This window comes from Streptomyces sp. NPDC001502 (assembly GCF_042894785.1).
Classification (GTDB): domain Bacteria; phylum Actinomycetota; class Actinomycetes; order Streptomycetales; family Streptomycetaceae; genus Streptomyces; species Streptomyces kutzneri.
In genome coordinates this window covers 1-55753 of sequence record NZ_JBIAVW010000016.1, presented here as the reverse complement: position 1 = coordinate 55753, position 55753 = coordinate 1, and the positions used below count along the sequence as shown (strand labels likewise).

Genomic DNA, 55753 nt, shown 5'->3' with positions numbered 1-55753 from the left:
CGCCCAAGGGGATGGCGCGCGTCGTTGCTTCCACGCACAGCCGCTCGAAGTCGGCGACGAACAGCGACTCCTGGTGCAACTCGGTGATCTGAACGACCAGCATGTCCAGGCTGGCGGCGCCGGTCCGGATGGCCAGGACGGCCGTGCCCGCGACGGCGAGTTCCATCGCCCCGCCCCACAGCAGCAGCCCCAGCACCCCGTAGGCGAGGAGAGTGGCGATTCCGCCGGCGCCGTCGGCGACGAGGCCGACGCGCGCGGCCCGGCGAGCGAGCCGGGTCTGCTCACGTTCGCCGGTCTCGGCCATGGTCCGGAAGTGGCCCAGCAGGAACGGGCCGACGCCGTGGACGCGGACCTCCGCCGCCGCCTCCTTCTGGGTCAGCAGCTGACCGAGAAGATGCCCGGCACGGGCGTGCTGGACGAAGGTGTGGAAGGAGAGGTACCGCTGCTTGGCGATCGTCAGCGAACTCCAGGCGCTGGGCAGGGTCATCAGCACCAGCAGCGGCAGCAGCACCGGGTGCAGGACGGTCAGCACACCGGCCGCGGCGATGAGCGACACCGCGGAGTTCAGGGTGTTGGTGCAGTAGCGGATCATGCGCCGGGCGGAGTCCGCCCCGTACCGGGCGGCGTCCAGGAGCCGGTGGAACTCGTCGTCCTCGATCGCGGCGAGCTCCACCCGATGCACCAGACCCAGGTACTGCTCGGTCGCCACGCGCTGCACCTTCGGCTCCAGCGCCCCGGTGGCCGCTGTCGATGCCGACCGCAGCAGGGACCCGAGTAACGCCGTGAGAGCCACGGCCACGAGTGCGGGCACCGCCTGTGTGAGGCGCTCGGAGGTACTGCCGGTCCCGAGGATGTGGGCGAGCACGCTGTTGACCGCGACCAGACCCACGGCCTGGGCGATGCCGCGGCCGCCCTCGGAGACCAGGACGATACGCAGGGCGCGGGCGTCGGCCAGGTTCGCGAGTCGTAGGCCGGTCCCTGCCAGGCGCGGCAGTTCCTTCGCCATCGTCCACAACCCGAGCTTCAGCCAGGCGCCCTCGTGCCGGTCCCAGCCGATGTCGTAGGCCAGCTCTCCGCCGAAGAGGAGCCGCTCGGACTCCGACACCCGCGCGGCGCCGGATCCGGCCGTCGAGTCCTTGCTCACGCAGCCCTCCCGGTATCCGGTCGTGAGTCGCGGCGAGCGAAGGAGCGGGCGTCAATACGGCGCCCGTCTGCCGGGCGCGGGTACGGGGCGGACTCGGGACGTTCGAATACGGCGGGGGTTTGGAGGTGATTCGGCAGGGGGTTCACAGGGTCCTCCGGTTGGGCGCATCGCTGGCACTGGTGCTCTAAGAACGGCTCCCGATCGGGTGCGTCACGGCCGAATCGGGGGCGAATGGTGAACGAATGTTCTCCTCTGGCCCGGTGGGCTTGGTATGCCTGTGGTGCTGGCGTTGAAACTCGCTCGAACAGGGTCTTGTCGCCCGGGCGGGGGATTGTGGGCGCCGGCCCAGGGCCGGGCCCTGGCGTCTGCGGGCGTACGGGACGCCGAGGATGCTCCGCAGGGTTGGGCCGGCCTCAGCGCGGTGTGCCTGCGGGGGAACGGACGAAACGGGTCAGTGTGCGGGTTCTGTTGCCGGCGGCGGCTCAAGAACGTGAAAGGCGGTCGCGGATGACGCCGTCGCCCGGCCGCAGCACCGCGTGACGTCGTGGGCGGTGAGGTCGGCGGAGGCCGGTCCGGCGCCACGCTCGACTTGGATGAGCCGGCTGTACGCGTACGGGACGTGTGCTGCCCGTTCGCGTTGCGTCCGCCTCGCCGGATTCCGCTGTTCCCTGATGCGCCTTCCGGTGTGGTCGTCAGCCAATCCCGGCATACCGGTCTCCGTTCCTGACTCGTCATCGGCAACGCTACTTGCGCTGATGCCGCGTGACATGGCTTCGCCCTGACTCACTTGGATCGGGGAGGAAGCCATGTGATCGGATGGAGTCATGCGCACTCGGACCCTGTACCTGTTCAGCAGCGCGGCCCCGCCGGTCTTTGACATCGCCCGGGTCGTCGAGGAGGCGCAGTCCACAGGCTGGGACGTTTGCCTCGGCCTCACCCCGACCGCCGCACGCTGGCTCGCCGAGTCCCTGGACGGCCTGGCCGCGCTCACCGGACACCCGGTGCGCTGGGACTACCGGATGCCGGGTCAGCCGGACGTCTGGCCGAAGCCGGACGCGATCGTGGTCGCCCCGGCCACGTTCAACACCGTGAATGCCTGGGCCCTCGGAATCACGGACAAGTGGCTCGTAGGCGTCGTTGCCGAAGGAATCGGCAAGGGGATCCCGATCGCCATGATGCCCTGCGTGAACAGCGCCTACGTGGTACACCCCCAGTGGGAGCGGTCGGTCGAGGCACTGCGGAGTGCCGGAGTCCGCGTGGTCTACGGCGAGGGCGGGTTCGTGCCGAACGAGCCCGGCCAGGGCAACCCGGCCGCCTATCCCTGGCACGCCGCCCTGGAGGCTGTTGCGGACGTCCTGCCCACGGCATAGCCGACGCCCGGGCCTCAGGGGCGATGTCCTGATCCGGAAGAGACGGCCTAGCGCCCGGCCTTGGCCGTGGCCTCCATCGCCAGGCGACTGGATGACGAGTGTCCCGTCGGGTTGTGCCGTCGCCATGCATGACCACGGTCCACGATGAGATCCACAGGGTCTCCTGCCGCCAGACGGACGACGGTGTGATCCGGGTCCGGGCCCGGCGGGAGCGCAGCAGCCTGTGCTGTCTGCGTTGCGACGATCTCGTCTTGCGCGGTCAGGTACCCGTCGAGATCCGCCGGCTCCGGTGAACGGGGAGCGGTCTGCCGCAACCGCATGTACGCGCTGACGATTTTGCCCTGGCCGCCGGCCCTGGGCGTGGCACCCCAGTAGTCGGCGAGCGCGGTCACGATGAGCAGGCCGCGGCCGGAGGTGTCGAGGGCCTGTGGCGGGCTGACGGTCGCCATCGGTTGGGCGGAGGAGGAATCGGCGACCTGCGCCACGAGGGCTTTACCGGCCACAAAAGTCAGGACCACGAGAAACTCGCCGGCATTCGGGCCCGGAGGAACGTGCTGGACGGCGTTGGTGGCCAGCTCGCTGCAGATCAGCACGGCATCGTGCGCGCGCTCGGGGCAGCCCCACTCGGACAACTGCGACCGGACGAAACGGCGCGACTTCGCGACGGACTCCGGCGCGTTCGGCAGGGTCAGACACACCGTCATGGCGTCCGGGGAGCCGAGGGCTTGGAGCATCTCGCCGCGTGCGGTGCGTCCGGGCTTCATCGCGTTCTCCTCCGCGTTCCGTGGGCGCTCCTCGCGGGCGGCAACTGCAGTCCGCCGGATCAGCCGATGGGTGAACAGGGCCCGCTCGGCGGACCATTGGGACTACGCTCAGCGAATCGTGTTTCACGCCGCACGGGTATCCCGGAAGCGGGACGGGATTGCGTAAAGCGCGTAAAGATCGTTTCGTGGACAGGGGTGCTTCGTGCCACGCGAACGCAACACCAAACTTGAAGGTGTACTACTGCGACTTGGCTGGTCACAGGCCGTCACCGCGCGCCACTTCGTGCGCGTGGCGGCGGAAGTCGGCGCCGACGATGTGAAGACGGTCACGGCCTCGCACATCAATCAATGGGTCCGCGGATCGAGGCCCTCCGAGACAGCGGCCCATATCTTGTGCGAGACGCTGTCGCGAGGACTGCACCGCGCGATCGGACACGCCGCCATCGGGCTCCCCGGCCCGGACGGCGACATCGGTGCGGCGCAGCCCCTGGACGGCCACACGATCGCGCAACTTGTGGAACTCGGGGGAATCGACTTGGACCCAGAACGCCGGCAGACCCTCAAAGGGGCCGCCTTCTCGCTCGCAGGCCTCGTCACACCGCCCGAGCAGTGGTGGGAAGGATCCCTCTCGGCGACGGTCACCCGACCCGCCACCACGGGCCGCCCGGTGGGAGCCGAGGATGTCGCCGGCGTCCGCGAGATGACCCAGCTGCTGTCGCAGCGTGAGCAACGCCGCGGCGGGGCGGACGGCCGCGCCGCGCTCGTGGCCTACCTCCGCACTGATGTCGCCGCCTACCTTGAGGGCCGCTTCTCTCACGCGGACGTACGCAGAGACATGTTCACCGCTGCCGGCGAGCTCGCCTACCTGGCCGGGTGGACCTCCTTCGACGCTTCCGAGCACGTCCTGGCCCAGAAGTGGTTCGACCTGGCCCTGCAGATCTCGGCCGAGGCCGACGACGCTCCGCTCGCAGGCCACATCCTGCGCGCAAAAGCCCACCAGACCCTCGACCTGGGCCACCCCGCCCAGGCACTGCAGCTCGCCGAGGCATCCCTCGCACACCGCCGCTACAGGCAAGCCTGCCACCGCGAGCGCGCCCTCCTCGGCGTCGTCCACGCCCGCGCCCTGGCCTGCGCCGGCCGCAGGCAGCAGGCCCTCACCGCGCTCCTGAGCGCCGAAGACGACCTGCGCAGAGCCGAGCCCGCAGACGGCGAACCCGCGAGGGTCTTCTTCTTCTCCGAAGCGTCCCTCGCTCACGAAACCGCTCGCACCCTTCAAGCTCTCGGCGACCTGCACGGAGCCGAGCGCCAGTTCGTCCGAAGCGTCCGCACCCGCCGGGCCCAGCCCTTCGCCCGCACCCACTCCGTCACCCTCGGACTTCTCGGCGCCGTGCAGATACAGCGCGGCGCGGTAGACGCGGCCTGCGCCACCTGGACCCAGGCCCTCGATGCCATGGAAGGGGTCCAGTCCGGCCGCGCAAGGGACACCGTCGTCCAGATGCGCCGCGCGCTCTCGCCCTACCGCGCCCGCGGTGGAGCCGCCCTGGCACTCCTGGACGACCGGGCCCGCGCAGTGATCAGCCGGGTACGCTGACCGTGGGATCACACCAGCAGGCCACGGGCTGCCGACGCGGCGGGACGGCCGGCGACCACCGGGGAGGAAGCTGTGCAGGACGACCTGATCCAGGTGAAGGTCATCGCCCGTGTCGTCGGAGGCCACACAGCTCCGGCTGACGGCCGCCAGGGAGGCGTGCAGTCAATCATCCGCCTCGACCCCGAGTATCCCGTCGAGACACTGCAAGGCCTGGAGGAGTTCTCCCACCTGCTGGTCGTCTGGCACTTCCACAAGGGCTCCGACGCCGATGTCCACCTGGGCGTGCGCAGCCCCCGCAACAACCCGGCCTGGGAGCCCACCGGCACCTACGTTCACCGCAACCATCGCCGCCCCAACCGGCTTGCGCAGTCCTTCCCGAGGATCCTCGCGATCAAGGGCCGCGACATCCACGTCGAAGACCTCGACGCGGTCGACGGCACTCCCATCGTCGACCTCGCGCCCTACTTCGAGCAGATGGGCCCCCGCGGCTCGGTCCGGACGCCGGCCTGGGTGTCAGACATGCTCGACGACTACTGGACCTCGGCCGACACGCAGGAAGCGTGACCCTTGCGCCGCCCGGCCGGCGGTCGGCCGATGAGGCCATGCGACCTTGTGACGGACGGTGCGGATCAGTGCACTCGCCGGTCCGTCCCTCGGGTTTCGCGAGCCAGCGCCGTCCGGGGCGTGGTGGCCGCCGATGGTGATCGGGCCGCGGTCAGCAGCGTGAGGCGCTGCAGCATGCGCCCAGACTGACGCCGACCTGGGGGAGCACGCTGGGGGTATCGAAGAGGGCGTGCATGGCCGGAATGTTGAGGTCCTCGCCGCCGGGCTGTTCGATCCCGGTGCTCATGACCTGGGCGTCCGCAGGTGTGATTGACGCGCATCGCCCTGGACTTGCCGGGGGCGAGGGTGGGGTGGCAGCGGCACCGGGCCCAGGAGCGGTGCCGCCAGGGCCCCGGCGTGTCCTGGGCCGGCCGGCCCGACGCACGGCCGACGCCGACATGAACGGCGCGATGCCCCGCCGGGCGGCCTCGCGGGCGCATTCCCGGGCACGGCCGGCGTGAGAGCGGCACTTCACTCTCGGCAGGCGGCAGGCGGCAGGCGGCAGCCGGCAGGCCGGCAGCCGGCAGGCCGGCGCCTCGACCTCGGCGGCCTGCAGCGGTGTGAACGAGGCGGGACGGCCACAGCGCCTGCGGTCTTTGAGCCCGGCCAGGCCCGCCCGGGCGAGCCGGCCACGTCGGCGGCGCACGGCGTGCAGCACCACCTGTGCACGCACCCGCACCCGCACCCGCAGCCGGTGCTCGGCCTTGTGACCGTAGGCCATCTTCTTCAAACGCACGCGTTCGGCGGCACTCGGGGCTACCGGACACGGGGTGCGGGCGGGCGCGGCGGACGAACCGATCCGCCGAAGTGGATCACCGGTAGCCCGCAGCCTGCCCCGCCCGTCACCGCCCCAGCCCCCGCAAGGACCGGTGCAAGAGGCCACTTGGACAGGGAAAACGCAACTTCGACATGGGCCGCAGAGGCAGCTACCTTCACCTGGTCTTCGGCGATCGCCCACGGTCGCACAGGAGTTCCTTCGGGCTGAGCCACCCGCGACGGGATGAGTTGGTCACGCCCCACGGACCCTCGCGCCCCTGCGCAAGCCACCGAACCGGAGCCACACCAGGCACCCACCCCGACCAGAGAGAGACGCATGCCCCATCTTGCGCTGTACACATTCGGCGTCCTGAAGTCACCTCTCGCCGATCCCGCACCTCTCACGAACGAGTTCTACGACATCGGCGAGGCCGTCTACCGGAAGATCAGCCAGCACCCCGGATACCTCGCCCGTGCCGAAGCGGCAGACGGCGACCGGGGCACACTCTTCGAGGCGGACTGGGGTGCATGGGGAGAGTTCGCCGTACCGACCTGGTACGGCAAGGGCCGTACAGCGGAAACCGCCGCCCTGGCCGCGACCCTCTCACTCTGGACCGACCTGCGCCCCGCCTTCGACGCCGTCTACACCGGTCTGCACCGCGAGGCGCTGAACAGGCGTTACGACTGGTTCGAGAGGACAGAACACCCGAATTACGTGTGCTGGTGGCTCTCCGACGGCGTGATACCCACCTGGCAGGACGGGGTATCCAGGCTGGAACAGCTCCACGACCACGGCTCCGCGCCGCACGCCTTCACCTTCCACCGCCCGTTCGCCCCGGAGGGAACTCCGGCCAGGATCAAAGGCATCGGGCCGAAGAGCGACCACGCTCGCTGACAAGGAAGCCTGAACGACTCGATGTACGGAGCCGAGCACCAAGCGGTTGATGGAGAGAGCGTCCACGATCTCCCGGACGGCTGGGCGGCCACGGACCTCTGCGGGAGACGGCCGGGCCGCGGCCAGGAGTTTGGTGCGGCGGGTCATTTCCACCTCTTCTTCACCACGGGCTCCGCAGCCCCCGGTCGCCCTGGGACGCTGATCGCGGTCAACGCGCTGCTGCTGGCCCACGCCCTGACACCCGGGCGTGGGCGGTTCCCTGCGGCTGGTCCGGCTACTGTCCGTCCGGGTGGCGAGCAACAGGGGGTCTTATGGCGACGTCAGCAGTGGGCGAGGCGCTTGGCCGGCTGTGTGCCGTGCAAGTGTCGGAACGGGATGACGGCGACTTCCCTGACGAGCTGTTCGACCGTGTGGACGACCTGATTGATGCCTACGGCGCCGACGACATCGCCGAAATTGTTGCTGCGGCAGTGGAAGCCGGCCAGGCGTCGACAGAACAGGCGATCGTGTTCCTGAACGTCGCGGCGTGGTCGGGAACGGACAACGGTGCCTCCATGAAGTCCACTCTGGACGAGTGGGTACGGAAGGCAGACGACGCCGTTCGTCTGGGCATCGCACTGCACCACGAGTGCTACCCCTTGCCCACACGTACGGAGATGATCGCGAGGCTTTCCGAGATCGCTCTGCGCTTCCCCACGTACCGGGCGATCTGCGAGCGTCACATCGCAGACCGTCCCGCGGACTGCCCCCGCAGAAGCAAGGGCGCGCCCTTGCCACCAGGTACGACAAGACCGCCACCAGCTACCTCGCCGGGCTCCACCCTGCTGCCATCCACATCTGGAGCGCGAGGTGATCCGAAAGAGACGGCCTCGTCGCCGAGCTCGGCTCGCGCACCGCGGAGCTGGTGAGCCATCACGCCGCTACCACCGCCGAGGCCGCCCGGAAGGCGCTCGACGCGCAGACTACGGCCACCGCTTCCTCTCGGCCGGCCGGCGACGACCGCTACGAGGTGCGCGCGCCCGGTCAACCTCCCGGTGTGCCCGATGGTTCGTGAGCCGCGGTACGAATCGCACCCCGGGTCGCCGCGCTGACCTGCGGGTCATAGCCCGATGGCCGCCTTGGGCCCCATGTACGTGCCGGCCCCGGGGAAGCCGTCCTGGCACAAGGCCATGAACGTCTCGCTGAACCCCAGGCCGGGCAGCTCGGTGAGCTTCACGAACTCGACCTGCCGGATCGGACGCGTATCCGCGCCCTCCGTGACGGCCCCGATCTGTCCGCCGACCCGGCGGGCCTCGAAGGTGATGTGAACAACGTGAGCCCGTGTCACGTCGCACACGTACAGCAGACGGCCGACCTCGACCTCGACGCCGGTCTCCTCCAGCATCTCCCGCCGCAACGCCTCTTCCAGGGTTTCCCCGGGCTCGACCTTGCCCCCCGGCAGGCTCCACGACCGATCTCCGTCGGTGTCCTGGTCCAGCAGCAGGATCTGGCCGTCCTCGATGACGATGCCCGTCACGCGTGCATGCATCCGCCGACGCTATCGCCTGACGCCTCCGTCCAGGGGGCACACCGGTGAATGCACGACCGGCCACGGCAGTGGTGATCGCCGCCGGTGGGCTGGGCACGCGGGGAGCCGGATGGTCGCCGTTCCTGCCCAAGGAGTTCAGGCCGGTCGGGGGACGACCCGGCCTCCTGCAGGAGCGCCGAAGACCGTGTGGAAACTTCCTGACACCACAGCCGAACCTCCCGGCCGGTGAACCATCCCGCCGCCTCCGGCGTCCGGCGGGCGTCCTCGACGGTCCTGCACGGCCGGGAGACACTCCACAGCGGTCAGGAGACCGTCCCGGTCAGTTGTTCCTGCGCGCAAGGGCCGGCGACGGCTCGGCCGCGTAGCCGGCCGACGGCACCGGTGACCCACCGATTCCGCCCCCGGGCGGGCCCCGGTCCGGCACCCCCGGAAACCGTCGCGCACGGGCTCCCCGGACCCGGGCACTAGATGCGCGAGTTGCGCAGCGACTGCCACACAGCGCCGGCCAGCGCCCGCGTCGCCCGGGGGACCGACAGATGCTCGTGCTCGCGGTACAGGGCCCAGTTGTATTGCACGAGCGACAGCTTGTTGGACGACAGAGATCCCGCCTGGTGGGCCCTGTACACCGCGAGCGGCTCAGCCAGGCCCCGGGCGTCGGCGCCGTCCCGCATGATCGACAGCCAGAGGGCGTAGTCCTGGCGCTTGCGCATCTCCGGCATCAGCCTCGTGCCCAGGGCATTGCGGTCGTACATGGCGGTGAGAGCACCGATGTGGTCTTGGACCAGCATCGCGCGGTAGTCCACGTGCTCCCGCGCACGGAGCACCCGCCCGTTCGGGACCCAGTCGGTGCTCTCGCCGTCGTAGTCGGCGTCCATCTTGAAGTACGAGGTGAACGTCAAAGGCGCATCGCCTTCCGCGGCGAAGGCGAGCTGCTTCTCGGTCTTCTCCGGCAGCCACATGTCGTCGCTGTCGAGAAAGGCGATGTAGTCCCCGCGAGCCCGTTCGATCGCGAGGTTGCGGGCCCGGCCCGCACCACCCTGTTCGGGGGCCGACTCCGGCAGGACACGCTTGTCCTGCGCGGCGAACTCGCGGAGCAGGTCCATGGAGCCATCGGAGGACTGGTCGTCGGTGACGAGCAGCTCCAGGTCGCTGTGGGTCTGTGTGAGCACCGATCGGACGGCTGCGCCGAGGGTGGCTGCCGAGTTGTACACGGGCATCACGACAGACACCAGGGGCACAGTGCTTCTCCTTGCCGGACCAGGAACGACGGTCCATTCAAGCACCGCAAACGGGCAGGAGCTGCCATCCGGATAGTTGTCGCTGGTCAGGGCTACGCAGGGCTTGGAGATGGGACGGGACTTCCACCGGCGCAAGGCCCTGACCAAGGCGGCTCTCGAACGCGCGCCGATACGACATCACTGCCACCGGCCGCCACCTGCCGTTGACGGGGCCGATCAGAAGTGCTCTTCCACGGTCCGTTCCTCGGTCCTGAGGAGGTAGTCGTCCGGATCGAGGTTCATGGCCTTGCGCGCCGGCGACGCCCAGTAGAGGGCGTTGCGCGCGGTGAAGCTCTCGGATCCCTCGTAGGAGATCAGCCACAGGAACTGATTCCGATCCCGGTCCACCCAGGCCCCGCCGATCGTGAACCCCAGCGCGAGTCTTAGCGGAACGACCTCTTCCCGCCAGCGCTGCACCCACTCGTCGAGCAGTCCGTCCCGCACGGTGTACGTACGCAACTGCACGGTCTTCCCCATCACGACCTCCCCGGTCGACGAGCCTGCCGAGCAGGTGTCGCAGGTCTGCTCGGTTGCCCTAACAGGTGGCTACGATCGGCGCAGCGCGGGCGTGCGGCCATCGATCCGCTCTCACAGGGGCTTCCCGAGCGGCCCGGAGGGCCGGCGCTCGGCAGCAGTGCGCCAGGTTCGGGTGTAGCCCTCGCGGAGGGGGCCGCCTGCGAGGGTGAGGATCTCCGCAGCGGCGTCTGAGAGGTCTTCCGGCGTGCCGCTCTCGCAGAGGCGCCGGTAGCCGTCGAGGAGCGCTCCGCCGCGCTCGGGGTCGGCCTGCAGCAGGCGGCGGGGCAGCCATTTGCCGCCGCCCACCCATGCCCGGCGGTGGTCGAAGAGGAGGTCGGCGGCGATGCCGAGGACGACGCCTGCCACGGCGAGGCGCTCGACGGCCTCCGATGCGTCGGCCAGGTCGTCCAGCGCATCGGTGAGCGCATAGCGCCGGCTCTCGACAGTGGCGGGATCCAGGGCGCCTGGGCCCTCGCGGAGCGCGTCCTCGGCGTGCCGCTTGATGCCGGCGGCCGCTCCATCCCGTTCGAAGAGGACCAAGCCCTCGGCGTACATGCGCTGCATGATGCCGCGGCGGGAGGCCGTGTCGGCGGCGAAGAGCTCGTCGAGGCCGGCCCGCGTGTGCACGAACAGCTCGACCAGCCGTCCCTCGAAGCGGAGGGTCTCCCGGCGCGTCTCGCCGCCCTCCTTGATCAGGACCGCAAGGTCCAGGTCGCTGGTGGCAGTGACACGGCCGGAGGCGATGGAGCCCGCGAGGACCACGCTCAGCGCGTCGGGGAAGTAATCGGCGGCGAGGCGCCGTGCCTGGTCGACGGGACCGGTCGGATCATCAGCGTGACTGTGCATGCCCGTAAGGCTGGCACGCCCATCAAGGCCGGCGCGACGGGGTTTCGGCCGGCCGGTGCGAGTCCCGCCCTTCCGGACCGTGCCTGCTCTGCGACGCCGACCTGCGGCGAGCCTTCGGACTCGCGTCAGTCGCCGTCCTCCGCCTCGGTTCTCTCCGGCAACCGCTGGACCGGTACGCGTCGTCGGCCCTGCACGAGACGACACCTGAAGCCCGGCTAAAGCCACCCTCTGAGCGAGACCTGAGGCTGCCCGCTGCCGAGGTAGGCGAGAAGAGCGCTGCGGGTGCTGGGGACGAATTCCGCCGGCAGGTCATCGGTTCCTGCCCACCGGACCTGGGAGTGCTTGCGAGGCTCGCGGTTTTCGGGCCGGCCGCTCCAGTCGTGGGTGGCGAAGACGACGGTGAGGAAGCCGCCTGGGGCTTCGACGCCCCGGGCGCCGTGGATGATGTGGGCGACCTTGAGAGCCTCTGATTTCACGACGAGGCCGGTTTCCTCGTAGAGCTCGCGGACCGCGGTTTCGGTGATCGGCTCACCGGGCTCGCTCTTGCCGGAGGGGAGATCCCACAGGCTCTGCCCGAACTTGGCCTCCTTGCTGCGCTGCAGGAGGACGATGCGACTGGTGGCGGTGTCGTGGACGATGACAGCCGCGACCAACAGGGTCATCGAGTCGCGCGCCGGCCCGGGAGCTTGGGTGCGGTGGTCGGTCGGCTGAGGCACGGGGTTGTTCCCTTCGTCGGGCGAGCCGCTGAGCATGTCGGGCGAGAACGCAGAGGTGCGGTGGGCTGGAACAGGGCGCCTGGCAGGTCGCCGGGCTGCCGGATCCGACATCCTTCCCGCCCTGAAGGCCGGGGGTTCCGGGTTCCGGGGTTCCCCCCAGCTTGTCCGGTCGGTCGCGTGCGGGGCCGGATGATGAGCGCTGGTGGCCCGCTCGACGGCGCCCTTGGCGGCGTGCGGCCCAGCGGTCGAGGGGTTCCTCTTCCACGTCGAACCTCCCTGGAGCACGGGCCGCACCTTGACGAAGCCGGACGGCACGGCGCCCGCTCCTGACCGTGGCAGGGGGAGGGGCGCGCAGGACACCGGTCGTCACTCCTGGGCACGCATGCGGCGGTCGTATGCCGCCGACGGCTCCAGACCCATGGCGGCACGTCGGGCATCGAGACCTTCCGGATCGGCCACCGGGTGGAGCCTCAGGCCTGTGCCGTCCGGGCCGCTGACGTACTGCGTCCCGTACACCTGGGGCTCGCCGGCCCCGACCAGACACCTGTCGGTGAGATAGGCGAGATGGCGGTGGGGCGCCTGTCCGGCTTCGACGGCCGCCGTGAGCAACTCCAGGGCACGCCGCTGGAACTGCGGCTCACGATCCGCGTGCTGGGCAAGCAGCCACGCCTCCTCGGCGCCCTCTTCCCCCACCAGGTCGATACCGGGCCACCCGTGCTCCGCGACGACTCCCGTGAGCCACGCGGTGTTGTCCGCGTCGACGCTCAGGAGATCACCGGCCAGACCGGTCTCCTGAGCCGCACGGCGGGCTTCCTGGTCCCTGGCCGCCCGCTGGTGCAGGGCTTCCGCGAGTTCGGATATCACCACGAGGGCCCGCGAACACCGCGCGGATGGCAGAAGGGGCCGAGCCCGCAGATGGCGGCGGTGACCCGGAGGAAGGGATCGGGCATGAGGTTCGTCCTTTGCGGTCCGGTCGGCGAGGAGGAGTGTGAGAGGTGAGGCGTGAGAGGTGAAGCGCCTTCGGCGGCTGCTTCGATGGCCTCGGGCATCGGCCACCACGTGAGTATTCGAGTTGGCTTTTGAAGGCTCCAACCCCTCTGGGCCGGGGGCCAGTCCCTCCGCGAGACAGAGGTGGACGCGGGCGGTGGTGCCAAGAAAATGATGGCGTATGCGCCGAGCGGGCGGGAGATGCTCGCGTCCGCGACGGCTGTCTTCTCCGAAACCACCACCGTGGTGAGCGCAGACGCTGACGAGCCGGCCGTTCGTGCGGGTGAGGCCGGAGACCAGGCGGCCGAGGTGTTCGTCCGAGTGCATGCCTACGCTCATCGCATCCGGCCAGGCCGAGGAGGAGGTGGGGCGGGGCAACGGTGAGCTCCCGCAGCCCGCCGGTTTCCGGCCTGCATGTCCTTGGCCTCCTGCCCTTCCTGCAGGTCCGGCTGGCGGTCCCCGGACGGCTGGATGTCTGCGAGGGACGGCCGGCCGATCATCTCCCGGCCGGTCCGTTCGCGTGCAGCGGCTTGGGCGTCGTGCCCCGGTTCGGTGGTGGTCTTGTGCCGGATCCCCGCGCGGACGGCCGCAGCACACTCCCGGACGTCGGCGGCGAGGCGGGGCGCCCGTTCAGCGCCGACGGCATCGGGGCAGCAGTCACGGCAGATGCCGTCGGCGGGAGGCACGCCGGCGCCGGGGCGGTCGCACGTCGCGCAGGCCCACGTCACCTCGTAGATCGCGGTGGCCCGGTCCCGGAAGCTCAGCGGGGTTCCGCGCCGGTCCGCGTATCGCTCGCGGCAGATCGGGCAGTTCGCTCCGGCCGGCCAGGTGCGGCCGTCCTCGCACGTCGGCGAGGGACACGGGGAGTTCCGCAGGCCCCGCCTGGTGATCCAGGCGTACGGGTCGGTGACGTGCCGGCCGGCGAGATGCCGGTGGACGCGGTCGGCGATGCGGTCGATGTCGCCTCCGGCTTCGGCCACGGCCTTCTCGACGGCCTTGGAGGCGAGGACGTACTGGCTGGAGGACAGCTGCAGCGGCAGCAGCCGGAGCACGCGGTACGCGGTGGCCGAGATCGTGGCGGCGCACTTGTGCTGCGTTTCCGGCGAAGCCGCTACGGGCCCGGCCACCGCCACCGCCGGCGGATGCGGTGCGGCGTCCGGGTCGTCCGCACGGCCGCGCGCCACTACCTGCAGCGCCCTTCGGGCGGAACCACCGTGTGCCTCGCCTGCCTGATCCAAAGGAGCCGGTTCAAAGGAGCGCCTCTTCCGTGCAGCCGTATCGCGGGGGTTCGCCGCAGCCGGACCGAGGGCCTTTCCTGCAGCCGGACCGAGGGGGTTTCGCGGCCATGCGAAGCCGTCGAAGAGCGTCATCTGATCCGGTCCGGCGCCGGGGTGCGGGGCTTCCTCCGCGGGCTCCGGCGGCGTGCTCTTGACCTGGCGAGGCTGCGGGAACAGGGGGAGCTGTGTCATGCGGAACACGGGGACGTCGTGAGCCTGATAGCGGGTCTCATGGCCCCGTCCGCCGCCTTCCTGGGTCTTGCTGACCCAGCCTTCGGCGAGGAGGTCGAGGAGGGCCTGGCGGACCGTCTCGCGGGTGATCCCCAGCCCTTGTGTGATCTCCTTCGCTGCCGGACAGGTTTCGAAGTCGTTCTCCATGCGCACAAACGCGTAGACCTTGAACCGGTTGGCGGAAAGGACGGTGAGGGCATGGGAGGAGACCGTGGCGCACTTCTCGTCCTTCCCGGTCGGCTTGACCCACCGGGTCTTCGTGGCGCGGTGCGTCCGGGTCGAGCGGACGACCGCGCCCGCGCCGCCGTTCCTGCGGTCCTCCAGCTCTGCGAACGCGGACTGCACGGTGACCGGGTGGAGGCCGAGCTGTTCGGCGATGGTCTTGTCGGCGGCGAAGCAACCGCGCCGGTCCATTTCTCCACGGGCGGCCCGGCCGTAGTCGTCGGCGAGGGTGGCCACGCGGATGGTGTCGCCGGTGAACCGGGTCAGCCACGAGGCGGGGAAGCGCGTCACGAGCGAGCGCACGGTTCCTTCACGCTGCCTGCGCGCGATCCTCTGGTACGGGGCCGGCACGGCCAGGGCTGCGGCGCTCATCAGGACACCGCCGGACGGCGCGCCGTGGGTCCGCCGAACGGAGCACCGGGGATTCCGGGATATCCCGGAGTATCCCCGCAGGTCGCGGTCCTCGACGACGGGGGAGCGGGGCATTCCGGCGAGATTCGCAAGGGCCGAAGTGGCCCGTGGTCTCGCGAGGGATTGGCAGCCTGTGCCAGGATGGGCACCGCACCAAGGCGGGGCCCCATTGATTTCGTCATCGGGGTTCCGGGTTCTTGTCGTGAAGAACCGAAGGCCGTCAAGGAGTTCGCAGCTCCTAGCGGTCACTGGCCTGCGGGTCGCGGAATCTCGGTGCCAGAAGCCCTCCCAGAATCCAAGCTGGTGGGGGCTTCGTCGTTTCCGGGTTCGGCCGGAAGAACCGCTATGGCGGCATCAGATGGAACGGTGCGCCGCTGCGCACCCGCTGAGCACATCCCAGCGGGAAACGCCGGGACGTAGGGGAATGCGCGGGGAGCGAGCGCGAGTGTGAGAGTGAGCGCGAGGCGCGCGGAGCCGCATCGTCCAGGTAGGCGGTGGTGATCGCCTCGACGCCGCAGCCGCAGAATCGGCCCGCAGGGAGGACGAGCAGGGGGAGTTGGAGGATTCTCATCATGATGTCCCGGCCGGCCAGTGCCGCGTCGGCAAGCCGGGCCCTGTACCACTCGCGGTCGGCGGACGCGTATGCCGGGCTGATCACCGGGGAGGCCGGGGAGGCCAGGGAGGGGTGGGCGGGGTGGGCGGAGCGGCGCTGCCGGTTCACTCCGGTACCTCCGGCAGCCCTTCCGGCGGAACGACCAGCACCGCTTCGGTGACGATCGCCGGTGCGGGAGCCATCGTCGGCCATGGGCCGCCGACCGGGTCGTCAGGGCTGCGGGCCAGCCGCTCGGAGGGTGCGGTCATCCCGTCCCCTTCGGGGTGCTCAAGGCTGCCCGGACGGTGCCTGCGACCCTGCGGAGGGGCCTGGGCTCGCCCTCCGCCGTCAGCACGGCGCGGGCTTCCGCGAGACAGCGGGCCAGCGCCGGCGGGCTCGTCAGCAGAGGGCCATCTCCGATCATCTGACCGGGGTCGGGAGGCTCCAGCCATTGCGCGGGCAGGCAGCCTCGCTGCGGAAGCGGCGCAGGGACCTGGAGGGTGTGGCCCTGGCCGAGACACAGCGGCCGGGGTGCCCGTTCGGGCCAGTGGGCTGTGACCTCGCTCCACCGGCTTGCTGTACCGCAAGGAACCAACACGGCGGCGCTGCCCAGGAACGGGTAGGCGATGGCCGGGCCGACGGGCTGCCCGTAGGACCGAAGGATCGAGATGGCCGTTACCACCAGCGTTCTGTCGGCCAGCACGGCGTCGAAGGTGACGCCGGTCCGCAAACGCCGAAGGAGGAGGGGATGCCGGCTCCAGCGTTCGAGGCTCGTGTCCGGCTGTCGTGTGGCTTCGGCGAGCCAGGTCGCGAGGTGGTCGCGCGTGCCCGCACGCGTGCGAGTCATCCGGTCCTCCCCCCCTCCGCAGCCATCGGACGCATCGTGAGCGCCATGACCCAGTGCAACGAAGGCCGAAGACGGTGAACAGGTCCTTTCCCCGGAATTCCGACTGCCCTTCACCCGCCCTTTGCCGGAACTTTCGGCCCACACCCCTCTCTCACCAGGCCGTTTGCCGATGACCCCTCACAAGGCGGCCCGCGACCTATTACGGTGAACACACATCCAGAGGGCAAGGACTTCCATGAGCGAGATGCAGCGGTTACGCGAGGCAGGCAACCGCACGCAGCAGCAGGTGGTCGACGACCTCAACGACCTGGCCAGGCGCCTGTTCGCTCAGGGCCGTGTACGCAGGACGCCTACCTTCACGGTCCGGCAGTACAGCAAATGGGAGGGATCCGCCCCTCCATGGCCGCACCCTGACACCAGGACGGTCCTCGGCGTCTACTGGAAGCAACCCCTGGAAGCGCTCGGACTCCGACCGCGCGGAGGCCCCGTCGCCCAGGTCTCCCTGACCGTCCCGATGCTGACCGCGGGCCCTGGGCCGACCCTGTTGTCCTCCCTGGAAGACCAGATGCCGCCCTGGATGGCGGAGACCGTTTCCGCTGCTGTCAGCGCAACCGAGTGGCGCATCGGCGAGGCCGAGGTCGAACTGCTGCGGGCGGCTGCGCAGGACATGGACGCCATCGACCAGCAATTCGGCGGCGCCAAGCTGTGGCGGCTGACACAGGCGAATCTGCATTGGGCACACCACATGATCGACCGGGGTCTCTACGACGACGCTTTGGGCCGCGAGCTGCACACCGTTACGGGCATGCTCACGACGAGCCTCGGCTGGTACTGCTACGACGCCGGCCTCCAGGTGCAGGCGCGCGCGCACTTCGCCGAGGCCTGGAACGCTGCGAACTTCACAGACGATGACGTGCTGGCGAGCCGCACCCTGAGCAACATGTGCCGGCAGGCCGTCGACCTGAACAAGGGCCGGGAAGCGGTGCGCTTCGCCCAGTTGGCACAGACCCACGCCAAGCAGTGGCGGGCGCCCCACCGGGTCGCTGCCCTGCTGGCGATCCGCGAGGCGCAGGGGCATGCGCGGCTCGGAGACGGGCTCAACTCCGAGAAGGCGATCCGGCAGGCATGGCGGAGCTGGTACCGGGGAGAGAGCGACCGCGACCCGGACTGGACCGGCTTCCTCAACGAGGCCGAGCTCACATGCCTGGAAGGCATGTGCCGCCTCGACCTCGGCCAAGCCGCCCGTGCGCAGAGGCTCCTGGCGCGCTCCGAGACCCTTCAGGATGTCGCTCACTCCCGAAACCGGGGCATCTGCCTGGGATACCTCTCCATCGCGGCGTTGAGCGGTGGCGACATCGACCACAGCGTCGCCGCCACCACCGAGGCCCTCCGCCTCATCGAGAGCGGCATGTCTTCCACCAGGGCGGTCAATCAGTTGAAGATCGTTCACGACAAGCTGGCCCCTCACCACCGCAGCAGCGGAGTGGGGGACCTGCTCGAACAGATCCGCGCGAAGGCTGCGTGAAGAACAAAGGAGTGCACAACGTGGATGTGGTTTTCCAGCGTCACGACGGCCCGGGAGCCAAGGCCATCACGTACGAGCTGGTCGAGGTGTACGGACAGGTGTACGCCGGGCCGCCGTACGCCGGCGACCCGTTCTTCTCGCCAAGCTCCTTCCGCGACCGCCTGGAGGCCGCGTTCGACACCGAAGGATTCGAGACCGTCACCGCACACATGGACGGCAGGATCATCGGCTACGTGCACGGCGCCACCCTGCCGGCCGACAAGCCGTGGTGGGTCTCCCTCGGCGACCGCCGCCCCGCGGACCTCGTCGGCCTCGCCGACGCCGGTCGGATCTTCTGGCTCAGAGAGCTGATGGTCCTTCCCGGGCTGCAGAACCGCGGACTTGGACGCCAGATCCACGACACGGTCATCGCCGGGCGCTCCGAGACGGTCACGGCCCTGACGTGCATCATCGACAACCAGCCCGCACACGACGCCTACTTGCGGTGGGGGTACGAAATCATGGGCCGGATTCGCCACGCCGACGATTCGCCTCTCTACGACGCGATGTTCCTGACCTCAGGCCGCTGATGGAGGCCGCACCGACCATGCAGGGGCTCACCACCCACCGGATTGCCCGCAGGCCGGCACGCTCCGCACGGCTTTCTCCGGGCGACATGCTCTTCTGCTATGGCACGCTCCGGTTCGACGCCGTCCTGCACGCCCTGCTGTCCCGGGTTCCCGAGCGGCAGCCGGATTCGGCACCAGGCTGGCGCACCGCGGCGCTGGCCGGCCGGCAGTACCCCGGTCTGGTCGCGGCTGCCGACGCGGTGGCTCCCGGACTGCTGCTCAACGACCTCACGCTCACGGACTGGGACATTCTCGACGCCTTCGAGGACACGCTCTACGACCTGCGGGAGGTCACGCTGGTATCAGGGCGCCGGGCGTGGGCGTACATCTGGACGGAGGGCGAGGTCCTTCCTCACGACTGGGACGCAGCGCTGTTCGAGGCAGAGGATCTTGCGGAGTACGCGGCCCGGTGCGCCCGGATCGCTCCAGCCCTGGCCGCGGGCGGCGTGACGCCGTAGACGGCTGGGCGCCCAGCGCTTCGTCGTCCTCGCGGCCGCCGGGCAGATCGAGCGTCGCGGTCCGCGGGCCCGCCGTTGGTCGTGGCTCAGCGGATGCTCGCCATGCCTCGCCGTGCCTCGACATTCGGCTGCGGCGTCCTGCACGATTGCCCACAGACGGAAGCCCTGGGTTGGAGAGGTGATGGAGATGCCCCGTAAGCCGGCGACGTCCCGGATGTTCGACGAGCTGGCGGGCGCGCCGGGTGAACGATTGCTCGGCGACGCCTATCGGGCGGATTTCGACGAACACTTCTGGCGGATCGGTGATCCGGGGTTCTGGAAGCTGGAGCGCCTCCAGGATTTCCAGGAGCCCACGGACGACAGCTGGGTCGCCTTCTCAGAGGGGAAGTGGCCGCAGGCTCTCGCCCTGCTGGAGAGCCGCCGCGAGGAACTCACCCGGCACTACGCCAAGCTTCGGGCCCACGGGTTCGAGACCTGGCGGATCCGGGTGGTGGAGGAGCCGCTCACCGACTACATGCGGTGGGAACTGCGCCTGCTTCTCCTGCGGGACGAACTCGGCGGCCACACTCGGGTGATCGACGCCGGGCGGGTCCGCTCGTACGAGGAGGACGGCGTACTTCCCGAGTTGATCACGCTGGGCGAAGACGTGGTGTACCGCCTGCTCTACGACGAGAACGGGCTCCAGGAGGGTGCCGTCCGCCATACAGGACGTGATCTGGTCCTGCGCTGTCAGGAGTTCGTGCAACGGCTCTACAGCGACGGCGAGGGCATCAGGGAGTACCTCGCCCGCGAGGAGATCCCGTCAGGGCGAGAACGCCGCTGATGACACGCTCGTGCCACGAGAGGGCGAGCCCGATCGGACGGGCCATGACCGGGCTGCTGACCGGCTGTTGTACGGCACCGTCGCGGGGTGCCGGCCGCGGTCGCCTTCGAGGCACGTCGACCCGCGGTGCCTTCCCTGCCAGGTCAGCGAACCCCTTCGTCCATGAGGACGTAGAGCAGGCCGACGAGGGAGCCGCTGCTGACGATCTCGCGGCGGTCGATCATGCCCCGGATGTTCGCCAGGGGGATCCACTCGATCCGGTCCGACTCGTTCTTCTCGGTCGGCGGCCCGTCGTACGTCGCGCCGTCCGCGCGGAACAGGTGGTGCTGGGAGTCCGTGATGCCGTTCGCCGGTTCGGCGTAGATCAGCGGCTTCATCGGGCCCGGACGCCAGCCGGTCTCTTCGAGGACTTCACGGGCGGCAGCCTCGCCGGGGGTCTCGTCCGCTTCCACCAGGCCCATGGGCAGCTCCCATGCCCAGGCGTCCGTGATGAAGCGGTGGCGCCACATCATCAGGACCTCTTGGCGGTCGTTGATCACGGCGGCCACGGCCAGGTGGCGGAGCTTGACGACGTGGTGTTCCCAGCGGTGCCCGTCCGGCGTTTCGATGTCGGTGAGCCACAGGTTCACCCACTCGTTCTCGTAGACCGGACGCTCCCCGTGGATCTTCCACTGCACTGCGGCCCCTCTCGATCGGTTTTCAGCGATCCATGCCGTACGCGACTTCCGGAGAGCGTCAAGGACGCTGGAACAAGCCCTGACCACGGCTGCCGGAAACGACCGACCAGGCATCGGCGACCAAACGTTCAAGGCTGGACTGTACGGGCGTCCATCCCAGGTCAGTTGTGATCCTGGAGATGTCGGCGACCAGCCGAGGCGGCTCGGGCTGCGGCGGGCGGTGCACTACGGGCACCGGCCTTCCCGTTACCCGTTCGACCGTGGCCACGATCTCGCGCATGCTCGCTGCCGTGGCACCCACGTTGTAGACGCGGTACGGGGCTGATGTGCCGGCCTCAAGGGCCAGCGTGAAAGCGCGCGCCAAGTCGTCGACGTGTACGAAGTCCCGGACCGCGTCGCCGTCACCGTTCATCTCAAGGTGCGGGTAGCGGCCGGCCGCCACCGCGACGGCCTTCGGGATGATCCGGCTCTCATCCGCGTCCCCCACCCCGGACACGGCCCCCGAGACGTTGAAACAGCGCAGGCTGACGGCCTTGACCGCGCCGGCCTCCGCCCTGGCCCGGAGCGCATCGTCGGCGGCGAGCTTCGACACCCCGTACGGATTGCCCGGCGCGGGCACGGTGTCTTCGCCGATGGGCTGTCGCACGGGGGCTCCGTAGACGGCCGCCGTGGACCCCAGGACGACCCTCGGAGCCGGACTCGGCGAGACGGCGGCCAGCACGTCAAGCAGTACCGCCGTGCCGCCGGCGTTCACCTCCTGATACTCCTCCGGTCGGTCGAACGATTCACGGACCCGGGTCAGCGCCGCGAGGTGGCACACACCCTCGACACCGTCGAGCGCCGCCGCAAGGGCTTTCCCGTCCCGGATGTCACCGCGGAAGGTCTCGAAAACCGGCAGCTCCGGGAGGGGAACGTCAGCCGGCCGGTGCGTGAGCGCCACGACCTCGTGGCCTGCCTCGGAGAGCCGTCGTACCACCGCATTGCCCACGAATCCGTAGGCGCCGGTCACAAGTACGCGCACTGCCCCACCTCTCAGCCCAGGACGAGCCCGCGGTGCCGCCGCGCCAGGTCGGGGCACGCGGCGGCAGCGGACGCCGCGCGTTCATTGTCCAGCAGGCATCGGGTGTCGGGTGGGTGAACTCGACACCGGCACTCCTGCGATCGGCCGGGCCGGCCAGGACAGGGCCCCTCAGAGTTCCGAGAGATCATGTCGGAGAAGTCGAGAAGAGGACGGGCGCTACGCGCACCTTCGACTACGACGACATCGCCGCGGCCACCGCGTCCTGACGAGGGTCGCGGGCGAGGTCCTGGTCGAGTGCGAGGTGCCGACGATGGTCGGCACGGGGATGCCCGGGATTCGCACGCTAACGTGACGGGCATGAGCTGCTTACCCAGCCTCTTTACGCCCCGGGAACCGGAACCGCTGGACGTGCGGTTCCTCTTGGGAGGCCAAGCGCCCGACCTCGCGAACGCCTACGAGGCCACCTGTCCGTACGTTCTGCGCGTCGGCAACCTGATCACCGCCCCCCAGGCCGACCCGGCGAAAAGCTGCCGGGCGGCACCCTGCGCATGCCGCTGGGTGCGACCAAGTGTGGACGCTGCCGCCCTGCCGCCCGCTCGTATGGCGGGGTGTCGGCACGAACCCTGTACCAGCCTCGAAGGGAATCCGATGCCCCCCAAGACCGCACCGTCCGGCCGAACGTACGCATCCCACTACGCCGACGTCCACGTGCTCGTACGCCGCGGCGATCACCTCCTGGTAGGGCGGCGCTCTGATCAGCAGCGGGTGTTCCCCGGCTGCTACCAGGTCCCCGCCGGACTGATGGAAGAGGGCGAGGCCGCCAGCTCGGCCGCAGCCCGCGAGCTGCGCGAGGAGACCGGCCTCGACATCCCGGCCGAGAAGCTGCGGTTCGTGCACCTCATGCACCACGTCTCGACCCATACCACCCGCACCGAGCGCCTGGCGTTCTTCTTCGAGGCCGACGACCCGGGCAGCGACGTCGTCAACACCGAGCCCGAGAAGTGCGACGGCTGGGACTGGCACCAGGCCGACGGGATCCCCCAGCCCACCGCCCCATATCTCGCGCTCGCGCTCCGGCACATCGCCGACGGCACCTCTTACAGCGAATTCGCCTGGACCGTCAGCGACACCGAGCGGTGACCGCCGGCCAGTACGAGACCCAGGACGAGACCCAGGAGGAGACCGCAATGACTCACCTGCCCCGCTTGCGCCCCGCAGGCAGCGCCCTCGTCGTCAAGAACGACCACGTGCTGATGGTCACGGGTGACTACCCCTGGCCCGGCTGCTGGTCGCTGCCCGGCGGCGGCCAGGAGGTGGGGGAGACCTTGGACGAGTGCGTCGTGCGCGAGCTGCACGAGGAGACCGGAGTCCGCGGCCGCGCCGTCGAGCTGATGCGGATCCGTGAATACCTCCCGGAACGCGACCCCGGCAGCGAGTCCCGGCCGTCCGGGTTCGTCAATCACCGCCTCGACGCGCTGTTCTGGGTCGAGCTCGTCGAAGAGCCCGCGGCGCTCGGCGGACACCACCTCGACGACTCCCAGACCGGCGTCGAGTGGGTGCCCCTCGTCAAGGCCGCGGAACTCCTGATGGTGCCCGCCACCATGCCCGCCGAGCTGGCGGACATGGTCCGCACCTACCAGGCGGGAACCTGGAAGTTCCAGTACGTGGGCCACACCCCCTGATCCGCACTCAGCGTGTCCACCAGGCGCTGCGCGACTCTCCCCTTGCCCCGCATGCGTCGAATCTCCAGGAGCGGATCCGGGCCTTCACCCGCACGCCGCTCAAGTCCCTTCCTCGCGAGGAGCCCCCGTTGCCGTACCCCGTCCGACTCTCCGCCGGCAAGGTTGTTCTGCGCGAGTTCGCCCCGTCCGATGTGGATGACGTACTCGCCATCATCGGTGACGACCGCGTCACGGCGTCACTGTCCTTCGACAGTCGCAGCCGCGATGAGGCCGTTGCCATGGTTGACGGCGCTGTATCGCGCGCGAAGCAAGAACCGCGCACTGAGTACTACCTGGCAGTGGCGCCGCAGGGTGATGAGAGCCGCGTCGTCGGGTTCGCCCGGATAGCTTTCGCAGGCGTCCAGGCGGGGAAGCTCGGCTACGCCATCGCAGCGGAGCACTGGGGACGCGGGTACGCGACGGCGGTGTCCCGGGCCTTGGTCTCGTTCGGCTTTGCCCAGCTGGGCCTCCACCGCATCAGCGCGGCCATCGGGCCGGAGAACACCGCGTCCGTCGCCCTGGTGGAGAAGCTCGGCTTCGTACGGGAGGGCGTGCTGCGTGATCACGTCCACACCAACGGGGCCTGGCGGGACAGCATCCTGTACTCCGTCCTCGTCGACGAATGGAGGCCGTGAGCAGTGCACGACCACCCGACCGCCCGCACAGGAGGACCGGCGCGGCACGTACAGCCGTGCATCCCCTGTGCGGTCGGGTTCGATGACGCAAGGGGTGCGCCCTCCCCGGGGGCGGTCAGGTGCGGGCGATGGCGAGGAGGTGGGCGGACATGTCGGTGAGTTCGGGGTGGTCGTCGCCGAGCCGGGCGGCGACGAGCGCGCCGTGTGTCATCGGCGTCCCGGTGAGGTCGGTGCCGGTGTGGCGTTCGATCGCTTTGACCATGGGCCAGCCGGGTCCTTCGATCCCGTAGACGTGGACGTTGCGGAGCCCTGCCTCGGTCAGTTCGTCCGCGAGGCCGGCGGCGGTGTGGAAGTAGGCGATGGTGAAGGCGGTGGTCAGTCCGGTCTGGGGGGCGGGGTGGTAGCCGGTGGCGAGGCGGTGTCGGACGCGGTCGGCGATGCCTTCCTCGCCGAGGGCGCCGGCGGCGGCGTAGTCGAGGAGCGGGGCGTAGCGGCTGATGGCCGCCGCGGCTACGAGCCCGCCGGGGCGTACGGTGCGGCGCGCCTCGGCCAGGGCGGTGAGGCGGTCGGTGCGGGCTTCGAGGTGGTAGAGAGGGCCGAGGAGCAGGGCGGCTTCGAAGACGCCGGCAGGGGCGCTGAGGGTGCGGGCGTCGCCGAGTTCGGTGGTGACGCCGGGGATGGTGGCGGCCTGCTCGATGTGCCCGGGGACGGGGTCGACCAGGTGGACCTCGTAGCCGGCTTCCGTGAGCCAGCGGGCGTGGGCGCCGGGGCCACCGCCGATGTCGGCGATCCTGCCCGGGGGTGGTGGCAGGTGCCGGCGTAGCAGCTCGCGGGTGCGTTCGAGTTCGAGGCGGCCGCTGGCGGAGCTGGTGAGACGGCCGCCCTCGTTGCCGTTGGCGTAGAAGTCAAGGATCTCGGAGTGGACGGGCGGGATCGCGGTCATGGCGGTCGTTCTCCTCTGCAGGCCCGAAGTTTCGAGCAGAGTAGGGCGGTTGGGTGTGTGATCGCCTTCGGGTTTTCGGGCTTGGGCGGTGTCCGGCCGGGGGTGTCGGCGGCCGCTGGGCGGGGCCGCCGACTCCTCCCCAACCGGCGGCCACGTCCTGGGTGGTGAGGTCGGCCCCGACGCGCTTGCCCCACCGCAGCCGGTCGGTGCCCCACTCGGCGGCGAGCGCGTCGAGGAGGAACAGGCCGCGTCCGGACGCGTCGAACGGCGCCGCCTGCTTCGGGATGGCCGGGCCGCCGGGGATCGGTCGATGACCGAGACCTGTACGCGATCCCCGCCCACCCGGACGGCCTTCACGCGGATCGCGCCGCGGCCGTAGTGAGCGTGCAGCCCCTCGCCCTCGGCCGGCCGGGGTTTGGTCGCCTCCAGGTCCGGCTACTGCCCTAAGGGCTGTCCCGTAATCCCCGGTGGATCAGCGCGCGGCGTCAGATGCGGTGCCTCGCAAGGCGGAGGGGCGCCCGCGTACTGGGCGTATTCGGGTGCTCCGACAACGCGGCGAGGTGCCGTAGCCGGCGTCGCGCGCCCGCCGGGGATTACGGGACGGCCCCTTAGGAAGGTCTTCCGCCACTCCAGGGGCGACATGGTCAGGGCAGCCTCCGCGAGGGCCTGCGCTGACGCCGTCTTGAGACTGGTCAACGACGTGTCGATCCAGTCCTGGATAGAACGTAGTTCACGGTCGTGAGTTCGCGCCGGGAACTTCCGGAGATGCCGCCCCCCTCCAGCGGGCGCTCCGTACGCTCCGCCAGGTCGTGCGCCAGCAGACCGGACGCTTGCGGCAGCCACGGGTGGGCCAGCCCGCGGAGCAGCGTGACCGGGTCCCAGCCGGTGAGCTGCCGGTCCCGCATGAACAGGTCGTCGGACTGCGGTAACGGGGTCCCGCCCAGCCAGTAGGCCCAATAGGTGCCCCGGCCTCATGCGCCCGCACGGTCCGCGGTGACCGCACCATCGCCGTCCTCGGGCATGGTGAGTCCGTCCAAGGGCTGAACACCCCCTCTTCAGCAAGGGCCGGTCGGCGCGCGGCCTTGCCTTTCGCGGGAGCCGCCGCGGCCGCGCAGGGGGACGTTCGCGTCGGTGAGGAGCCGGTGGATGGTGCCGTACGAGCGACCCGTTTCCTCGGTGATCTGCCGGATGGAAGCCTGGCGTTCGTCGGTGTAGGCGGCGATGACCGCCAGGTTGAACCTCACCCGGTCCTCTCCGGTCAGGTGCGTGCCCTTGGGCACGCGGGGCAGGCCGAGGACGGGCTCGGCGAGGGCGGACCCCGGGGTTCTCCGGCCGGCCCTGGGACGGTGAGTACGTGTGGAGGACATGGAGCGGCTCCTGGTCAGATGGTTGTTTCGGCGTGCGCGAGGTGCGCCGGCCCTGCTCGGTGTGGAACCGCACGGCGGTTGCAGCGGCGGTGAACGGGGGCAGGGCGGAGGCGATCACGTAGAGGGTGAAGAGGACTTGGGTGAGGCGGGAGGGCGTCAGTGCGAGCTCCCCACCGGGCGGGGGACAGCGAGCCGGAGGATCGAGTCGCACATCGCCACGTGGCTGAACGCCTGGGGGAAGTTGCCGACCTGGCGCTGTCGCGCGGGGTCCCACTCCTCGGCGAGCAGGCCCAGGTCGCTTCGGAGGTCCAGCAGCCGCTCCAGGAGCATGCGGGCCTCGTCGACGCGCCCGCTCATCGCGAGCGCGTCGACGAGCCAGAAGGAGCAGGCGAGGAACGCTCCCTCGTCGCCCTCCAACCCGTCCAGGCCCGGTTCGGTTCCGGCGGTGGGGTAGCGCCGAAGGAAACCGTCGGCGGTGGACAGCTCGCGCCTGACCGCGTCGATCGTGCCGATGACCCGCGGGTCGGTCACGGGTAGGAAACCCACCTGCGGGATGAGGAGCAGCGCCGCGTCGAGCTCCCGGGATCCGTACGACTGGGTGAAGGTGCCGCGGACGGGGTCGTAGCCGCGGTCGCAGACCTCGGCGTGGATCGTGGTGCGCAGCCTCCGCCAGCGTTCCAGGACGCCGGCGTCGACGGTCGCGCCGCCGGACTCGACGAGTGTGACGGTGCGGTCCACGGCAGCCCAGGCCATGACCTTGGAGTGCACGAAGTGGCGGCGCGGGCCCCGGATTTCCCAGATGCCCTCGTCAGGCTTGTCCCAGACCGACTCCAGGTACTCGACCAGCTTCACCTGAAGACGCGCCGCGGTCTCGCCCGGTCCGTGGCCGGCCTGCCGGGCGGCGTGCAGGGCTATGGCGACTTCGCCGTACACGTCGAGCTGGAGCTGGTGGGCGGCGCCGTTGCCGACGCGGACCGGGCTCGAATTCTCGTAGCCGGGCAGCCAGTCCAGCTCGACCTCGCCGAGGGACCTCTCACCGGCGATGCCGTACATGATCTGCAGGTTCTCCGGGTCGCCGGCGACCGCGCGCAGGAGCCAGGCGCACCAGGCGCGGGCTTCGTCGCGGTATCCGGTGCGCAGCAGGGAGGACAGGGTGATGGCGGCGTCCCGCAGCCAGGTGTAGCGGTAGTCCCAGTTGCGGCTGCCGCCGATCTGCTCGGGGAGTGAGGTGGTGGGTGCTGCGACGATTGCGCCGGTCGGTGCGTAGGTGAGCGCCTTGAGGGTGATCAGGGAGCGCAGGAGGGCCTCGCGGTAGGGGCCGTCGTAGGTGCAGTGCGAGCTCCACTGGGACCAGTACTTCTCGGCTGCCTCCACGGCCTCGGTGGCGTCGGGTACCGGCGGCGGTGGCTGGTGGGAGGGCTGCCAGCTGAGCGCGAACTCGACGCGCTCGCCCGCGCGGACGGTGAACTCCGCGTACGTCGTCCGGTCCCGGCCGTAGGTGCCGGCCGTGGTGTCGAGCCACAGGGAGTCGGGCCCGGCGATGGCGTGAAGGCGGCCGTCGGCGGTGGTCTTGACCCAGGGCACGACACGCCCGTAGCCGAAGCGCATCCGTAAGACGCTGCGCATGGCCACGGTGCCGGCGGTGCCCTCGACGATGCGGATCGCCTGCGGGGCAGCGCTTTCGCGCGGCGGCATGAAGTCGATGACCCGTGCGGATCCGGTGGGGGTGTCCCATTCGGATACGAGGATCAGGGTGCCGGGCAGGTAGTGGCGCCGGGCGGCGCTCGGTGGCGGGCGGTGACTGGGGTGGGAGGGGCCGATGCGCCAGAAGCCGTGTTCCTCCGTTCCGAGGAGGTGGGCGAAGACGGCGTCGGAATCGAATCGCGGCAGGCACATTGAGTCGATGGATCCGTCGCGGCTGACGAGCGCTGCGGTCTGCAGGTCGCCGATCAGTGCGTAGTCCTCGATACGCGCGGGCATAGGTCAGATCCTTCAGCGGAGCGAAGGCCGGCCTGGACGGCTCGGCGGACGCAGGTGGGCATGCGGTCGGTGGGGAACGAGTTCGGCGGTCCGGCGTCGGTACTGGGCATGGAGTGCGGCGATGGAGGTCGTGATCCCGTGGCCGGTCTTCAGGCCGGCGAAGCACCGGTCGCGCCGGCCGGCGCATCGCCTCTCTGCGGCTTCCAGGTCTTCCTGCGGGATGCCGAAGCGGGTGGCGAACTCGGCGGCCCACCGCCGGAAGCTCCTGGTGCGGTCGGTGAGGGTGGAGTCGAGGCCGAACAGAGCGATGGTCATGGCGAGTTGCTCCATGGGGCGTGTGTCCGTCGGAGTCCGGGTACGTCCGGGGCCGGCGTGTCCGAAACCAGGGGTGCCCCGCCGTCGGCCCGGTGGCCGTGGGCATTCATCGAAGACTCGCTCGGGCAGCTGTGTGTACCCGCCGGAATCCGAATCGCGGGCTGGGGGCGCCGATGGCGATGGGCGCCGTCTGGTAGCCCCGCAGGATGGGGTGCACGGCTTGCGTCGTAGGTCCGGCGGGCGCCAGGGTCAGGCAGTGGTCGGCGAGTGCTCTGAGCAGGGAGCGGGCCTGCATCAGCGCGAGGTGGCCGCCGGGGCACGCGTGCGGTCCGACTCCGAGTGAGAGGTGCTTGTCGGTGTGGGGCCGACGAAGGTCGTAGCTTTCCGCGGTCGGGCCCCACTTGCGGAGATCGCGGCCGGCGGCGCCCAGGAGCAGCCAGACCCGGTCCCCGGCTTCCAGCCGAACGCCGCACAGGTCCACTGGCTCCGTCGCGAGCCGGCTGGTCACCTGTATCGGGGCGTCGAGCCGGATCGACTCGTGGAATGCGGCCTCCGCGCGAGCCGGGACCTCGCGGAGCTGGGCCCATTGCTCGGGATCGCGGGCCAGCTGGACGATCGTCCCGGCCAGACCGAGGATCGTCGAGTCGATGCCGATGGTGGCGTAGGCAGAAGCAAGCGGGACGGCCTCGCTCTCATCGAGTCGCCCGCTGTCGACGGCCTGGAAGATCGCGCCCATCCATGACCCGGCACGCACGGTGGACCGGGCAGCCCGCTGACGGAGAAGAGCGGTCATCGCCCGCTCGGTGGGCATCTCCGCCCCGCCGGGGCCGTCGACCGCGCCAGAAGAGGAGAGGGACGGCCGGATCTTGTTCAGGGCGAGCCCTTGGGCGTCCTCCGGCAGGCCCATCAGGTCCATCACCGTGCCCGTAACCATCTCGCGAGCCAGGTCCACCGCGTCGAACCCGCCGTCGGCCGTACGCTCGGCAACCAGCCGGTCCGCCCTCTTCTGGATCGTCTGCCGCCGCCGGGCTACCGCAGTGGGCTTCAGCTGGCTCCTCAGGATGTGGCGCAGCCGCGTGTGCGCCTCATCGTCGACCGCCAGGACCGTCCCCGTGAGGAGTCCGGGCCTGCTCGGCCCGTGTTGTGCCGTGTCCTCGGTGCGGAACGCGTCCGGGGTGGCCAGGATCGAGCGGACTTCCTCATGGCCGGGGACGGCCCACACACCGTGGCGCTCCATACGGGTCACCGGGCCCAAGCCGCGCAGTACCTCGTAGAAGGGGTACGGGTCGGTGAGTACGCGCTCGTCGAAGAGGTCGAAGGAGGAGATGGGCACGGTGTCTCCGCTGCTCTCGGTCGGGGGTAGGCGCTAGGGGGTGTCGTGCCGAAGGCCGGGCGGGACGCGGATGGGCCTTGCTCCGCAGAGGAATTCGGTGGCTTCGACGGCAGTGTGTGAGGTTTCGCCGAAGGCCTCGGCCTCGGCCCCGCCCCCGCCGCGCCGTACGGGGCGGCGGCTCCAGGCGGTGTGCGACGGCAGCGTGACCGAATGGAGGACAGGCATCCACCCCCACCCCTCGGCCCCGGACAGGGCTTTCACGGGGTGTGCTCTCATGGGGCCTCCCTCCCTCACTCCTTCCAGGCCTACGGCGCCGGAAGTGTGACTTCTGACGACCGCCGGCGCTCTGCGGTGAGACGAGCCTGAAGCCACGACCGGATCTCCGGTATCGCTGGGGCGGTATCGCTGTGGCGATATCGATCTGCCCATAGCCTGGAGCCCAGAGTCAGGACGCGGACTGCCGACGAACGGGTAGCGAGTTGATCACGCCGAAGCGAGCATGCGGCCAGTGCGGTCGGACGATGAGCCGGTACAACCCCGGATCGCGTTGCGCCTCCTGCTCCAGGGCCGGCATCATGCCGCGCATCCCCGACCGCGCCTGGCGCGACGAGGGCGTGTACCGAGCCCTATCCACCTGGGACTTTGCCACTGTTCTCCGCCTGGTTCGACATCGCTCCGGTGTCTCCCAACAAGCGGTTCGGGAGCTCACGGGGCTCACCCAGAGCTTCATCTCCGAACTCGAGAACGGCCGGAAGCAGGTCGAGGGCAGGGAGGCGATCGTCGCCCTCCTCACCGGCCTGGGCGTACCCGCGGACCTTCGCCCGCTCCTTCTCGCCCCCCTCGCTCACGCCGACGCGGAGTGCTCCTCAGAGGCAGCTGACCCGGCTCTGCCATGGACCCCCGCTCGTATGGTGACGGCACTGGATGCCGCCGTCGGAGGTGCCATGATCGGATTGAACCGTCGAGGCGTGATTGCCGCCCTGGGAGGGGCGGGCCTCACACAGTACGTACTCCAGGCTGCCATCGCGCCGACCGAGTCGATCGCCGCCACCGCCCGAGAGGGGATCCGGGTCTCGGACCGACTCCTCGCCTCGCTGCAAACCACGACCGACGTTCTCCGGCAGGCGGATGCCAACCATGGCAGCGGGAGAATCGCGCGAACCGCGACCACACACCTGAAGGTTCTGCTGGGCCTTCTGAAGGAGGGCAACTTCAACGAGGCGACGGGCCGCCGCCTGGCCGCCGTGACAGCGGACACCGCGATCCAGACCGGCTGGTACCGGTTCGACAGCGGGGCACACGGCTCGGCACAGCACCTCCTCCTTGGCGCGCTCCGTGCTGCCCACGTATCGGGAGACAGCCGCCTGCGTGCCGGCGCACTCTCCTTCCTCGCCATTCACGGCTACTCCGTGGGTGACCCCCGAGATGCGGTCGCCGCCGCGCGCACAGCCCGCCAGGTGATCGCCGATCAGGACGCCCCTGGGCTCCACGCCATGCTGCTGACCCGGCAGGCACGGGGGCACGCCCGGCTACGAGAAGGCCGAGAAGCCCTTGCCGCTCTGGACGAGGCGGAGATGCTGTGCGCTCGTGGCCGCGGAGAGGACGACCCGCACTGGCTGTACTGGATCAACCCCGGCGAGATTCGAGGCCAGGCAGGCAGCTGTTATCTCGACCTCGGCCGACCTGATCAGGCCGCTGAAGCGTTCGCCGAGGCCCGGGGCGCCCTGGCCGTCGATGACCTGCGCACCCGCGCTCAGTTCCTTTCCCGTGCGGCAACCGCCCAGATGCGGGCCGGCGACGCCGACCGAGGATGCACCACCGGCCACGAGGTTCTCTCCCTCGTGGCCGGAGTCCGGTCCGCGCGGCTGGACGAGAACCTCTTCGCCATGCTCACCGAAGCCCGGCGGTTCGACACCACTGCCGTCGTCCGGGAGCTTCTGGAGCGCGGACGGAACGTCATGGAGGAACGGGCAGCGTGATCCTCGTTCTGTGGGACATCGACCGCACGCTCCTCTACACGGGCGACATCGATCGTCGTGTCTACAGGGAGAGCTTCACGGACGTCGTCGGCAGACCGCCGACAGCCCTGCCGGCCCGCGGAACAGGCGTCACCATGCCGCTCGCTGTACGCGAACTCCTCTCCGTGAACGATGTCCCGGCGACGCAGATCGACCGGTTCGCGAGTCGCATCATCGACCAACTGCCGCGAAGGCTTGAGGGGTACCGCGCGCTCATCGCATCGGAGGGCATCGTCCTGCCTGGCGCGGTGTACGCACTCCGCGCAGTGCGCGGCGCTGAGCTCCTCATCCCGACGGTGGTCACCGGCAACCTTCGGGGGAGCGCGGAGGTGAAGTTGTCGGCCCTCGGGCTGATCGACCACCTCGATACCGGCATCGGCGGATACGCGTCCGACGATGCCCACCGGCCCGCGCTGGTGGGCATAGCCCAGCGACGAGCTGCGGGCGCTCACGGCGGGCGGTTCCAGCGCGACAACACGGTGATCGTGGGGGACTCGCTGGAGGACGTGCGGACGGGACTCGAAGGGGGCGCCCGCATTGTGGCGGTCGCATCAGGAACGGCCTCTGCCGACGAGCTCCGAGACGCGGGGGCAGATCACGTCCTGGCGGACCTGACCGGCACCTCCGAAGTCCTGCGAGCCATCCATCGGCTCGGGAGCCGAAGGCCGAAGCCCCGCTGTCGGTCGTGAAGTCGCATGCCATTCGCCGGTGCCACGGTGATGTGGCGTCATCTGGGACCGAGGCGCAGGGTGATGCCGCTCGTGGCGGTGCTGTTTCCCGCGTCCGGCGATCGCCTGCACCCGCATCGGCCGCACTGGCAGAATCGGCCGCGACGAGCACGTGCCCGACTGACAGGGGGAGAGGTATGGCCGACGAACAGGAAGATCCGCGCGAGGTCGCACGACTGCGTTACCACCTCTACGTGGAAGCGCTCCGGGCCCGGATGCCCCAGGCCGGCTTCCACCTCCTCATGGAAATCATCCGGCTGTGGCTCGAGAACGGCGGTGGCACCGCCCGGATACAGATGGACGACGAGGAGAAGGCGCTCTTCACCGGCGAGGTCAGACAGGAGATGCTCACCCTGATGGGCCTGATCGGCGCGATGCAGCCCGGCCACGAAGACCGGGCGGAGCACGTTGTCGTCCAGCTCGGCGACAGCGAACACACGAAGGGCGCCATGACGCTGGTGCCGGCCGAAGTCGCCGCCGACCCCGAGCAACTGCAGGCCCGACTCGACAAGATCGACTCCCAGCAGCGGCAGCGGACCCTCGACCGCAAGGAAGTCGAGGCGATCGCCCTCGCCTCCGGGATGCCCCTGGCCGATCCCGACGCCGACACCTGACAGGCACATCGGTCCACTCGCCCGCACTGTTGCTCATCCCGATGTGGAAAGGCGCCGGCGGCGACAAGGACGCTGCTCGATCCCTCTGGCGATCTGAGCGGGGCGCCGCCACAGGGTCCGGACTGCCGTGGTGCGTGTCGCAGTCGGTAGAGAGTCCGGGTACGGGCAGTTCGCCCGTGTGCCGATGGGGGCGGCTGGTTCCCGTAAGACGGTGAGCCATGCCGGATACGCTGATGACTGGTTCGCGCAACCACCACGGAAAGGGACTGACCGTGACGACCGGTGCTGCCATCTCCGACTTCTACTGCAACCAGGCGCTGTCCGGCCAGGTCGCTGTCGAGACCGTCGCGGAGACGGAACGCGCGCTCGCCTTCCACCACACCAACCCTTCGTACCCGGTGCACATCGTGGTGATCCCGAAGGACCACGTTCCGTCGCTGACGAACCTGGGAAACGCCGACTTCAGCGTCCTCACCGAGGTCGTCGGTCTGGTCCGTGAGGTGGCGGCCCAGGTCGAGAAGGAGCACGGATCGTGCTCGGTCACCACGAACCTCGGGCTGTATCAGGAGTCCAAGCACATGCACTGGCACGTGATCTTCCGTGGCGAGACGTCCGAGCAGATCCTCGACGGTTACGGTCACCACGACCGCTGACGCCGGCTGCGCCGCAGGCGCCCTGACGGCCCGGCGGCCATCGTGATCTGTGCGATCCCCGGCCTGTCGTTCACGGCGGGGCGGCTGCCGTCCGCCGCAGTTCGCGCCGGATGGCCGTGCTCGCTTCGAGTCGTTCAGGGGACCAGGCGGGTGACTGGCCTCCCCCTCGCGGCCGCGTCCGCGCCCGTGGACAGACGCGAAAGCAAGGATGCACAGGCCCCCTTCTCCCACAGATCCTCGGTTGGAGTCGTCCGTGCTCGAACGCAAGAAGCTCAAAAGCCGTACTCAGGTCACCTTCGTCCTCCCCGAGGACACACCCGACGGGCCGGTGAGCGTCGTCGGTGACTTCAACCAGTGGGACCCTGCCGCGCACCCCCTCCAGTCCCGCGGTGACGGCACCCGCGCGGTCAGCGTGTCCCTGCCTGCCCGCAGCGCACACTCCTTCCGCTACCTTGCCGCCGACGACCACTGGTTCGACGACGACCACGCCGACAGCCACGACGGCACGAACAACCGCATCCACACCTGACGCTCGGGAGCCGGCGAGCCGGCGAGCTCGTCGAGCAGCTCTCGCGCCTGCAGTCCCACGCCGCCCACAGGCCAGTCCGTCCCGTGGCCGAGGGAAGTCGCCCGGGAGCAGCCCGGTCTCTTCGCATTCCGCTGCGGCATGGTCGGGCCGCGCACGAGAATGGGCGGATGGCCACCCTTTCACGCGCGAGCCAGGCCGCGAGTACACGCATCCGGCACGGCGGCAGGAGCATCACAGCGGGTTGCCGAAGCACGTACGCGACGCCGTTCACCGGCTTTCAGCATCCTCATACGCACAGGTTCTGAGGGCGGAGCCGAAGGCTCCTGAGCATGACGACGATGGAGGGGGACAGGTGGGGGATTTCCGGGCGGGGTGGGTGCCGGACCGGCTGCGTGAGCGGCGAGAGGCCCATGGCCTGACACTGGAGAAGGCTGGTGACCGCCTCCGAGAGGTTGCCGGGCAGGCCCAGTTGCGAGGTGTCCCCGCAGCGAGTCCTCAGACGCTGCGGCATCACGAGCAGGGCGAGGTCTACCCGGGACCGCACTACCGCAGGGCCTACTGCCTCCTGTACCGGGCCACGGAGTCGGACCTGGGCTTCCGGAACGCGCAGCCGGGCGAGGAGACCTCCTTCGAACCGACTCCGGGGGACGACCGTCCCAACAGCGCACATGTCCTGGCCGTCGAGCGAGCAGTCCGGCGGATCGGGCCCGGCTCGGACGGGTCCGACCATCTCGCGTTGCAGCAGCGCATTGTCGACGCGTGGACGCGCCGGCACACCGGCGGCGATCCGCATCGCCCGGTCCTGATCCTGGTCGGTGGATACGCCGGGTCCGGAAAGACCGAGCTCGCCCGCTTCTTCGTCCAGCTCACCGGATGGCCGCTGCTCGACAAGGATCCTCTCACCCGCCCGCTGGTGGAGCAGCTGCTGATCGCACTGGGCGGTGATCCGAACGACCGCCACACCGACCTCTACAGGACCCGGGTTCGGGCAGCGGAATACGACTGCCTGATGCGGTCGGCCATGGCCAACATCCAGTCGGGGATCAGCACCGTGCTCTCCGCACCCTTCATTGCGGAAATGACGGACCCCACCTGGATGCAGCGGCTGGCGAACCGGGCCGGCTCCCTTGGGGCCGACGTTTTCCCGGTGTGGGTGCGCTGCGACGAAGAGTCGATGCGGGAGCACATCGCCTTCCGCTCGGCCGACCGCGACGCCTGGAAGCTGCAGCGGTGGGACGAGTACATGGCCACGATCAACCTTGACCTGCGTCCGGCGGTGCCGCACTTGGTCGTCGACAACCGATGGGGCGCTTCTGTGAGTCTCGCGGACCAGGCCCGTCAGGCCATGGCTGGGATGTACGTGTAGCCGGCAGGAGGGTGCGATCCCGTACGGCCCGCCGACCACGGGCAAAGAGACAGTGACCGAGGCGCTGGTCACGCTCGACGGACGGTGCTGCCGGCTCGCGCGCCTCAAGGTCGGCTCGGGCAGCGTACCCGGACACGGGCCGAGGACCTGATCGTGGACACCACGGCGGCAGAAGGCGGCCCGGCTCGTGGGCCGACTGCCGACGCAGCCCCCGGTGGCGGCGACAGCACGAGCGTGGGCTACGGGCGGGCGTCGGCTGCCTCCTCCAACTCCGGGCCCCAACGCCAAGCACGAGCGGCCGTCTTGGCGACGTACTCGGGCTCCGCCGGATACGAGGAGCTGCGCCGGGAAGCGACTTCGATGAGCTCCTGATCGACGCCGTGCTCGCGGGCCATCCCGATCGCCAACGCCACGAGGCACCGCGATGCCTTCTGGAACGCGGTGTATGAGACTGCGCGGGGACGAACGGCATCCCCGTCACCGAACCCGAATGGACACCCGCAGCGCGGCTCCGAAGTCGGTCTGGCCCGCGCTCTGGTGGAGCGGTAGCGTCCGTCGGTGAGTCCCCTCACGGAAGGATGGCGCCGGCATGCCCGAACTCACCGACACCGCCAACCACGGCACCGGCAAAGGGCTGATCCTCGACTTCGCCGGAGTCCTTACCGCCGATCCGCGCCCCGTGCACCGGGCATGGTGCGAACAGGAGGGCCTGGCGCCCGAGGCATGGCGGGCGACGTTGAACGATCACCCGGAGGGCCGCCGTTTGTACGCGGCGCTGGAGGCCGGAACGATCGGCCAGGCCGAATGGAACACGGGCACCGCTGCGCTCCTGGGCGCGCACGTGGACCCGGTGGATCTCATGGGCCGGGCCTGGACGGGAGTGCCGGCCGCCACCCGCATGATCGCGCTCGCCCGCGCCGCCCGGCAGGCGGGCTACCGGCTCGCGCTCCTGTCGAATTCCTTCGGCCTCGACCCGCACGACCCGTACGAGCACGCCGGGATCTGGGATCTCTTCGACGTGCACGTCATTTCCGGGCGTGAGGGTCTGGCGAAGCCGGACCGCGGGATCTACCAGCTCACCCTCGACCGGCTCGGTCTGCCCGGCACCGCGTGCGTGTTCGTGGACGACCACCCCGTGAACCTGCTCCCGGCGCGGGCCCTCGGCATCACCACCGTCCTCGCCGTCAAGGAAGCCGACACGGTCGCCGAGCTTGAGGTGCTCCTCGGGGTCAGCGCGGTTCTCGGCGCCTGATCTGCGGGTTTCGGCCGCTGTCAGCTCTCCCGTCAGATGCTCTCGCGTCTCCCCGTACTCCGGGCCGCTCCTGGACGGCGAAGGGCCGGCGGCATCCCGGGGCGGGAGTGCTCATGGCTCGTGCGGGGCATGGAGCAGGCCATGGACGAGACGATGCAGGCGTGGGCGAGACAGGTGGCCGAGAAGGAGCTCAGCGACGTGCTCCCTCGGCGGTGGGCGCATTCACAGGGAGCAGGGGCGCGTGCCGCTGGGCTCGGTCCGGCCCTGGCAGGGGACGCCGCGCTGTTGGCTGCCGCGGCAGTGCTGCACGACGTGGGGTACGCGCCCAGGCTGGCCGGGACGGGCTTTCATCCGCTCGACGGGGCGCGGTTTCTCCGGGACGAGCATGGCGCTGATGAGCGGCTGGTGCGGTTGGTGGCGAACCATTCGTTCGCCCTGCTGGAAGCCGAGGAGCGCGGGCTGAGGGAGGTGCTGGAGCGGGAGTTCCCTCTGCTGGACGAGCCTCTGCTCGTGGACGCGCTCGTGTACTGCGACATGATGACGACGCCTGACGGGGAGCAGACCACCGCTGAGAACCGGGTGACGGAGGTCTTGGGGCGCTACGGCGCCGACAGCCTCGTGGGGCGGTTCGTCCGCCGGGCGTCGCCGGAGATCTTCGCGGCGGTGGCGCGGGTGGAGGCCGTGCTGGTGGCTCAGCCGAGGCAGGGGTACGTGCCGGAGAGATAGTCACCGATCTGCCGGCGCATGCTGGGGTGGATGTCGTAGTCGCCGAGGTCGGCCGCCTGGACGAAGAGGACGCCGTCGGCCTCGTCGTTGACCGTGGGTGCGCCGCCGACGGGCCGGCCGATGTACGTGTTCTCGTACTGCTGGCGGATCTCTCCGTCGGTGTAGGCGACGATGTGTTTCGGGTTGGTGTAGACGCCGAGGAATCCGGTGATCTCGGCGACGATGCCGGTCTCCTCCAGACATTCGCGCACCGCGCACTGTGCGGCCGTCTCGCCGATGTCCTGGGCCCCGCCGGGCAGGGCCCACTGGCCGGTGTCGCGGCGGCGCTGGAGCAGGATGGCGCCGCTGTCGTCGACGACGAGCAGGTTGCTCGCGGGGATGAGGGTGTTCGCCTTCGGTGCGGTGGGGTCGTCGTAGTACTCAGTCCTGCCCATGGGCGGCGGTCCCTTCCTGGTCAGGAGTCCAGGTCCGGGCGGCGGCCCAGACGGCTTCGAAGCTCCGAGCGTAGTTGTCGAACCAACCTGCGCCGTTGGCCTTCTTCAGGTGCAGGAGGGGGTTGGCGCTCGCCGGCCGGCCCCACACGTGTGGGTTGACCAGCAGGTGGTCGTCGTAGCGGAAGAGAGACGAGTAGAGCGTGGTGTCGTGGAGCCGAACCTCGCACCCGGCCTCGGGCAACAGCGGGCGGTAGTAGGTGAGAGAGGCACGGATCTTGGCGGAGAGGGTGTCACCGATGCCTTCCTCACGTCCCCGGATGGCCACTGCCTGGCCGCCCGGGTCACCGAAGCACAGGCGTATGCGGACGCCCTTGGCGGCACGATCGGCGAGCATGTCGGTGACCTGGGGGTTGGACTGGGCGAAGAACGTGCCGGAGAAGACGAGCACTCCGATCTCCTCCCGTGCCTCGTGCAGGAGGGTGAGCCACATGTCCCGGGGGACGTCGGCGCGGTTCTCGTAGATGCTGATCAGCTCGCCGCCCCACACGGCGCCGGGCCTGTTCGCGGATGGCGGTGGGGTGGGCCAGAGGAAGGATTCCTGCACCCGCAGGTGTTGGGCGGCCCGGAACCGGTGACGTCGGTGCGGCAGGCGACCGCCGAGCCAGCGACCGACGGTCTTGGGATCGACCTCGCAGACTTCGGCGAGCCCATCGGGGGAGACGCCGCGCTGGGCGAGTACGGAGTGCAGCCGCTCGTTCACAGGCCTCATGAAAGCGGGCCAGTGGTGATCCGGCAAGGACGTTTGGGGACGTTCTGTCAGTATGGGGATGGTTGTGGGGATCCGACGCTTGCGTCGTGCAACTCATCGTTCTGTGGGACGTCGACCACACGCTCATCGAGAACGCCGGCGTCAGCAAGGAGATCCATTCCGCCGCGTTTTCGGCGCTCGGAGGCAGCCCGCCGACGGGATCGGTGCAGACGGGCGTCGTCGGAGCGCCCGCGGTGCTGCCGGACCTGCCGGACCTGCCGGACACGGGACGGGTGATCACGCTTCTGGAAGGCTTCGCGGGCCGCTGAAAAGGACGTCCCGGGACGTCTTCGGGAACGTCCCCATACGCGGTGACACGCTCCGGCACTCTCGGCCACGATCAGGGCTCCGGCAAGGTGACCGGCTGAAGGGGGCCCACACGTGATCGGGGAAGTCACCGGGATCCGCAGGATCCGGATGCTGGACCTGCAACTGCTGTACCGCTGCACCTTCGAGTGCCAGGACTGCTTACACGGTGCACGGCTCCAGCACGCCGAGGCGTTCACCGCCGAGCAGGCAGCGAACCTCCTCACTCTCATGCGCGAGGAGTACGGTACCGAGGCCGTCGTCCTGCTCGGTGGCGAGCCGTTCGTCCACAAGGACCTCATGCGCGTCGTGCGACACGCCAAGCAGGAGCTGGGCCTTCAGGTCGAGATCTGCACGAACGGCCACCGGATCGAGCGCCCGCTCACCGAGATCGCCCGGTACGTGGACCTGCTGCGGATCTCTCTGGAGGGCACCGGCTCGGCCAACGGCCGGATCCGCAAGGTCGGCAGCTTCCGGAGCGCGCTGCGCGCCCTCGGCTTCGCTCGTGAGCTCGGTGTCCGCACCGCGGCGACCCTGACGGTCACCTCCCGCAACATCGACGAGGTGCCGTCCCTGGCCCGCGCCGTCCAGGACCTCGGTGGGCGCGAGCTCAGGCTGCACTGCCTGCAGCCGCTCGGCCACGCTGCCAACCACCCTGATCTCCTGATCGCCCACTCCGCCGCGTACGCCCGCCTGCGCGATCAGCTTCAGGAAGCACGGCTGGCCATCGAGGTGATCGTCGACGAGGACCGGTCCGAAGACGGCACCCCCGAGACCCGCACCCCCGCGGGCGCCCCGGTGGAGATCGAGCGGATCGAAGCCGACCCGCGCGGCGCGCTGACCATGTCCTGCACAGCCGTCGGCCAGGAATCCCACGCCTTTTGGTACGACAAGCTCGCCGACCGCATCGTCCATCGCCCCACCGCCACCGGCGAGTTCCCCCGTACAGTGCCCGACATGGTGTTCTCCCGTGCCTGACCAGCCCGGTTCGAGAGCAGCATTCCTGAATGCCCGGACGTCCGGGCGTCGGAGGACGACGACACATCGCAGCGAAGGCGGACCTTCCCCATGTTCGAGTGCTTCCGTGACGGCGCCGGCGAGGTCCTTGAGCGGCCGGACTACCTGGACGACTTCAGCCGCTTCCACGGGAGCGACATCCACTTCCTTGCGAAGATCGAGCGCGGCCAGACGTTCAAGGAGCAAGGATCGCCGAGCTGGGATGCATTTGCCTCCGGAGACTGGGCGGGCGCGTTGCGTCTGATCGAGACCGAGCGGGATTCGGTTGCCGAGTACTTCCAGGATGCTGCTCGACGCGGGCTGGCGTTCCGGAGGCTTCGTGTCGTCGAATTCCCCGTGACTGCGTACCTTCAGTGGGAGATGAACTCCTTCAAGCTCCGGTCAGAGCTGGGTGAGGAGATCCGCGTACTGGACGCGCGGGCGATCGCCGACGTGGAGCGCGACGGCCCCCTGCCCGAGGTCGTCGTGCTCGGACATTCGGTGATGTACTCCGTGATCTACGACGAGGAACTGAAGGGTGCAGGCGCGCGCCGGTTCCTCGATCCCGAGCAGATCGAGACGACGGTCACCGAGTTCGAGTGTCTGTACCGCAAGGGCGAGGAGTTCTCGGAGTTCTTCAAGCGGGAGATCGCCCCGCTCGGACCGCCCGCCGTCCACTGATACGCCCCGATCCCATGGCTCAGGTGGCCAGATCATGTGCAGTACTTGCCTCGGCAGCCCTGAGGCAGGCAGCGTCGGAAGAAGAGGGGACCTCTGGTCCCTGCCGTCTGGGCGATGGGTCGGTGATGTGGGTGGCTCTCGATCGACGCTTGCTCCTGCGCAGCGGTGTGGGTCTCGGGGCCGCTGCCGCAGTCGGTGCCGGTAGACCGGCGGCAGCCGCAGCGTCAGGCGCTGTGCCGGGTGCAGTGCGCGGAGTTCGGAACGCGACGACGTACGAGGCGACTCCGGTGGAGTACCTGCGCCGTGCACGGTGTCTGCTGATCGACAGCGACAACCTGCTGGGACCGCGCCAGGCACTCAGCGCGGTGCGCACCCACATCCAGGTCATCCAGGAATTGCGGCGAGAGGCCCAGGGCGCGGACCGGCGCGACCTGATGGAGCTCCAGACCCAGTACGCGGAATTCCTGTCCTGGCTCTACCAGGACCTGGGCGACACCAAGGCCGCGTCCAGCTGGCTGGACGCTGCTCTGCACGGGTCGCACACCGTCGGCGGCGGAGACCTGACTGCGTACGTCATGGCTCGCAAGGCCCAGCTCGCGGCGGACAGGGCAGACCCGGCCGGCGTCGTCGACCTGGCCGGGGCGGCGCAGCGCATGGCGCGCCCGCGCAGCCGGCCGGCCGCCGTGGCGCGGACATACGAGGCGTACGGGTACGCGCTGCGCGGGGAATCCGCCGCGAGCGAGCGGGCCATCGACGACGTCCGCAACAGCCTCGATGGCATCTCGGCAGACCCCAGCCCGTGGGGCGCATGGCTGAACTCCTCGTATGTCGAGATCTACCGCGCCCAGGGTCTGGAGGCTCTGGGCAGGCACGATCAGGCAGCAGACGCGTTCGCCGCCGCGATTCGGCTGCTGCCCGATGGCTACGACCGTGACCGCGGCGTCTACATGGCACGGCAGGCCGTGTCCCTGGCCGGAGCCCGGGCCCCTGAGCACGCTGCTGCGATCGCCATGCACGCCCTGGCCGTTGCCGAGGTGACCGGATCAGGCCGGATCATGACTGAGCTCGCCCGTTTGAACCAGGCGCTGATGCGCTGGCATCACGTACACGAGGTCGCGGAGTTCCGCGTGGCCTTCGACGCCGGCCTCTGCCCCGCACCGGAGATGGAGTCCTGAGATGACCGCCCGCCCGTATGTCCTTCTGTCGGCCGCCACGAGCGTCGACGGCTACCTGGACGACACAAGCAACGACCGGCTGCTTCTCAGCAACGCGGAGGATTTCGACCGTGTCGACGAGGTACGCGCCTCCTGCGACGCCATCCTGATCGGCGCGACCACGATGCGCCGTGACAACCCTCGGCTCCTGGTGAACTCGGAAAGGCGGCGCGCGGTCCGTGTAGCCGAGGGGAAGCCCGCCTTCCCCCTGAAAGTCACGGTCACCGCAACAGGCGACCTGAGCGCCGACCTGAAGTTCTGGCACCATGGAGACGCGAAACTGGTCTTCACGGTCGACGCCGCAATCGACAAGGTGAAGGCGGAACTCGGCCATCTCGCCGACATCGTCAGCACCGGACCCGAGCTCGACTGGGGGCAGGTCCTTGACGAGCTCGGCCACCGCGGCATCGGCCGGCTGATGGTGGAAGGCGGGGGCACCGTCCACACCCAGCTCATGTCGCAGAACCTCGCCGACGAGGTACATCTCGCCATCGCCCCCCTCCTGGTCGGCGAAGCCGCCGCCCCGAGGTTCCTCGGCTCCGCCGACTACCCTGGCGGCCCCGTCGCTCGGATGCGCCTTCTTGAGGCCCGGACGATCGGCGATGTCATACTCCTCCGATACGCTCCGAAGGAGCGCTCCTGATGAACACCGCTTCCTCCGTAACCCACGCCCGGGACCTGTACTGGATGCGCCGGGCGATCGACCTTTCCAAACTCTGCCCGCCTTCCGAGGGCGCCTACTCAGTGGGTGCTGTCATCGTCGGCGCCGACGGCACCGAGCTCTCCCACGGATACAGCCGGGAGACGGACGTGCACGTGCACGCGGAGGAGTCCGCGCTGGCCAAACTCCCCCAGGGTGACACTCGATTGGCAGCCGCCACGATGTACAGCACGCTGGAGCCCTGTTCGCAGCGCCGGTCGCGGCCGCGGCCCTGCTCGCAGCTCATCCTCTCGGCTGATCTTCCGCGCGTCGTCATCGCGTGGCGCGAGCCGGCCCTGTTCGTCGCCGACTGCGTCGGCGTCGAGCGGCTGGCGGAAGCAGGGGTCACCGTTGTCGAGCTGTCCGAGCTGGCATCGGAAGCCAAGGCCGTCAACTCGCACCTCGGGAACGGCCTGCTGGGGTGACCTGTCCGATGAGGACCGTCCCCGCAAAGGCTCCGTCCCTTGCCTCTGCTCCCCCTCAGGGATGACGGGCCGCAGCTGCTTTCGGTAGACGCGCTCGTGTCAGCACGCAGCCCAACCGTGTTCCGCCGGCCCATGGTGCACGATCCACCTACCGTCAGAGCCGACGCACAGGCCGTCGATGGCCTCTCCGGTCGACGGATCGACGGCAACGCCGTCGGCCCGGACGTGTTCGGCCTGTGCCAGAGCGGGGTGCGCCGCGACCGTACCGGCGGGGCGCCGCCTCTGCAGGCGCCTCGCCTGCTCGCGACGCCAATGGGCCCGTTGGGCCGCATGCCGCTGCCGGCGGCGCTCGCCGACGCCTGCGGTGCCGAGCCGGGAGGCAGCCTCCACCCAGTCGAAGCCGGGCTCCTCGGACGCGGTGGTTCGAATCCCGATGCCTGCCAGGGCGGCCGGGGCGAGTGTGTAGACCTCGCCGGCCTGTTCGACGAGCCCCAGGTTCTTGAGCTTGTTGAGCTGGCGGTAGGCCGTCGGCCGGGAGACGGAGGCGCTGCCCTGGAGCTCCGTGATGCTCTGCCCGTCGCGTTCGGCGAGGGCGGCCAGGAGGGTGAGCCCACTGCCGCCGAGGCCATGGTGGGCGAAGGCATCGAGGCGCATCAAGCGGGCGGCCGCGTGTGAGTCGATGTCGGCGCCGGTGTCGCCCTGTCTCATGGCTGGGCCACTCAGGGCCCCCCCAGCCTGCGGCCCTTCGGGGGTGGACCGGGGGTGAGACGCGGTGAGGGAGAGGGGGGAGATGAGCATCCAGCGGGCGCCTTCGGTGGGAGAGCCGTGGTCGAGCCGGCGCAGCAGTCTGGCGTGCTGGAGGCGCCCGTTGGAGTTGTGCACGGTCGTCCGGCTGCACCCCATGCGCTCGGCGAGGTCGCGTTCGGACACGGTGTGGTCCCAGCTTCCGGCCTGGGCGCAGATGTCCATGCGGGCGATGAGGTTGCGCAGGTCGGTCTTGCCGGCGATGCCCTTCCAAGAGGTGCGTTCTATTCGGGCGCGGAGGGCGGCCAGGGCGGCATGGAAGGCCTGGCGGGTGGTGATCGGCTCCGTGTTCTGTACGTACTGCTGTGCGCCGACCCAGGCTCTCTGGAGCCACGCGGCGGCCCTGTCGTAGCCGCGGCGGTGCTGGAGCATGCGGGCGTACTGGCCGGCTTCGTACGGGCCGTCGAGCAGGACCTGGAGGAAGGACGCGCGGCTCCACCCCACTCGGACGGCCTCGGCCGCAAGGGCCCGGGTCACGGCCCAGGCGTGGTCGGAGGCAGCCGTGTTCTTCCCGCCGCGTTGAAGGTTGCCGGCGGCGTACGCGTCGTCCTGGTCGCCGAGGACGAGCAGCTTGTGCATGCGTGCGGACAGTGGCGGCAGTCCGGCAAGGAGCCCGGTCCGCTGGTGTGGCCGATGAACGGTTGCGCGGTCCCATGCGGCCGCGTCAGCGGGAACCCTGGACAGTGAGGGCTGCAGGGGGCGCGGTGCGGGCACGGCGCGGTGCCTGGTCTCGGGGCATTGCGGGGATGCCGGTGCCGCCGGCCGAGCCCCGGCGGCGGGGAAGGTGGCTGGGGGACCGGTCATGGTCACGCCGCCCCCGCACTGAGCCGAACCGCCGCGACGGCCGAGGCGCGCGGGTGGCGAAGCCGCACCCTGGAACGGACTGGAGGGTCGGAGTAGAGGATATAAGTGGATGAATTGGACAGGGTTGAGTGACAAAGGGCAGCTGTCTGCTGCATCATGAACGTGATCCGTTCCCGGTGTCGTGGAACGTCAAAGCCCCCTGGCAGGGGCGTGAGCTCCGGAGTGGGAGTGATTTCGCCCGGCTCCCTCTGCTGGGGAAGCCGGGACTCGCCCGACCGGCAAGTCGGGCGATGGCGAAAGGCCGGCGGTTGATGAGGTGGTGGCTCACCGCATCAAACGCGAGGCCGGGCCCGGCCGGCTGTTCAGGCAGCGCCGGGCCCCGGGGGAGCTAGGTCATCGGATGCTCCCCACCACGTTCTGGCCTGCCGGCTGACACTTCGTCCTCCTGTGGCGGATGTGGCATGCGCTGAGGCCTGCGCGGGCGCGCCCCCGCCGACGGATCGTTCGGGCGTGACGGGGTTGCCGCTTCAACTGACGCGAGCACGGGGGCGCCGCACGGGTCACGCGGCCTTGGTGGCCGCGAAGCGGGGGCGGGCGATGACGACGCTGGTCTCGACGGCTGCCAGTACGGCGTTGCGCAGCAGCCGTCCGTAGGCGACGAGAGCGTCGCCCCGGGTGCGATGCGGCGCCAGGATGCTGACGGCGGCGACCACGCGCGGCTCGGCACCGGGAACGGCCGGGGCGCCGGGCAGGCGCCGGACAGGCGTGGAGACCAGGTCCCACCCGGGCAACGGCGAGTCGGTGACTGCCACCTGTGCGGATCGGATCCGGCGGAGGTCATCGCGCAGGGGCACGTCCTGACCGGCGAGGTTGGCGAGCATGGCCAGGCCCGGCGCGTCGGAGTCGAGCGGGGCACGGCAGAGCTGGTCGACGGCCTCGGGGACGAGGGCCAGTTCGCGCCGGAAACGCGGCCCGGACGTGCCGACGGCGGAGATGCACAGACGCTCGCCGCTCACGGGGGAGTAGGTGTGCAGCAGCACCACCTGCTGGGTCCGTCGGTGGATCCCCTCAAGGAGGAGGGCGGCGCCCAACAGGGGCGTGGTGCTCGGGTGCACCAGTCCGGCCGGCGCTCCGGTCGGGGATGCGGGGGCGGGGCGGAGCTCCCAGTGGCCGTAGTGGGGCCGGTGGCACAGCTGCGCTTGGAAGAGCTGGCGCAGGCGGCGATGGACGTCTGAGTCGTCCAGGCCGGTGCGGTTGGCGATGGAGCGGAAACTGTGCGGCCCGGAACCCAGTTCCATCAGGGCGTGGAGGACCGCGAGCGTGCGGTCGCGCTCTCTGCGCTGATGAGCGTTACGCGAGCCGACGTCCATGTTTCCTCCCGGATGCGCCAAATCAGCACGTCAGCCAGGGCAGTTGGTGCTGTTGGTCTGTGTGCACGATCTTTACCGGGACATGCGGCACCTTGGCCAGGAACACCCTCTTCCGGAAAGGGGTCTTCCTGTGGCAGATCGTGAGGCATCTCAGCGGAAATGGGCCGGAATCAAGGAGTATCTCCGGATTCTCGGCTGTTGCTCAGAGTGACCCGTGAAGAAAGTCTTCACGACCCGATCGGGCGATTTGTCGATAGATGGTCGGTGCCTGGCACGCGTGTTGGTACTGCTCGGGAGGGGCGCGCCGCACAACGAGCACGCGGGCAGCCTGAAGAGCCGACTCCGGGCGAGACAACGCGATGACCACAGGCACGGCTAGGCCGTCTCATCCGGCAAGATCCGGAAGAGACGGCCTCGGTCCGCCCCTGCACCGCCATGCCGGTCCGGCGCCGGGTGGGCCTGTCCTGATCAGTCCAGGTGCAGGTGGTACCTGCCCGCCTTGGCGTCCGCGAAAAGAGTGAACTGGACCTGAGGCGCCGCAGCGCCGTCGTCGCCTACGAGCTCCACGGGCTCGGCGCCGACGAGCATGAACTCCTCGTACCCCTCGAACCTTCCGGGCTCGTCCGCGACCCCGATGTGGATGGGGGCGTCGTCGGCAACCTCGGCGAGAGCGGAGCGCAGCCGACCCGCTGTCCAGACGTGCGGCGCGTGCTCGAACATGTCAGCCATGCGCTGAGGCTAGCGGCGCGGATCAGGCAGAATCGGGTACGCCGCGCCGACGAAAAACAGCCGCCTCCCCAGGGCGCGCCCCTCGACGATTCGGCCCCGAGCGGCCGGAGCCCCATGTGCCGGAGCACGGCCCCCGTCGCGGCCCTGGTGGCCAGGGCCGCACCCCGTGCAGGCGACGCTACTCGTAGGGCAGGCGGACGCGCCCCCGGATATCCAGAGCGGCACCGGCGGGCCCGTACGGCGCGGGGTGGGCACCGGGACCGGCTGAAGGAAGCGCTCGGCGCCCGGCCGGCGCCCGGCCACCATGCCCGGCGCCACCTGGGGGCCGAGCCGAGCCCCCACCCGGCGGAGCTCCATCGGTCTTCCGTTCCGGCGGCAGGGCTGCCGCCGGAACGGACTCAGTTCGCGGTGCGCCTCGCGCTGCCGGCCGAAACGATGTCGCGTTCCTGCTGGGTCAGGGGCGGACCGGTCAGCGGAGGGTGCTGAGGTCCCAGGGCGGCGGCCAGCAGGGCCCGAGGCCTCAGGAGATGAGTGGAGGGCCTCTCCAGCGACGTCACGTCGGTGAACTCCTTCGTCATCGTGAAGGATCCGCAGGACGTCCTCAGCAAGTGATCCACGTAGCGGGCGAGCAGCTTGTCGGTCACACTCGGGGCCACGCCTTCGACACCTGGATAGAAGACGTCCTGTCCGAGGGCCAGATTCCAGGCTCCGGACACCGGCCGGGCGATGGCTCGCTGGACGCGGCGAGCCAGGCCGGTGCTCGTGATGCCGTGGTCCTCGGCCATCGACTGAAGCGCGACAGCCCCTTGCGCTGCCACCGACATGCCATGGCCGTAGATCGGGTTGAACCCTGCGACGGCGTCGCCAAGGACGACGAACCGCTCAGGCCACTGCCGGATCTTCTCGAAGTACCGCCGTCGGTTCCGGGTACTCCGGCTGATCTTCACGCCGCTGAGCGGCTCAAGGTGCGAAATGAGCTCGCCGACGATGGGGTGTCGCAGCCTGCGGGTGAACTCGACGAAATCCTCAGACCGGTCCGTGGGCTCACCGCCTCGTGTCCCTGCCGCCGTCACCAGCCACCGGTTGCCTTCGATCGGCAGGATGGCGGCGCTCTGTCCCGGCCGCGATGCCCGGGAGTCTGCCTGCACATTGACGACGGGGAACGTCTCAGCCCCTTCCGGCGCACGGAAGAGGCGGCTGGCGTAGACCAGGCCGAGGTCGAGGGTGCGCTCCTCCGGGCCGGCTACACCGAGTTCCTCAAGGAACTGGGGGGCTCGGGAACCTCTCCCTGAGGCATCGACGACGAAGTCGGCCTCCAGGACCTGCTCACGGCCGTCAGCGTCGCGCACGCGCACGCCGAAGACGCGTGCAGCGTTGCCGACCAGGCCCACCGCACGGGTGCGCGGGAGCACCTTCACCTCTTGATCGGCCAGCACCCGGGTGCGGACCACGAAGTCGAGCAGATCGCGGCTGCATGCGATCAGGAAGTGGGTCTCCTTGCGCCAGCGCCGGAACCAACCCTGCGCACTGAGTCCGACCATGCCGGTGGGGATCGGGATGCGCCGTGCACCGGCGGCCAGCCAGCAGTCGGTGATCCCTGGCATCAGGGCTTCAGCCGCGTGGACACCACCGCTCCACAGAAGGTGTATGTGTCCTGCCTGCGGGAGCCCCTTCCGTGGAAGGGGACCGTCAGGAAGCTCATCGTTTTCGACGACCAGGATCTCGTCCACCGCGCCGCGCAGAGCCGCTGCGGCGAACATCCCTGCAAGGCCTCCTCCCAGGACGATGGCCCGGCGTGCGGTCGCGCCCGGGGAAACATTCTTGCGGTCGATCATGTGACTGCTCTCTACCAGGCCGCCGTGGGCGGAATTCGTCATCAAGAGGAAGCAAGGACTGCTGCAGAGTCAAGGGGGGCCTTGCCCTTTCGGCTCGGTCCGGTGGGCCGCGGCCTCGTCAGTGACGAAGCGCGGGGATCTCATGCCGGCGAACGACGGCGACTTCGAAGCTCACTCCCGGCCGGCCGTGGAGGAGGAGAGACACCGCGCTGCGTCAGCTCCGGGAACTGTCTCCGGGCCACGATCGCGCAGGGCGTCGGAGAGGAGAAGAAGCCCCGGGCCGTCATCGGCGACTGCTCTCGCCGCGCCCGGACCGAGCACCGGAACGTCACCGTGGCCGGGTGCGTGGCGAGCTTCGAGGGCTGCGACGACCATGGCTGCTGCGGCTGTCGCCGCGGCGCGCTGCTCGGTGGCGCCGACGGCGACGGCCTGGGCACGGGCCTCGGCGCCGATCTGCGAGTTCAGGGGCAGCATGGCCAGGCCATCCAGAATGTCGGATGTCCGCTGCAGGTGCCTCTTCTCAGGTGAGGACCACCAAGGGATGCGCACGGTCCCATGGGGAGCCACCCCGCGGAGGTACACCCACAGCGGCGCGAGCCTCTTGTACTCGCTCCAGCTCCGCCATTGACGTGTCAACGACTGGCTGATGGCCGGCAGGGCAAAGCCGACCCCCTGGCAGAACGTGGACAGAGCGGCGAGAGGCGGTGCGACCGAGGTGCTGAGGGTGTCCAGGTCATGGCCCGCCCACCGCGCGCCCACGGCGATCGCCTTGCACGCGTCGTAGCCGAGGTTCAGCAGCGAGCCGGCCACGATCAGCAGGAGGCCCGTGCGCAGGACACCAGTGACGTCGTGAGACCACTGCCAGCACAGGGAAGCGAGCACGACCGTGGCGAAGGCATGCGCCAGCACGTACAAGACGATCATCTCGCGCAGAAACGGCTCTGCCGCGTAGTACGTGTCGAAGTCACGCAGCCGCTCGACAGAAGCGTCACCGAGAGCGAACAACGTGAACAGCGCGACCATGACCAGCCCGTAGCCGCCCAGGCACCAGCGAGTGGCGACGACCCTGCGCCGCTCCGACCCGCCCCGCCAGGTGATCGCCAAGCTGATGACGGCCGCACTCGCCGCAGTGAGGAGGCAGTACACCAGGGGGGCGGAGAAGTTGGTGATGCCGACGAAGGCATTCACCCTGGCGATGGTCGGCGGGGCGGCGAAGAAGAAGACGACTCCACCCAGTGCGAGGACGACAGAGACGGACCGCAGCAGCGGATCCCGCCAGTTCCTGATGAGTGCGGGGAGCCTGAGTACGGACGCGAGGACCAGGAGGCCGACAGGTATGAAGTAGAACTCACCCGGCATGCGCAACCCCCTGCGGCTCGGAAAGCCCACAGCGTTGCCGGGCTTGAAGAATGGACGGGCGGGGACCGGTCCGACGGCCCGGCGAACGCCTGCCGGCCTTGTGTGATCGGGACGGGACGGGCATGCTCTCGCCCCTAGCCCTGCACGGTCAGGCGCACGACCGCACCGACGGGGGAGTGGCGGCAGAGTGCCCTTGAGATCCGGGCAAGGTCGAGAGCATCGCCACCGGGGCCTTCCTGAAGTGCCTCGGACGAAGCGATCACCTGATGCCCGGGGTCGGCGCGCAGAGCCTCCTTGGCAGCCGTGAGCATGATGGCGTCGGCGTAGGCCTCCGCGTCCTGCAGCGCTGCGCCGCTCGCCAGCGCGTCGGCCCGGGCAGCGTCCCTGAGCGCACGGTCGAAGTAGGGATTGAGCGTGAGGAATCCGTCGTGGATATCCGATTCGCGCTGCAGTACCCGAACGCCGGGCGGCGCGAACACGGAGATTCGCGGGCTCTTGTGGTCCGGCGCGAGGTTCTGCAGAAGCCGCCAGAGCGGTCCAAGCTCCTTGTGCCGCTTCCAGTCCCACCACGGCCCCTTCAGGCGCTGAACGACGAGGGGAAGACCGAACCCGATCGCGACGAACGGGGAAGCGACGGAAGCCAGAGGGCGCGCGACGTCGGTACTGAGAAAGTCCCAGTCGTACCCCGCCCAGCGAGCCCCGACGGCCGAGAACTTGCACACGTCGTAGGCGACGGTGACCAGGTAGCCGAAGACCATGAGGTACAGACCGATGCGCAGCTCACCGTCCACCTCCCGGGACCAGCGCCGGCACAGGGAGGTCATGACGAGTGACGACGCCGTGTGAGCCACCAGATAGAGGACGATCATCTCTCGGATGTACGGGGTGTTGGCGTAGTAGGTGTCCAGGTCACGCAGCCGCTCCGCGGGAGCGCTGCCCAGGGCGAAGAGCCCGAACAGAGCGACAATGACCAGACCGTACGTGCCGATGCACCAGCGAGTCGCCTGGCGGATGCGATCCGGTGAACCTCCCCGCCAGTTGATGAGCAGGACGATGCAGGAACCGCTGAAAGCCGTCAAAATGCTGTAGACAAGCGGGGCGGCAATGTTGGGGATGCCCGTGATCTCGTTGACTTTGGCGATCATCGGGATGGAGCCGAAGAGGAAAACCCCTGTGGCCGTGAGGAGCAGCATCGCCACGGCACGCAGCAGCGGGTCCCGAGGGTTTTTGAGCAGGCCGGGCAGTCTGATGAAGAAGGCCAGGGCGCCGAGGAGAGCGGGGCCGAAGAAGCTGAGGTCGGACACTCTCAACTGCCTATGTTGTGGTAGCTGAGTGCGGCCGCGATCCTGCCCTTGGTCGTACCGCGGTCAGGGGCATCGACCCCCTTGGTCACGAGCAGGTGACGCACGCGGTGTGCCAGCTCCAGCCCGAACAGCTCGGCGCTGTCCTCCTGCTCCTGAGCGTTCTTGACGCCGGCGCCGTCCTGACCGGTGAGGGAGGGGCTCTGCCGTCCTGCGATGGCCAGGACGGAGGAGACGACACCTTCGAGATCGGCGTCGTGCCGGAGCAGGCGTGCCGCGGCCGTACCCTCGGCCACGGTCCTGTGGCAGTGACCCAACTCAAGGTGCCGAAGCTCATGGCCTGTGATGATGACCTGGTGCTCCGGTGCGGTCTTCCGTTCGACCACGATCAGGTCCCTGTCCCCGAGGTTCAGGGCGAGGCCGCTGGCCGTGCCCGGCGGGAAGGGAGTGGTCCGGAACTCGATCGGCCTCTTCCGGCGTTTGCCCATGACCTCGCACAGTGTGAGGCAGAGCAATTCGGAGGTCACCGGAGCCTCCAGATGGCGGACCCCGAGCACCAAGCCACTGACCGACTTACGCATGCCCTGCTGCCTGAACATCACTTCTCCCCGATAGGACCCTTTTCCGGCGGCGAGGAAGGTCTGCTCCCCGTGTTCCGCCGACAACGTCTCTCCCCCGTCGCCACACATCCGCCGAACTCTAGGGGGTGTCCTGCCGATCAGGCCGGGCCCGCGGGGTCTGGCACCGCGAGCCCGGCCTGATCGGCAGGACACCCCCTAGGGACCGGACGTCTCACCGGCTACGGCGTTCCGGGCGGCGCCTGTCTCGGCTGCGGACTCGGCCATGAGGTTCTCGATCATCCTGAGGACCCTGTCGCGGTGGTCGTCCGTGGGAAGCAGCGCTGCCCGGGCCGCGATCCCCTCCACGCCGTGCACGGCGAGCATGGTGGCGAGGGTGGGCGCGGGCTGGTCCTGCTTGGCCACCTCCTTCAGCAGACTCATCTCCATCAGCAGGAGCGCACTGTTGACGGCGGCCGCGTCTTCGGACATGAGGAAACCGGCAGGCCGGCCGAAGAAGGTTTCGATGAGCGCGCAGTGATCCATGGTGGGTTTGCGCTCGCCGTTGGCCAGGGCGTTGATCTGCTGGCGCGAGATGCCGGTCTGCCTCGCGATGGCGGCCTGCGAGTGCTTGCGTTTGTTCCCCTGTACATCCAGCGCCTGGATCACCTTCAGCCGCTGCCTGAACCGCTCCTGACGGTTCGGCTCGCCGGCGGACTCTCCTCTGAGGAGCGACTCGACGACCGCGGTGGGAACCCCCGTGGCGAGGTGTAGCTCGCCGGCGTTCAGGACCTCGTCCCGCGACCGTCCGAGTTTGGCCGCCAGGTCGATGACCCTCTCGGCTGTGGCTGTCAGTTCGCGCACAGCGGCTTCGGGCCCCGAGGCCGACGAGGTTTCAGTCACCGATCAATCTCCTAGATGGCGCGGGGATTGCTCCGCATGTGGTCGGGTCGCCCGGAGGCTAACGCTGGGCCTGTCCTGCGACCCTAGCCTGCCACAGTTGTGGCAGGAAGAGGAGAGTTCGAGGCCCGAAGAGACACGATCGTTGACAGATACGCGTCTTGAGTAGCAGGATCACCACAGGAGGTGAAGATCGAGAAGCCTCCGAGCGTCGTGGTGCTCGACGTTCGCCTCTGCCAACGGACGATCTGCCGGGCCGTCAGCAGGGGGCGGGTGGAGTCGTCATCTGCCCAGTCATCGACGCGCCGCCGCCTGACTGGCATGACCCTGCCAGTCAGTCATGTCACCTGCTCATCAAGCACGCGAAGGGTAGTTCGCTATGGCGAAGCAGCTGGGGCGGCGCCAGGCTGTGCGAGGGGCGGAAGCCGTTCACGACCGCACGAGCCGGCGCGGAGCCCGATTACCGCCACCGCCACCGCAAAAGCCGAGCACCGAGCCGCAACGTCAAGGGGGAACTGCATTGGACACCGGCGTGCGCACGGAAGCCGAACTGACGGACTTCGGGGAGGCCCTGGCCGCCGAGTTGCGCGCCAAGCGTCTGCAGCACTTCCTCAAAGGGCGCCGCGATCACCTGGAACTGAGCCAGGAAGAGGTCGCCGAACGTCTCAGGATCAGCGGCCGTGCCTACGGGAACTGGGAACGCGGCCGGGTCAAAGAATGGACGGACCGCAAGCTGTACTCCCTGGCAGACGCGCTGAAGATGTCCGAGTTCCAGACGGCCCGCCTGTTCTTGTACGCGGTGGACCGCGCTCCGCAGCCCGAGCTGCGCGCCATGTTCCGCCGCGGCCTCCCCGCAGACCCGGCCGCCTCGGCCTTCCTGGACGACTACGAAAACGTGATGATGGACGCGCTCTCGCTGCCGACCTTCGTGATCGACCACCGATGGGGCGTCAGGATGGCGAACAAGGCCTACCGCCACCTCTTCCGGAACGTGCGGGCCCACTCAAGCGCGATGCCCTCCGACAACTTCCTGCGCTTCGGCCTCTTCCACCCCGACGCCCCCGCCGTGCTGGTCGATCACCCGAAGTGGCAGCTGGCCATGCTCGCTCAGCTCGCCTCAAGTCTGGAGCGGCACGACGCCGACCCCGTCCTTCAGGCCATCCGTCGCGAGGTCTACATGAACCCGGCGCTGCGCGACGCCTACCTCAAGGACATGCCGGACTGGGTCCTGGGATCCGGTGCCGACCTCGTCCACCACGAAAGCTCGGTGCGCGAGCTGCGCCACCCCGACCCGCAGGTCGGCCTCCAGGGATGCAGACTCGTCGAGGAGACCCCCCGGTCGCTGCAGGCTCTCGGGCTCATGCGCATCACCCTCGTCCTCGTCGATCTGGAGGGCAGGTGCATGGCCGGCCGGGTGCGCTCGCACGGCCACCACGCCGCCTAGGTGTATTGACCTGCAGGGTTGTTCAGACGGCTCACCAAGCCGGAGCCCGTCACCTTCACCCGGCCGGCAGCGTGGCCCGGCGCATTCCGCTCGTCGCCGGCGCGGGCCCGTATTCCTCACCGCGTATCGGTATCCAGGCGGTAGACGATCTTCCCTTCGAACTCTGCGAACCCCAATGACCTGTAGAAGGCACGTGCGTCCAGGTTGTCGCGGTCCGTCATCCACTCGACCCGGCCGCACCCGGGACGCGCGGTGGCCAGGGCACGGAGCTCGTCCATGAGGCGGGCGCCGATGCCATGCCGGCGGAGGGTGCTGCGGACATAGAGTTCTTTCAGGAACAGGGAATGGGAGGAGCCGGCCGCAGGCCAGAGGAACGAGTAGACGGCGAGCCCGACGAGATCACCGGCCTCATCCTGCACCAAGAGCGCAGAAGCCAAGGGCGGGGAGCCGAACAGCGCTTCCTCCACTTGCGAACGGCGCTCGTCGAGCGGCTGGATCTCGGTCGATCCGTAGAACCGCTCGATCTCCTCGATCAGTTCGGCCACGGCCATGACGTCGCGCCTGTCGGCCGGGCGGATCGTTACCGTCATCGATGTCTCCTGTCGGTCCTTCATCGCCGCACACGTTCGGTCCAGTGTGTGAGGCCCGCCGGGTAGGCCGGTGGCCTTCCCCATCCCACGGTGCTGCCCTGTACGCGCGCAAGTGCGCGGGGGGAGAGCCACCGGTTGCATTCGTTGGCGAGCAGGCCTGATCGGCTGCCGGCCGGGCCAACCTGAAGCACATCGTGAGAGTGTGAAGGTCACTCAGGCAAACGGGACCACTGATGCAGGAGGGGCGCTCACCCGTGACCGCAAAGGAGACGGCGCGATCGTTGCGGCTGACTCGTACGCACCGGATTCTCATAGGCGTGGTGGTCGCGGGTGCCGTGGTCATCGCGGGGATCGGGTTCGCGGGCTCGTACTCCGCGGTGCGTGCCCTCGCCCTGCAGAAGGGGTTCGGCAGCTTCTCGCTGGTGTTCCCGATCGGTATCGACGCGGGCATCTGTGTGCTGCTCGCGCTGGACCTGCTGCTGACGTGGCTCCGGATTCCCTTCCCCCTGCTGCGGCAGACGGCGTGGCTGCTGACGGCCGCGACGATCGCGTTCAACGGTGCGGCCTCGTGGCCGGATCCGCTGGGTGTCGGGATGCACGCCGTGATCCCGATGCTGTTCGTGGTGACGGT

59 protein-coding genes and 1 pseudogene (1 of these 60 cut by a window edge) are annotated in these 55753 nt (G+C 69.6%); 28 read left to right on the top strand and 32 right to left on the bottom strand.

The window, feature by feature from the left end; genetic code table 11:
* Positions 1–1144 carry the 5' portion of an ATP-binding cassette domain-containing protein gene (locus tag ACFY0D_RS26025; protein WP_390800468.1) on the bottom strand. It extends 866 nt beyond the left edge of the window, so 1144 of the gene's 2010 nt are visible here — the first part of the coding sequence; its start codon is at positions 1142–1144; its stop codon lies off the left edge, out of view.
* Positions 1145–1968: 824 nt separating this feature from the next.
* On the opposite strand from ACFY0D_RS26025, the gene ACFY0D_RS26020 reads away from it, so the two are divergent.
* On the top strand, positions 1969–2514 hold the full coding sequence (locus ACFY0D_RS26020; protein ID WP_390800467.1) for a flavoprotein: 546 nt from the start codon (positions 1969–1971) through the stop codon (positions 2512–2514).
* A 47-nt stretch (positions 2515–2561) separates the two neighbouring features.
* On the opposite strand, the gene ACFY0D_RS26015 is transcribed toward ACFY0D_RS26020, so the two are convergent.
* Entirely contained in the window at positions 2562–3278 is a 717-nt protein-coding gene (locus ACFY0D_RS26015) for an ATP-binding protein (RefSeq protein ID WP_390800466.1), read from the bottom strand.
* Between the two features lie 535 nt (positions 3279–3813).
* Between ACFY0D_RS26015 and ACFY0D_RS26010 the strand changes: the two genes are divergently transcribed.
* Both ACFY0D_RS26010 and ACFY0D_RS26005 read left to right on the top strand, forming a co-directional pair.
* Positions 3814–4869 (top strand): Tat pathway signal protein, encoded by a 1056-nt coding sequence (locus ACFY0D_RS26010; RefSeq protein ID WP_390800465.1) that lies wholly within the window; start codon positions 3814–3816, stop codon positions 4867–4869.
* An 84-nt stretch (positions 4870–4953) separates the two neighbouring features.
* A complete protein-coding gene (locus ACFY0D_RS26005) occupies positions 4954–5433 on the top strand; it encodes an SAM-dependent methyltransferase (RefSeq protein WP_390800592.1) in 480 nt (159 codons plus the stop codon).
* 151 nt (positions 5434–5584) lie between these two features.
* On the opposite strand, the gene ACFY0D_RS26000 is transcribed toward ACFY0D_RS26005, so the two are convergent.
* Entirely contained in the window at positions 5585–5719 is a 135-nt protein-coding gene (locus tag ACFY0D_RS26000; protein ID WP_390800464.1) for a hypothetical protein, read from the bottom strand.
* Positions 5720–6565: 846 nt separating this feature from the next.
* On the opposite strand from ACFY0D_RS26000, the gene ACFY0D_RS25995 reads away from it, so the two are divergent.
* Both ACFY0D_RS25995 and ACFY0D_RS25990 read left to right on the top strand, forming a co-directional pair.
* Entirely contained in the window at positions 6566–7123 is a 558-nt protein-coding gene (locus ACFY0D_RS25995; protein WP_390800463.1) for a DUF3291 domain-containing protein, read from the top strand.
* 311 nt (positions 7124–7434) lie between these two features.
* Positions 7435–8031 (top strand): hypothetical protein, encoded by a 597-nt coding sequence (locus ACFY0D_RS25990; protein ID WP_390800462.1) that lies wholly within the window; start codon positions 7435–7437, stop codon positions 8029–8031.
* Between the two features lie 191 nt (positions 8032–8222).
* Here the strand turns inward: ACFY0D_RS25990 and ACFY0D_RS25985 are convergent, their stop codons facing one another.
* From ACFY0D_RS25985 to ACFY0D_RS25945, 9 genes are all read right to left on the bottom strand, one after another.
* Positions 8223–8651 (bottom strand): NUDIX domain-containing protein, encoded by a 429-nt coding sequence (locus ACFY0D_RS25985; protein ID WP_390800461.1) that lies wholly within the window; start codon positions 8649–8651, stop codon positions 8223–8225.
* Positions 8652–9115: 464 nt separating this feature from the next.
* Positions 9116–9889 carry a glycosyltransferase family 2 protein gene (locus ACFY0D_RS25980; protein ID WP_390800460.1) on the bottom strand — a complete coding sequence of 258 codons (774 nt, stop codon included), beginning with the start codon at positions 9887–9889 and terminating at the stop codon, positions 9116–9118.
* 216 nt (positions 9890–10105) lie between these two features.
* Positions 10106–10405 (bottom strand): NIPSNAP family protein, encoded by a 300-nt coding sequence (locus ACFY0D_RS25975; RefSeq protein WP_390800459.1) that lies wholly within the window; start codon positions 10403–10405, stop codon positions 10106–10108.
* Positions 10406–10516: 111 nt separating this feature from the next.
* Positions 10517–11290, bottom strand: coding sequence for a nucleotidyltransferase domain-containing protein (locus ACFY0D_RS25970; RefSeq protein WP_390800458.1), 774 nt, complete (start codon positions 11288–11290; stop codon positions 10517–10519).
* Positions 11291–11505: 215 nt separating this feature from the next.
* A complete protein-coding gene (locus ACFY0D_RS25965; protein WP_390800457.1) occupies positions 11506–12042 on the bottom strand; it encodes an NUDIX domain-containing protein in 537 nt (178 codons plus the stop codon).
* 330 nt (positions 12043–12372) lie between these two features.
* A complete protein-coding gene (locus tag ACFY0D_RS25960; RefSeq protein ID WP_390800456.1) occupies positions 12373–12873 on the bottom strand; it encodes a DUF6624 domain-containing protein in 501 nt (166 codons plus the stop codon).
* 455 nt (positions 12874–13328) lie between these two features.
* Positions 13329–15095: a hypothetical protein gene (locus ACFY0D_RS25955; RefSeq protein WP_390800455.1), complete on the bottom strand. Its 1767-nt coding sequence runs from the start codon at positions 15093–15095 to the stop codon at positions 13329–13331.
* Positions 15096–15851: 756 nt separating this feature from the next.
* Entirely contained in the window at positions 15852–15995 is a 144-nt protein-coding gene (locus ACFY0D_RS25950; RefSeq protein ID WP_390800454.1) for a hypothetical protein, read from the bottom strand.
* Positions 15992–16573 carry a hypothetical protein gene (locus ACFY0D_RS25945; RefSeq protein WP_390800453.1) on the bottom strand — a complete coding sequence of 194 codons (582 nt, stop codon included), beginning with the start codon at positions 16571–16573 and terminating at the stop codon, positions 15992–15994. Before ACFY0D_RS25945 ends, ACFY0D_RS25950 begins: the two co-directional genes overlap by 4 nt.
* 235 nt (positions 16574–16808) lie before the next feature.
* On the opposite strand from ACFY0D_RS25945, the gene ACFY0D_RS25940 reads away from it, so the two are divergent.
* The 4 genes from ACFY0D_RS25940 (at position 16809) to ACFY0D_RS25925 (ending at position 19987) form a co-directional block, all read left to right on the top strand.
* Positions 16809–18098 carry a hypothetical protein gene (locus ACFY0D_RS25940; protein WP_390800452.1) on the top strand — a complete coding sequence of 430 codons (1290 nt, stop codon included), beginning with the start codon at positions 16809–16811 and terminating at the stop codon, positions 18096–18098.
* 20 nt (positions 18099–18118) lie between these two features.
* Complete coding sequence (locus ACFY0D_RS25935; RefSeq protein ID WP_390800451.1) at positions 18119–18667, top strand: GNAT family N-acetyltransferase; 549 nt, start codon at positions 18119–18121, stop codon at positions 18665–18667.
* A gap of 17 nt (positions 18668–18684) precedes the next feature.
* On the top strand, positions 18685–19164 hold the full coding sequence (locus ACFY0D_RS25930) for a gamma-glutamylcyclotransferase family protein (RefSeq protein WP_390800450.1): 480 nt from the start codon (positions 18685–18687) through the stop codon (positions 19162–19164).
* Positions 19165–19351: 187 nt separating this feature from the next.
* Positions 19352–19987, top strand: a complete 636-nt coding sequence (locus ACFY0D_RS25925) for a DUF6879 family protein (protein WP_390800449.1) — start codon at positions 19352–19354, stop codon at positions 19985–19987.
* Positions 19988–20130: 143 nt separating this feature from the next.
* Here the strand turns inward: ACFY0D_RS25925 and ACFY0D_RS25920 are convergent, their stop codons facing one another.
* Positions 20131–20664, bottom strand: coding sequence for an NUDIX hydrolase (locus ACFY0D_RS25920; protein ID WP_390800448.1), 534 nt, complete (start codon positions 20662–20664; stop codon positions 20131–20133).
* Between the two features lie 58 nt (positions 20665–20722).
* Complete coding sequence (locus tag ACFY0D_RS25915; RefSeq protein WP_390800447.1) at positions 20723–21673, bottom strand: NAD-dependent epimerase/dehydratase family protein; 951 nt, start codon at positions 21671–21673, stop codon at positions 20723–20725.
* A gap of 660 nt (positions 21674–22333) precedes the next feature.
* On the opposite strand from ACFY0D_RS25915, the gene ACFY0D_RS25910 reads away from it, so the two are divergent.
* From ACFY0D_RS25910 to ACFY0D_RS25900, 3 genes are all read left to right on the top strand, one after another.
* Positions 22334–22825 (top strand): NUDIX domain-containing protein, encoded by a 492-nt coding sequence (locus ACFY0D_RS25910; protein WP_390800446.1) that lies wholly within the window; start codon positions 22334–22336, stop codon positions 22823–22825.
* Between the two features lie 47 nt (positions 22826–22872).
* Positions 22873–23367 carry an NUDIX domain-containing protein gene (locus tag ACFY0D_RS25905; RefSeq protein WP_390800445.1) on the top strand — a complete coding sequence of 165 codons (495 nt, stop codon included), beginning with the start codon at positions 22873–22875 and terminating at the stop codon, positions 23365–23367.
* A gap of 128 nt (positions 23368–23495) precedes the next feature.
* Positions 23496–24041, top strand: coding sequence for a GNAT family N-acetyltransferase (locus ACFY0D_RS25900; protein WP_390800444.1), 546 nt, complete (start codon positions 23496–23498; stop codon positions 24039–24041).
* 115 nt (positions 24042–24156) lie between these two features.
* Here ACFY0D_RS25900 and ACFY0D_RS25895 read toward each other — a convergent pair whose 3' ends face one another.
* The 6 genes from ACFY0D_RS25895 to ACFY0D_RS25870 form a co-directional block, all read right to left on the bottom strand.
* Entirely contained in the window at positions 24157–24984 is an 828-nt protein-coding gene (locus tag ACFY0D_RS25895) for a class I SAM-dependent methyltransferase (RefSeq protein WP_390800443.1), read from the bottom strand.
* 692 nt (positions 24985–25676) lie between these two features.
* A complete protein-coding gene (locus ACFY0D_RS25890; protein ID WP_390800442.1) occupies positions 25677–25889 on the bottom strand; it encodes a hypothetical protein in 213 nt (70 codons plus the stop codon).
* A gap of 150 nt (positions 25890–26039) precedes the next feature.
* Positions 26040–26351, bottom strand: a complete 312-nt coding sequence (locus tag ACFY0D_RS25885; RefSeq protein WP_390800441.1) for a helix-turn-helix domain-containing protein — start codon at positions 26349–26351, stop codon at positions 26040–26042.
* 156 nt (positions 26352–26507) lie between these two features.
* A complete protein-coding gene (locus ACFY0D_RS25880; RefSeq protein ID WP_390800440.1) occupies positions 26508–28331 on the bottom strand; it encodes a glycoside hydrolase family 15 protein in 1824 nt (607 codons plus the stop codon).
* Positions 28332–28343: 12 nt separating this feature from the next.
* Positions 28344–28646, bottom strand: a complete 303-nt coding sequence (locus ACFY0D_RS25875; RefSeq protein ID WP_390800439.1) for a hypothetical protein — start codon at positions 28644–28646, stop codon at positions 28344–28346.
* A 106-nt stretch (positions 28647–28752) separates the two neighbouring features.
* On the bottom strand, positions 28753–29979 hold the full coding sequence (locus tag ACFY0D_RS25870; RefSeq protein WP_390800438.1) for a cytochrome P450: 1227 nt from the start codon (positions 29977–29979) through the stop codon (positions 28753–28755).
* Between the two features lie 575 nt (positions 29980–30554).
* Between ACFY0D_RS25870 and ACFY0D_RS25865 the strand changes: the two genes are divergently transcribed.
* The 6 genes from ACFY0D_RS25865 to ACFY0D_RS25840 all read left to right on the top strand — a co-directional run bounded on the left by ACFY0D_RS25865 (position 30555) and on the right by ACFY0D_RS25840 (position 35887).
* Positions 30555–31958 carry a helix-turn-helix domain-containing protein gene (locus ACFY0D_RS25865; RefSeq protein WP_390800437.1) on the top strand — a complete coding sequence of 468 codons (1404 nt, stop codon included), beginning with the start codon at positions 30555–30557 and terminating at the stop codon, positions 31956–31958.
* Complete coding sequence (locus ACFY0D_RS25860) at positions 31955–32686, top strand: HAD family hydrolase (protein ID WP_390800436.1); 732 nt, start codon at positions 31955–31957, stop codon at positions 32684–32686. Before ACFY0D_RS25865 ends, ACFY0D_RS25860 begins: the two co-directional genes overlap by 4 nt.
* A gap of 176 nt (positions 32687–32862) precedes the next feature.
* Entirely contained in the window at positions 32863–33339 is a 477-nt protein-coding gene (locus tag ACFY0D_RS25855) for a hypothetical protein (protein WP_390800435.1), read from the top strand.
* Positions 33340–33611: 272 nt separating this feature from the next.
* Positions 33612–33992 (top strand): HIT family protein, encoded by a 381-nt coding sequence (locus tag ACFY0D_RS25850; RefSeq protein WP_390800434.1) that lies wholly within the window; start codon positions 33612–33614, stop codon positions 33990–33992.
* 253 nt (positions 33993–34245) lie between these two features.
* On the top strand, positions 34246–34521 hold the full coding sequence (locus tag ACFY0D_RS25845; protein WP_390800433.1) for an isoamylase early set domain-containing protein: 276 nt from the start codon (positions 34246–34248) through the stop codon (positions 34519–34521).
* Positions 34522–35257: 736 nt separating this feature from the next.
* Positions 35258–35887 carry an AAA family ATPase gene (locus ACFY0D_RS25840; RefSeq protein WP_390800432.1) on the top strand — a complete coding sequence of 210 codons (630 nt, stop codon included), beginning with the start codon at positions 35258–35260 and terminating at the stop codon, positions 35885–35887.
* Between the two features lie 239 nt (positions 35888–36126).
* Here the strand turns inward: ACFY0D_RS25840 and ACFY0D_RS25835 are convergent, their stop codons facing one another.
* The gene (locus tag ACFY0D_RS25835; protein ID WP_390800591.1) at positions 36127–36282 is read right to left on the bottom strand and encodes a DUF1932 domain-containing protein; all 156 of its coding nucleotides are present in this window, start codon (positions 36280–36282) and stop codon (positions 36127–36129) included.
* Between the two features lie 194 nt (positions 36283–36476).
* Between ACFY0D_RS25835 and ACFY0D_RS25830 the strand changes: the two genes are divergently transcribed.
* Positions 36477–37139: an HAD-IA family hydrolase gene (locus ACFY0D_RS25830; RefSeq protein ID WP_390800431.1), complete on the top strand. Its 663-nt coding sequence runs from the start codon at positions 36477–36479 to the stop codon at positions 37137–37139.
* A 141-nt stretch (positions 37140–37280) separates the two neighbouring features.
* Complete coding sequence (locus ACFY0D_RS25825; RefSeq protein ID WP_390800430.1) at positions 37281–37865, top strand: HD domain-containing protein; 585 nt, start codon at positions 37281–37283, stop codon at positions 37863–37865.
* Here ACFY0D_RS25825 and ACFY0D_RS25820 read toward each other — a convergent pair.
* On the bottom strand, positions 37832–38299 hold the full coding sequence (locus ACFY0D_RS25820; RefSeq protein ID WP_390800429.1) for an NUDIX hydrolase: 468 nt from the start codon (positions 38297–38299) through the stop codon (positions 37832–37834). The genes ACFY0D_RS25825 and ACFY0D_RS25820 overlap by 34 nt on opposite strands.
* Complete coding sequence (locus tag ACFY0D_RS25815) at positions 38286–39059, bottom strand: XRE family transcriptional regulator (protein WP_390800428.1); 774 nt, start codon at positions 39057–39059, stop codon at positions 38286–38288. Before ACFY0D_RS25815 ends, ACFY0D_RS25820 begins: the two co-directional genes overlap by 14 nt.
* A 95-nt stretch (positions 39060–39154) precedes the next feature.
* Here ACFY0D_RS25815 and ACFY0D_RS25810 point away from each other — a divergent pair.
* The 6 genes and pseudogenes from ACFY0D_RS25810 to ACFY0D_RS25785 form a co-directional block, all read left to right on the top strand.
* A pseudogene (locus tag ACFY0D_RS25810) lies at positions 39155–39280 on the top strand (haloacid dehalogenase); the annotation flags it as partial.
* A gap of 208 nt (positions 39281–39488) precedes the next feature.
* Positions 39489–40391, top strand: a complete 903-nt coding sequence (locus ACFY0D_RS25805; protein ID WP_390800427.1) for a radical SAM protein — start codon at positions 39489–39491, stop codon at positions 40389–40391.
* Positions 40392–40481: 90 nt separating this feature from the next.
* Positions 40482–41090, top strand: a complete 609-nt coding sequence (locus ACFY0D_RS25800) for a DUF6879 family protein (RefSeq protein ID WP_390800426.1) — start codon at positions 40482–40484, stop codon at positions 41088–41090.
* 245 nt (positions 41091–41335) lie between these two features.
* Positions 41336–42265 carry a DNA-binding protein gene (locus tag ACFY0D_RS25795; protein WP_390800425.1) on the top strand — a complete coding sequence of 310 codons (930 nt, stop codon included), beginning with the start codon at positions 41336–41338 and terminating at the stop codon, positions 42263–42265.
* Between the two features lies 1 nt (position 42266).
* Complete coding sequence (locus ACFY0D_RS25790; RefSeq protein ID WP_390800424.1) at positions 42267–42947, top strand: RibD family protein; 681 nt, start codon at positions 42267–42269, stop codon at positions 42945–42947.
* Positions 42947–43429: a deaminase gene (locus ACFY0D_RS25785; protein ID WP_390800423.1), complete on the top strand. Its 483-nt coding sequence runs from the start codon at positions 42947–42949 to the stop codon at positions 43427–43429. The genes ACFY0D_RS25790 and ACFY0D_RS25785 overlap by 1 nt, the downstream gene beginning before the upstream one ends.
* A 99-nt stretch (positions 43430–43528) precedes the next feature.
* On the opposite strand, the gene ACFY0D_RS25780 is transcribed toward ACFY0D_RS25785, so the two are convergent.
* The 8 genes from ACFY0D_RS25780 to ACFY0D_RS25745 all read right to left on the bottom strand — a co-directional run bounded on the left by ACFY0D_RS25780 (position 43529) and on the right by ACFY0D_RS25745 (position 53091).
* Complete coding sequence (locus ACFY0D_RS25780; protein ID WP_390800422.1) at positions 43529–44812, bottom strand: helix-turn-helix domain-containing protein; 1284 nt, start codon at positions 44810–44812, stop codon at positions 43529–43531.
* A gap of 785 nt (positions 44813–45597) precedes the next feature.
* Positions 45598–46407 (bottom strand): helix-turn-helix domain-containing protein, encoded by an 810-nt coding sequence (locus tag ACFY0D_RS25775; RefSeq protein ID WP_390800421.1) that lies wholly within the window; start codon positions 46405–46407, stop codon positions 45598–45600.
* A 468-nt stretch (positions 46408–46875) separates the two neighbouring features.
* Complete coding sequence (locus ACFY0D_RS25770) at positions 46876–47136, bottom strand: DUF6225 family protein (protein WP_390800420.1); 261 nt, start codon at positions 47134–47136, stop codon at positions 46876–46878.
* Between the two features lie 398 nt (positions 47137–47534).
* Positions 47535–48971: an FAD-dependent oxidoreductase gene (locus ACFY0D_RS25765; protein WP_390800419.1), complete on the bottom strand. Its 1437-nt coding sequence runs from the start codon at positions 48969–48971 to the stop codon at positions 47535–47537.
* A 171-nt stretch (positions 48972–49142) separates the two neighbouring features.
* Positions 49143–50330 (bottom strand): MAB_1171c family putative transporter, encoded by a 1188-nt coding sequence (locus ACFY0D_RS25760; RefSeq protein ID WP_390800418.1) that lies wholly within the window; start codon positions 50328–50330, stop codon positions 49143–49145.
* 134 nt (positions 50331–50464) lie between these two features.
* Complete coding sequence (locus ACFY0D_RS25755; RefSeq protein ID WP_390800417.1) at positions 50465–51634, bottom strand: MAB_1171c family putative transporter; 1170 nt, start codon at positions 51632–51634, stop codon at positions 50465–50467.
* Between the two features lie 2 nt (positions 51635–51636).
* A complete protein-coding gene (locus tag ACFY0D_RS25750; RefSeq protein ID WP_390800416.1) occupies positions 51637–52230 on the bottom strand; it encodes a toxin-antitoxin system, toxin component in 594 nt (197 codons plus the stop codon).
* A 177-nt stretch (positions 52231–52407) separates the two neighbouring features.
* Entirely contained in the window at positions 52408–53091 is a 684-nt protein-coding gene (locus ACFY0D_RS25745) for a helix-turn-helix transcriptional regulator (RefSeq protein ID WP_390800415.1), read from the bottom strand.
* A 529-nt stretch (positions 53092–53620) separates the two neighbouring features.
* Between ACFY0D_RS25745 and ACFY0D_RS25740 the strand changes: the two genes are divergently transcribed.
* Positions 53621–54532: a helix-turn-helix domain-containing protein gene (locus ACFY0D_RS25740; RefSeq protein ID WP_390800414.1), complete on the top strand. Its 912-nt coding sequence runs from the start codon at positions 53621–53623 to the stop codon at positions 54530–54532.
* A 116-nt stretch (positions 54533–54648) separates the two neighbouring features.
* Here the strand turns inward: ACFY0D_RS25740 and haaN are convergent, their stop codons facing one another.
* Complete coding sequence (gene haaN / locus ACFY0D_RS25735) at positions 54649–55122, bottom strand: cyclophane-containing RiPP N-acetyltransferase HaaN (RefSeq protein WP_390800413.1); 474 nt, start codon at positions 55120–55122, stop codon at positions 54649–54651.
* 281 nt (positions 55123–55403) lie between these two features.
* On the opposite strand from haaN, the gene ACFY0D_RS25730 reads away from it, so the two are divergent.
* Positions 55404–55753: DUF2637 domain-containing protein (locus ACFY0D_RS25730; protein ID WP_390800590.1), on the top strand; the 350-nt coding region annotated here is incomplete at its 3' end.

Coding starts and splice junctions, on each gene's coding strand:
- ACFY0D_RS25770 (WP_390800420.1), bottom strand. CDS start 47,136: ATGGCTGACATGTTCGAGCACGCGCCGCACGTCTGGACAGCGGGTCGG.
- ACFY0D_RS25820 (WP_390800429.1), bottom strand. CDS start 38,299: ATGGGCAGGACTGAGTACTACGACGACCCCACCGCACCGAAGGCGAAC.
- haaN (WP_390800413.1), bottom strand. CDS start 55,122: ATGACGGTAACGATCCGCCCGGCCGACAGGCGCGACGTCATGGCCGTG.
- ACFY0D_RS25875 (WP_390800439.1), bottom strand. CDS start 28,646: ATGACCATCGCTCTGTTCGGCCTCGACTCCACCCTCACCGACCGCACC.
- ACFY0D_RS25955 (WP_390800455.1), bottom strand. CDS start 15,095: ATGAGCGCCGCAGCCCTGGCCGTGCCGGCCCCGTACCAGAGGATCGCG.
- ACFY0D_RS25895 (WP_390800443.1), bottom strand. CDS start 24,984: ATGACCGCGATCCCGCCCGTCCACTCCGAGATCCTTGACTTCTACGCC.
- ACFY0D_RS25925 (WP_390800449.1), top strand. CDS start 19,352: ATGCCCCGTAAGCCGGCGACGTCCCGGATGTTCGACGAGCTGGCGGGC.
- ACFY0D_RS25855 (WP_390800435.1), top strand. CDS start 32,863: ATGGCCGACGAACAGGAAGATCCGCGCGAGGTCGCACGACTGCGTTAC.
- ACFY0D_RS25905 (WP_390800445.1), top strand. CDS start 22,873: ATGACTCACCTGCCCCGCTTGCGCCCCGCAGGCAGCGCCCTCGTCGTC.
- ACFY0D_RS25825 (WP_390800430.1), top strand. CDS start 37,281: ATGGACGAGACGATGCAGGCGTGGGCGAGACAGGTGGCCGAGAAGGAG.
- ACFY0D_RS25880 (WP_390800440.1), bottom strand. CDS start 28,331: ATGCCCGCGCGTATCGAGGACTACGCACTGATCGGCGACCTGCAGACC.
- ACFY0D_RS25930 (WP_390800450.1), top strand. CDS start 18,685: ATGCAGGGGCTCACCACCCACCGGATTGCCCGCAGGCCGGCACGCTCC.
- ACFY0D_RS25990 (WP_390800462.1), top strand. CDS start 7,435: ATGGCGACGTCAGCAGTGGGCGAGGCGCTTGGCCGGCTGTGTGCCGTG.
- ACFY0D_RS25830 (WP_390800431.1), top strand. CDS start 36,477: ATGCCCGAACTCACCGACACCGCCAACCACGGCACCGGCAAAGGGCTG.
- ACFY0D_RS26000 (WP_390800464.1), bottom strand. CDS start 5,719: ATGAGCACCGGGATCGAACAGCCCGGCGGCGAGGACCTCAACATTCCG.
- ACFY0D_RS25940 (WP_390800452.1), top strand. CDS start 16,809: ATGAGCGAGATGCAGCGGTTACGCGAGGCAGGCAACCGCACGCAGCAG.
- ACFY0D_RS25835 (WP_390800591.1), bottom strand. CDS start 36,282: ATGGCCCGCGAGCACGGCGTCGATCAGGAGCTCATCGAAGTCGCTTCC.
- ACFY0D_RS25885 (WP_390800441.1), bottom strand. CDS start 26,351: ATGTCCTCCACACGTACTCACCGTCCCAGGGCCGGCCGGAGAACCCCG.
- ACFY0D_RS25950 (WP_390800454.1), bottom strand. CDS start 15,995: ATGACCGCACCCTCCGAGCGGCTGGCCCGCAGCCCTGACGACCCGGTC.
- ACFY0D_RS25890 (WP_390800442.1), bottom strand. CDS start 25,889: ATGCGGGACCGGCAGCTCACCGGCTGGGACCCGGTCACGCTGCTCCGC.
- ACFY0D_RS25910 (WP_390800446.1), top strand. CDS start 22,334: ATGCCCCCCAAGACCGCACCGTCCGGCCGAACGTACGCATCCCACTAC.
- ACFY0D_RS25970 (WP_390800458.1), bottom strand. CDS start 11,290: ATGCACAGTCACGCTGATGATCCGACCGGTCCCGTCGACCAGGCACGG.
- ACFY0D_RS26020 (WP_390800467.1), top strand. CDS start 1,969: ATGCGCACTCGGACCCTGTACCTGTTCAGCAGCGCGGCCCCGCCGGTC.
- ACFY0D_RS25780 (WP_390800422.1), bottom strand. CDS start 44,812: ATGCACAAGCTGCTCGTCCTCGGCGACCAGGACGACGCGTACGCCGCC.
- ACFY0D_RS25775 (WP_390800421.1), bottom strand. CDS start 46,407: ATGGACGTCGGCTCGCGTAACGCTCATCAGCGCAGAGAGCGCGACCGC.
- ACFY0D_RS25750 (WP_390800416.1), bottom strand. CDS start 52,230: ATGTTCAGGCAGCAGGGCATGCGTAAGTCGGTCAGTGGCTTGGTGCTC.
- ACFY0D_RS25985 (WP_390800461.1), bottom strand. CDS start 8,651: ATGCATGCACGCGTGACGGGCATCGTCATCGAGGACGGCCAGATCCTG.
- ACFY0D_RS25945 (WP_390800453.1), bottom strand. CDS start 16,573: ATGACTCGCACGCGTGCGGGCACGCGCGACCACCTCGCGACCTGGCTC.
- ACFY0D_RS25765 (WP_390800419.1), bottom strand. CDS start 48,971: ATGATCGACCGCAAGAATGTTTCCCCGGGCGCGACCGCACGCCGGGCC.
- ACFY0D_RS25975 (WP_390800459.1), bottom strand. CDS start 10,405: ATGGGGAAGACCGTGCAGTTGCGTACGTACACCGTGCGGGACGGACTG.
- ACFY0D_RS25760 (WP_390800418.1), bottom strand. CDS start 50,330: ATGCCGGGTGAGTTCTACTTCATACCTGTCGGCCTCCTGGTCCTCGCG.
- ACFY0D_RS25965 (WP_390800457.1), bottom strand. CDS start 12,042: ATGCTCAGCGGCTCGCCCGACGAAGGGAACAACCCCGTGCCTCAGCCG.
- ACFY0D_RS26015 (WP_390800466.1), bottom strand. CDS start 3,278: ATGAAGCCCGGACGCACCGCACGCGGCGAGATGCTCCAAGCCCTCGGC.
- ACFY0D_RS25785 (WP_390800423.1), top strand. CDS start 42,947: ATGAACACCGCTTCCTCCGTAACCCACGCCCGGGACCTGTACTGGATG.
- ACFY0D_RS25800 (WP_390800426.1), top strand. CDS start 40,482: ATGTTCGAGTGCTTCCGTGACGGCGCCGGCGAGGTCCTTGAGCGGCCG.
- ACFY0D_RS25995 (WP_390800463.1), top strand. CDS start 6,566: ATGCCCCATCTTGCGCTGTACACATTCGGCGTCCTGAAGTCACCTCTC.
- ACFY0D_RS25865 (WP_390800437.1), top strand. CDS start 30,555: ATGCCGCGCATCCCCGACCGCGCCTGGCGCGACGAGGGCGTGTACCGA.
- ACFY0D_RS25790 (WP_390800424.1), top strand. CDS start 42,267: ATGACCGCCCGCCCGTATGTCCTTCTGTCGGCCGCCACGAGCGTCGAC.